This window comes from Streptomyces hokutonensis, from assembly GCF_000376565.1.
GTDB lineage: Bacteria > Actinomycetota > Actinomycetes > Streptomycetales > Streptomycetaceae > Streptomyces > Streptomyces hokutonensis.
The window spans coordinates 56,730-111,675 of the sequence record NZ_BARG01000021.1; the positions used below are offsets into that span (position 1 = coordinate 56,730).

Below are 54,946 nucleotides of genomic sequence, written 5' to 3' on the forward strand. Positions count from 1 at the left end.
CCGGAGATCGGTCTCACTCAGGAGGTAGACCGACGGCGGTCCGGGAACTCATCGCCCGGCCCCGGATCAGTTCCCACGCGGACGGCCCCTGGCGCAGACACCACAGCGCGATCACCGGGTCGCAGATCGCGCAGCCGAGTGAGGAGTCGTGGGCGAACGGGACGATCGGGTGCCCCTTGAGGTGGTGCACGGTGTCCCACCCGGTGTACAGCAGCCAGCCGACGCCGATCCAGGTCCACGATTCCAGGCCGCGGTAGGCGACGTACGTGGCGACCGCGGTGAACGCGAACTCCCAGCCGCCCAGGCCGCCTCCGCCGAGATACGCGGCGCCCGCGCCGGCGACCGTCACGGCGTTGAGGCGCCGCCGGTGCGCCTCGGGGACGAGGGACATGACCAGCACGTAGAGGAGGCCGATGACGATCGGCATGAGGTAGCGCATGCGGCGACGCCAGAACCGTCCCGCGCGACGCCCCAGGGGTATTGCCGACAGCTTGCGACGGATTCCCGCCCGCGCCGCGCGACGCGTTTCTAGGGCACCTGCCCGATGCCGCACCCTCCGCCTTAGACCCACGATGACCAGGCATGACGAAGAACTGGACGGTTACTCGCATCCTCCGGGACCGCAACGCGGGGCTGTACTTCACGGGGCTGGTGGTGTCCGCCTTCGGCACGTCCGCGCTGGGGCTGGCGGCCGGCGTGTGGGTGAAGGACCTCAGCGGCTCGAACGGTCTGGCCGCGCTGTGTATGTTCGCGGTCTGGGCGCCGACCCTGTGCGGCCCGGCCCTCGGCACGATCGCCGACCGCGTCCGCCGCAAACCTCTGCTGATCCGCACGAACCTCGCCCTGGCCGCCCTCCTCCTCACCCTCTTCGCCGTCGACTCCCGCGCCGACCTGTGGCTCCTGTTCACGGTCCTGCTCGTCTACGGCACCCTCGTCGTCGTCCAGGACCCCGCCGAGTCGGCCCTTGTCGCCGCCGTGGTGGACCGGGATCTCCTCGGCGACTTCAACGGGCTGCGGATGACGGCCGTGGAGGGCATGAAGCTGGTCGCGCCGCTGACGGGCGCGGGTCTGTACGCCGCGTTCGGCGGGCCCTCGGTGGCCTGTCTTGACGCGGCGACGTTCGCGCTGGCGGCGGGCCTGTGGCTGTTCGTGCGCGCGCACGAGGAGCGGCCGCAGCGCCCCGCCGGCGACTGGCGGGCCCAAACCGCCGAGGGCGTCCGCGAGTTGTGGGCACGTCCCGGGCTGCGCCGACTGGTCGTGGCGGGCGGGACCATGATGTTCCTCGCCTCCCTCAGCAGTTCGACGAACTACGCGATCGTCGAGTCCCTGGGGCACGCGCCCGCCTACACGGGGGTGCTGTACGTCGCCCAGGGCATCGGCTCGGTCGCGGTCGGCCTGGTCTCCGGTCCCGCGCTACGACGGCTCGGCGAGCGCCGCTTCGGAGCCGCCGGGATCGCCCTCGCAGCGGTCGGGGTGGCCGCACGGGCGGTGCCGTCCGACCCGGCGGTCCTCACGGGCGGCACGGCGGTCGGCCTGGGGCTCCCCTGCGTACTGATCGCCGTGTTCACCGCGGTGCAGCGGGAGTTGCCGGGTCCGCTGCTGGGCCGGGCGACGGCCACCGCCAACACCCTGCTCTTCACCCCGAACGTGATCGGGTTGGCGGCGGGGGCGGCACTGGTCGAACTGGCGGACTTCCGGGTGGTGTTGATGACGGTCGGGCTGGCGTTGGTCTCGACGGGGATGTGGCTGGGGCTGGTCGGGACGGGTGGATTCTCGGCGCTGCTCGGGAGGGGGGCGGCGCCGGCGCTCTTCGCGAGGAGGGCGACCAGGGCGCTGTTCGGGAGAGGCGCGTCCCCGAGGCCGCCTGGAAAGCGAACGTCCCCGGCGCCGCCTGGCAGGCGCGCGGCCCTGGCTCTGTGCAGGAGGAGGGCGGCGCCGTTCACGAAAGGCGCGTCCCCGGCATCGCCCGCGAAGAACACACCTCCGGCGCCGCCCGCGAGCAGCGCGTCCCCGACGCCACCGACGAGCAGCGCGCCCCCGATCTCACCCGCAAGCGCCGCGTCCCCCGATCAGAGCCCGGCCAGCGCCGACCGCACCTCCGCCAAGTCCCCGTCCGACGCCAACCCCGCGTGATACAGCCGCAGTTCCGTCGCACCGAGGCCTCGTGCGCGTGTCGCGTCCGCCGCGAGTGCTCCCGGGCGGCCGCCCATTCCGGAGACCACCGTGAAGTTGGCCGCCAGCACCCGGCCGTCCGGGCCCTGTTCGGCGAACGGGGTCAGCAGGCCCGCGCCGCCCGTGCAGGGGACGACCACGCCGTCGGCCACGGAGAGGATGTGCCGGGGGTCCACGCCGGCGTTGGCTCCGCAGTGGTACGACTCCGGGTCCGCGTGCAGGAGGACCTGGAAGTCGGCGGGTGCGGCGGCCCGGACCGCGGTGACCGCGGTCTCCTGGAGTGTGCGGGCCCTGTCGTCGCGCCACGCGCGCGTGGCCGTCGCGTTGGCCTCGCCGAGGAGTTTCTCGACGCCTGCCCAGCCGCCGTCGGAGGGCGCCCCCTGCCACGCCGGTTCCAGCGCGGCCCGTACGACCGCCGCCAACTCCTCGGCGTCGAGCCCCTGTTCGCCGTAGCCCTCCCGACAGGTCGGGCAGAAGCACAGGGACATCAGGTACTGGCCCGCGTCCCCGAGGGGGATTCCGCCGGTCTTGTCGTGGGCGTGCAGATGGGCGAGGCCGTACCAGCCCAGGGACTCCAGTTCGGTGCCGTGCGCGCCGGGGCGTACGGCCGCCTCGGCGGCGAGGTCGACGAGGTACGCGCGCGTGGCGGGCTGGGCGATACAGGGTGCCCAGGGGTAGCGGTCGCCGTAGGCGTTGACCACCGAGGTGTCCGGATGTTCGGCGCCCAGCCGGGAGTTGTGGGCGAGTACGACCCAGGTGTGCACCTCCAGGCCCGCGTCCGCGAGGGCGGCGGCGGCCTCCCCGTAGGCATCGCCCGGCGCCCAGTCGCCGGCCGCGTACGGCCTCAACTCCCGCCCCTGCCAACGGGAGTCCGGCGGATACAGGACGGCGGCGTGCTCGGCGGTGACGACGCGGTGGCGCGGGTGACGGGGGGTCAGCGCGCGCGTGGAGTGGTACGCGGAGGCCAAGGTCGCCTGCTGGACTCCGAGTTCGGCGATCCTGCCGCCCGCCTCGGGGTCGCCGTTGACGTCCCAGGGATAGACGAACGCCGATGCCTTCACGCGTCCTCCTCGATCGACGTCCCGGTCAGCGTATCGATCAACGTGTGGCCGCGCTCGATGAGTTGGGCCAGCTGTTTGAGATGGTCCTCGGTCGGTTCCGTGAGCGGCGGACGGACCTCGCCGACGTCCAGACCGCGCATCCGCACGCCCGCCTTGACCAGCGAGACCGCGTAACCGCGTCCCTGGGCGCGCAGTTCGACGAACGGCCGGTAGAAGCCGTCCAGGAGGCGGTTCGCCGTGGTGTCGTCGCCGGTCGCGAGGGCCCGGTGGAAGGCGAGCGCGAGCTCGGGGACGAAGCAGAACACGGCGGACGAGTAGAGGGTGATTCCGATGCCCCGGTAGGCGAGTTGGGTCTGTTCGGCGGTGGGCAGACCGTTGAAGTACAGGAAGTCGCCGGGGACTTCGCTGCGCACGGTGCTCACGATCCGCTGCATCAGGTCGAGGTCGCCGAGGCCGTCCTTGAAGCCGATGATGCCGTCGGTGCGGGCGAGTTCGACGACCGTGGCCGGGGTGAACACGGCGTTGTCGCGCTGGTAGACGATGACGGGCAGCGCGGTCGACGCGGCCACCTCCCGGTAGTGCCGCAGCAGTCCCTCCTGCCCGGCGACGACCAGATACGGCGGCATGGCGAGCAGCCCGTCCGCCCCGGCGGCCTCCGCGAGCCGCGCGTACCGTACGGCGAGCGCGGTGCCGTAGCCCGCGCCGGCGACCACCGGCACCCGGCCCCCGGTCGCCTCCACGGCGGCGCGCACGCACGCCTCGAACTCCTCGGGCAGCAGCGCGTGGAACTCGCCGGTGCCGCAGCACGCGAACACGGCGGCGGCACCGGCCTCGACGCCCTGGCGGACATGTGCGCGGTACACGTCGAGGTCGACGGCGCCGTCGGGGCCGTACGCGGTGACGGGGAAGAAGAGCGGACCGCTGGGGATACTGAGCCGGTCGGCGAGAGGGGCTGGCGTCACGGGCTCTCCCTTGAAACAGGCGCGTGCGTTCTTCTGATCAACGTCTACATTTCTGAACAGCCCCACCCTAAGGATCTGCCTCAGGGCGGGTCAAGCAGGCAATTGAGCAAGAAGGAAGCGGATTTCCCAGGTCCACGCCACACTTGACGGGCAGGGTGAACGATCCTTAGCGTGTCTATGAATGTGAATGACGTTCACAGATAAAGCCGATGATCCTAGGAGACCGAGGATGCCCGCTCCCCGCACCGTTCTGCTCACCGGCGCCGCAGGCGGACTCGGCACCCTGATGCGGGACCTGCTCCCCTCCTACGGCTACGAACTGCGGCTGCTGGATCTGCGCCCGATCGACGGCGAGCCGGACGCGATCACCGCCGACCTCTCCGACCGGGCGGCGCTCCGCGAGGCCGTGCGGGGCGTCGACGCGATCATCCACCTCGCCGGCATCTCCCTGGAGGCCTCGTTCGACAAGATCCTCGCGTCGAACATCGAGGGCACGTACAACCTCTACGAGGCCGCCCGCGAGGAGGGTGTCGCCCGTATCGTCTTCGCCTCCTCCAACCACGCGGTGGGCTACACCCCGAGGCCGCAGGGCGACACACCTCTTGATTCAAGCGTGCTCATCCCGATCGACACCCCGCACCGCCCCGACACCTTCTACGGCCTGTCCAAGTCCTTCGGCGAGGACCTCGCGCAGCTCTACTGGGACAAGCACGGTCTGGAGACCGTCTCCGTGCGCATCGGCTCCTGCTTCCCGGAGCCCAGCAGTGTGCGCATGCTGTCGATCTGGATGAGCCCCGCCGACGGCGCCCGCCTCTTCCACGCGGCCCTGACCGCCGAGGACGTACGGCACACGGTCGTCTACGGCTCCTCCGCCAACACCCGCCTGTGGTGGGACCTGTCGACCGCGCGGGCACTGGGTTACGAGCCGCGGGACGACTCCGAGCCGTACGCCGAGAAGCTGATCGCCGAGCAGGGCGAGCTCCAGCCGGATGTCGAGGCGCACGCCTACCTCGGCGGCCACTTCGTGAACGACCCGCCGATCTGGCCGTACTGACACGGGCCGTACATCCGGTCGTACTGACGGGAAAAGCACCTTCGCGGCGGCGGGCGGGCACCGAACGGGCCCGCCCGCCGGCGTGTTCGGGCGCGGACGCTGCCCGATCTCACGCCCCGGCGGACAGCGGCGCAGGTCCGCGACGGGCACGGCGCGCGGTAAACGGTCGCATACGGGCAGCATCGGGCGTGCAACAGGCCTGGTCAGTGCCGCGCACCCGCTGTAGAACTTCCCCCAAGGGTCCCACCAGGCCCGAACGGGCAGTACTCCAGGTGAGCGGGAAGGCGGTGTCGGCCATGGGGACGAGTTCGGCGGAAGAACGTCAGCGCGAGATCGTACGAGCCGCGCGCCGCACCGGCTCGGTCGACGTCACCGCGCTCGCCGCCGAGCTGGGCGTGGCCAAGGAGACCGTACGGCGGGATCTGCGCGCCCTGGAGGACCACGGGCTGGTCCGCAGGACCCATGGCGGGGCCTACCCCGTGGAGAGCGCCGGTTTCGAGACGACGCTCGCCTTCCGCGCCACCAGCCATGTCCCGGAGAAGCGCCGGATCGCGGTCGCCGCGGCCGAGCTGCTCGGGGACGCCGAGACGGTCTTCGTCGACGAGGGCTTCACCCCCCAGCTCATCGCCGAGGCGCTGCCCAGGGACCGGCCGCTGACCGTGGTCACCGCGTCCCTGCCGGTCGCGGGCGTGCTCGCCGAGTCCGAGAACACCTCGGTGCTGCTGCTCGGCGGCCGGGTCCGGCACGGCACCCTGGCCACCGTCGACCACTGGACGACGAAGATGCTCGCCGGCTTCGTCCTCGACCTCGCCTTCATCGGCGCCAACGGCATCTCCCGCGAACACGGCCTGACCACGCCCGACCCCGCCGTCAGCGAGGTCAAGGCTCAGGCCATCCGCGCCGCCCGGCGCACCGTGTTCGCCGGTGTGCACACCAAGTTCGGAGCGGTCAGCTTCTGCAGGTTCGCCGAGATCGGCGCCCTGGAGACGATCGTCACGAGCACGCTGCTCCCGTCGGCCGAAGCCCACCGGTACTCACTTCTGGGGCCACAGGTCATCCGCGTCTAGCACGCCGTTTGAAATTCCAACCGAGTCTCCACGTAGGGCACGGCCACGCCCGGCCGGCGCCTTTTTCTCCCCATATGTGCAGGAGCGATCCATGCGAACCCAGAGCCGACGACGGCCGCCGCGAGCCACGCTCGCCCTGGCCGCCGTAGGGACGCTGCTCGCCCCGCTGCTCTCCGGCTGCTGGGTCGGAGCGGGCGGCGCCGGATCAGGCGGCAACTCGATCAACGTCCTGATGGTCAACAACCCCCAGATGGTCGAACTCCAGAAACTGGCCCCGCACTTCACGAAGGAGACCGGCATCAAGGTCAACTTCACGGTGCTGCCCGAGAACGACGTCCGCGACAAGATCAGCCAGGACTTCGCCAACCAGGCCGGCCAGTACGACGTGGCGACCCTCTCCAACTACGAGATCCCGATCTACGCCCGCAACGGCTGGCTGCACGAGATGGACTCGTACGTCGCGAAGGACCCCGCCTACGACGAGCAGGACATCCTCAAGCCGATGCGGGAGTCCCTGACCGCGGACGACGGCAAGCTCTACGGGCAGCCGTTCTACGGCGAGTCGTCCTTCCTGATGTACCGCAAGGACGTGCTCGCCGCGAAGGGCCTCACGATGCCCGCGCACCCGACCTGGACCCAGGTGGCCGACATAGCCGCCGAGGTCGACGGCGCGAAGTCGGGCATGAAGGGCATCTGCCTGCGCGGGCTGCCCGGCTGGGGCGAGCTGATGGCGCCCCTGACCACCGTCGTGAACACCTTCGGCGGCAGCTGGTTCACCAAGGACTGGAAGGCACAGCTCGACTCCCCCGCGTTCGAGCAGGCGACGAAGTTCTATGTCGACCTCGTCCGCAAGCACGGCGAGTCCGGCGCGGCCCAGTCCGGGTTCGCCGAGTGCCTCAACAACATCACCCAGGGCAAGGTCGCCATGTGGTACGACGCCACCTCGGCGGCGGGCTCGCTGGAGGCCAAGGGCTCCCCGGTGAAGGGCAAGATCGGCTACGTCCCCGCGCCCGTCGAGAAGACCGACTCCTCCGGCTGGCTCTACACCTGGGCCTGGGGCATCCAGAAGGCCTCCCACAACTCCGACAAGGCCTGGAAGTTCGTGTCCTGGGCGTCCAGCAAGGAGTACGAGCAGCTGGTCGGCGAGACGGACGGCTGGGCCAACGTGCCGGCCGGGAAGCGCGCCTCGACGTACACGAACCCCGAGTACGTGAAGGAGGCCGCCGCCTTCCAGGAGCAGACGAAGGAGGCCATCGAGGGCGCCAAGCCCAATGACCCCGGCGTACAGCCGCGGCCCGCGCCCGGCATCCAGTTCGTCGACATCCCCGAGTTCACCGACCTCGGTACGAAGGTCTCCCAGGAGATCAGTTCGGCCATCGCCGGACGCCAGTCCGTCGACTCGGCCCTGAAGAAGTCCCAGAAGCTCGCCGAGAAGATCTCCAAGGAGTACGAGGGACGATGACCGCCACGACCACGGCCCCTCTGGCCACCAGCCCCACCCGTACCGCGCGGCAGCCCTCGGACCGACTGCGCGCCTGGGCCACCCGTGCCCCGCTGCTCCCCGCCCTGGTCTTCATGATCGTCGTGACCCAGCTCCCCTTCGTGGCCACGCTGGTGATCTCGTTCTTCGACTGGAACGCGCTCTATCCGAAGGCCCGGCACTTCACCGGTTTCGACAACTACCAGCAGGTCCTCAGCGACGCCGACCTGCGCCACTCGGTGTGGACGACCGTCCTGCTCACCGTCGCGGTGGTGCTGGCCAGCCTGGTCTTCGGCCTGCTGCTCGCCCTGCTCCTGGACCGCAAGTTCCGCGGCCGGGGCTTCGTCCGCACCCTGCTGATCGCCCCGTTCCTGGTGGTGCCGGTGGCCGCGGCCCTGCTCTGGAAGCATGTGCTCTACAACCCCGAATACGGCCTGCTCAACGGTCTGTTGCACTATGTGGGCGGACCGCAGCCGGACTGGATCTCCAACACCCCGCTGCTCGCCGTAGAGGCGTCTCTCGTGTGGCAGTGGACGCCGTTCATGATGCTGATCCTGCTGGCCGGGCTGCAGAGCCGCGACCACCAGCAGATCGAGGCCGCGAAGGTGGACGGCGCGAGCGACTGGCAGGTCTTCCGCTATCTGACGCTGCCGCATCTGCGCCGCTATCTCGAACTCGGCGCCCTGCTGGGCTCGATCTACATCGTCCAGAACTTCGACGCGGTCTTCACGATCACGTCCGGCGGCCTGGGCACGGCCAACCTGCCGTACACCGTCTACCAGAGCTTCTACCAGGCCCACGAGAACGGTCTCGCCTCGGCGGCCGGCGTCCTGGTCGTCATCGGCTCGATCATCATCGCGACCTTCGCCCTGCGGGTCGTGTCGTCCCTGTTCCGAGAGGAGGCGTCGCACGCATGAGCAGCATCGCCGTACGCGCGCGTGCCCGCCGCAAAGGCTCGGGCCTCGGCCTGGTGGCCTGGCTCCTGGGCATCGTGTTCTTCCTGCCCATCGCCTGGATGGCGCTGACGTCCTTCCACTCGGAGAGCGACGCTGCGACCAATCCGCCGTCCTTCGGGGCCGCCCTCACCCTGGACGGCTACCGGGAGTTCTTCGGTACCGGCGGCGGCGCGAGCCCCTGGCCCGCGCTGGTCAACTCCCTTGTGGCGTCCGTGACTTCGACGCTCCTCGTACTGCTGCTGGCGTTCCCGGCGGCCTACGCGCTGTCGATCCGCCCGGTGAAGAAGTGGACCGACGTCCTGTTCTTCTTCCTGTCCACGAAGATGCTCCCGGTGGTGGCGGGCCTGCTGCCGATCTACCTGTTCGCGAAGAACGCCGGGATGCTGGACAACATCTGGCTCCTGGTCATCCTCTACACCTCCATGAACCTGCCGATCGCGGTGTGGATGATGCAGTCCTTCCTAGCCGAGGTCCCGGTCGCCGTCATCGAGGCGGCGCAGATCGACGGCGCCCGGCTGCCGACCATCCTCGCGCGCGTGGTGGCCCCGATCGCCCTCCCCGGCATCGCGGCAACAGCCCTGATCTGCTTCATCTTCAGCTGGAACGAGCTGCTGTTCGCCCGGGTCCTCACGGGTGTCGTCGCCGAGACCGCGCCCGTGTTCCTGACCGGCTTCATCACCAGCCAGGGCCTGTTCCTGGCGAAGGTGTGCGCCGCGTCGCTCGTCATCTCCCTGCCGGTGCTCGCCGCGGGGTTCGCCGCCCAGGACAAGCTGGTCCAGGGCCTCTCCCTGGGAGCCGTCAAATGAAGGCCGCCGTCATCGAGTCCGTGGGCCGCGCCGTCGTCACCGAGGTCCCGGACCCGACGCCGGGTCCCCGCGAGGTCGTCGTCGAGGTCGCCGCGTGCGGCCTCTGCGGCACCGATCTGCACATCCTCCAGGGCGAGTTCGCGCCCAAGCTGCCGATCGTGCCGGGCCACGAGTTCGCCGGCGAGATCGTCGCGGTCGGCACCCAGGTCACCGAGGTCTCGGTCGGCGACCAGGTGGCCGTGGATCCGTCGCTGTACTGCTTCGAGTGCCGGCAGTGCCGCAACGGCCACAACAACCTCTGCGAACGCTGGGCCGCGATCGGCGTCACCACCGCCGGCGGCGCGGCCCAGTTCGCGGTGGCCCCGGTGGCGAACTGCGTGAAACTGCCGGAGCACGTCCGCACCGAGGACGCGGCCCTGATCGAACCGCTCTCCTGCGCGGTGCGCGGCTACGACGTCCTCCAGTCCCGGCTCGGCGCCCATGTCCTGATCTACGGCTCCGGGACCATGGGCCTGATGATGCTCGAGCTGGCCAAGCGCACCGGCGCGGCGAGCGTCGACGTCGTGGACCTGAACCCGGCCCGCCTGGAGACGGCCCGCACGCTCGGTGTCTCCGGGTCGGCGGCGAACGCGGACGAGTTGGAGAGGCCGCAGGGCTGGGACCTCGTGATCGACGCGACCGGCAACGCGGCGGCGATCCAGGACGGCCTGGACCGGGTGGCGAAGGCGGGCACGTTCCTGCAGTTCGGGGTGGCCGACTACGCGACCCGGGTGTCGATCGACCCGTACCGCATCTACAACCAGGAGATCACCATCACCGGCTCCATGGCCGTGCTGCACAGCTTCGAGCGCGCGGCGGAGCTGTTCGCGAACGGGGTCCTCGACCCCGGGATCTTCATCAGCGACCGGATGGAGCTGGAGCGGTATCCGGAGGCGCTGGCCCAGTTCGCGGCCGGAGTGGGGCGGAAGATCGTGGTGATCCCCTAGGGATCGACGGGATTCGGGCCGGTAATGCCAAAGCTTGGCCAATTGGTCACTTGGTAAGGGAACGGCAAAATGGTCTCGGTCGTTCACGAGGCATGACAGCTATGACCCCTGGCTCGAACATCCCTCTTCCGGTCTCCCGGGTGGCGGTCGATGTCTCCGCCCCCGTGCGGCTCGACGTGTCGAGCCTGCTGCTCACCGGCGACGGCAAGGTGCGCTCGGACGACGACTTCATCTTCTACAACCAGCCGAACGGCCCGGGTGTGACGTACCGCTCCGGCGGCGGTACGTCCCCGGACGCGATCACCGTCGACACGGCCGCGGTGCCGCCCGGGATCGAGAAGATCGTCGTCACGGCGAGCCCCGACGCCGCCGGGCAGACCTTCCAGGGCATCGAGCCCACGGCGACGATCCGCAACGCGGCCGACGGCTCGGTGCTGGCCACGTTCACGCCCCCGCAGCTCGGCGCCGAGACGGCACTCGTGGTCGTGGAGATCTATCTCCGCAACGGCGTCTGGAAGGCCCGCGCGGTCGGCCAGGGCTACGCGAACGGCCTGGCGGGCATCGCCACGGACTTCGGCGTCTCGGTGGAGGAACCGGCCCCGGCGCCGGCGGCTCCGCCCGCCCCGATGGCTCCGCCCGCCCCCGCGACAGAGGTCCCCATGGCGCCTCCGGCGCCCGCCGCTCCCCCGGCCCCGCCCGCCGCGCCCCCGCTCGGCGCCGGCAAGATCAACCTGGACAAGGGCCGCGTCAGCCTCCAGAAGAACCAGACGGTGTCCCTGGTCAAGGGCGGCCGCGCGCTGCTCTCCCAGGTCAAGATGGGCCTCGGCTGGGAGCCCGCGTACCGCGGCAAGGACATCGACCTGGACGCCTCGGTCATCGCCTACGGCCCGCAGCGCAACCACGTCGACAGCTGCTACTTCGGCAAGCTGTCCATCCTCAACGGCGCGATCAAGCACTCCGGGGACAACCTCACCGGCGAGGGCGGCGGTGACGACGAGGTGATCGTGGTCGACCTCGGCCGCATCCCCCAGGAGGTCACCGGCCTGGTCTTCACGGTCAACTCCTTCTCCGGCCAGAAGTTCACCGAGGTCGCCAAGGCCTACTGCCGCCTCCTGGACGCCGCGACCGGCGAGGAACTGGTCCGCTTCGACCTCACCAACGCCGAGGCCCAGACCGGCGTCATGATGGCGAAGCTCGTCAAGCAGTTCTCCGGCGAATGGGACATGACCGCGATGGGCGACTTCGTGAAGTCCCGCACGGTGCGCGGCATGGTGAAGCCGGCGGCCCAGGCACTGTAACCACCAGGGACACAGTCCTACGACCGCTGCGGGCGCCCCTGATCGAGGGGCGCCCGGCGTTCATTCCCCCTGGGCGGCGGGCCGCAGGCCGTCCGTCAGCAGGGACAGATAGCGGCGGATGTGCTTCCCCTGGCCGTTCGCCAGCTCCGAGGCCGTGGACACCCCGTGGGCCAGTCGCAGGACCTCGATCGGCTCGATGTCCTTGCGCAGAGTGCCCTCCTGCTGCGCCGCCTCGACCAGTCGCTGTGCCGCGCTCTTCATGTGCGTGCCGCAGACCGTGAGCGTGACATTGGTGCCGTCCGAGACGGCCGAGCCCAACAGGGCCTTCATTCCCCGCACCTGGATCGTGCCGACGCACACCTCGTACAGCCACTCGGCCAGTGCCTCGCCCGGCGGCAGTTCCTTCGCGAGCTCGTCGGCGCGGGTCCCGAGCGCCTCGATCCGGTCGACGTAGGCCGCCTCCAGCAGCGCCTGCCGGGTCGGGAAGTGCCGGTAGAGCGTGCCGGAGCCGACACCTGCGCGCTTGGCGATGTCGTCGAGCGACGCGTTCTCCCCGTGCTCGGCGAACGCCTCGGCCGCCACCTTCAGCAGGCGCTCGTAGTTGCGCCGAGCGTCCGCGCGCATGGGCCTGACCTGCGTCATCCAGATACTCCTTGCGAACCGGGGACTCTCTCCGTATCTTACCGAGTACTAAACGGAGACAGTCCCCGCTTACCTCGGCGGGCAGTCCGCGCTGCCCGCACGCCTCTCAGCCGGGGACGCCAGACCGGGAGAACTCCATGTCCACCCCGTCCGCACCGTCCACCACCGCCCATGCTCTCTCCGCGCCACCCGGGCCCGCCAGGCTCGGCATCGTCCTCTTCGTCGTCGTCACCGCCTACCTGATGGTCGGCGTCGACGCCACCGTCGTCAACGTCGCGCTGCCCGACATCCAGAAGGACCTCGGCTTCAGCCCCACCGGCCTGTCCTGGGTCCTCAACGCCTACACCCTCGCCTTCGGCGGACTGCTCCTGCTCGGCGGCCGGGTCGGCGACATCGTCGGCCGCCGCCGGACGCTCACGATCGGCGTGCTGCTCTTCGCCTCGTCCTCGCTGCTCGGCGGACTGGCCACCGACAGCGCCTGGTTGCTCGCGGCCCGCGCGCTCCAGGGCCTGGGCGCCGCGCTCATCGCGCCCAACACCCTCGCCCTGATCACCACCAACTTCCCGGAGGGGCCGCGCCGTCACCACGCGCTGGGCATCTACACGTCCATGGCCGGCATCGGCGCCTCGATCGGCCTGGTCATCGGCGGCATGCTCACCTCCTGGGCGTCCTGGCGCTGGTCCCTCCTGATCAACGTGCCGATCGGCGCGGCCGTGGCCCTCGCCCTCCCCCGCTTCGTGGGCGAAACCCCGCGCCACGCGGGCCGGTTCGACGCGGCGGGCGCACTCACGGGCACCGCCGGGATGACCTCGCTGGTGTACGCGTTCATCCGGGTCTCCTCGGACGGCTGGGGCGACCTCCAGGCCCGGTTGGGCTTCAGCGCGGCGGCGGCCCTGCTCGTGGGCTTCACCCTGGTCGAGTCCCGCGCCGACCAACCCATCATGCCGCTACGGCTGTTCGCGAGCCGCAACCGCGCGGGCGGCTACGCGGGCGTCCTGCTGCTGCCGGCGGGCATGTTCGGCGCGTTCTACTTCCTCACCCTGATCTGCCAACGCGTCCTGGACTACAGCCCGTTGCGCGCGGGCTTCGCATTCCTGCCGATGACCCTGGCGATGTTCACGGTCGTCCGCTTCGTGCCGCGCCTGCTCGCCCGTCTCGGCGCGAAACCGGTCCTCCTCACCGGCATGACCCTGCTCGTCGCCTCGGCGGGCTGGCTCTCACAACTCAGCTCCGGCGACGGCTACTTGACCGGGCTGTTCGGCCCGCTCGTCCTGATGGGCGTGGGCGTCGGCCTCAGCTTCATGCCGCTCAACGCGACGATCCTCGCGGGCGTCGAACCCTGGGAGGCAGGTTCGGCGGCGGGTCTGCTCCAGACCCTCCAGTGGCTCGGCGGCACCCTCGGACTGTCCGTCCTGGTCACCGTCTTCGGCACGGCGACCCGGCACGCGACCGGATCGCCGTCCGACATCCTCGTCCACGGCTCGGCCCGCGCGTTCGCCGTCGGCGCGCTGATCGCCCTGACCGCACTGCTGGTGTCGGCGTTCGTGATCACCGGCAGGAAGAAGACCGAGCCGGCCGTCTAGAACAGCGCGCTGTACGCGTTCAGCGCGGGCTGTCCGCCGAGGTGGGCGTAGAGCACGGTGGAGTCGGCGGCGATCTCGCCGCGCGCGACGAGGTCGATCATCCCGGCCATCGACTTGCCCTCGTACACGGGGTCGGTGACCATCCCCTCGGTGCGGGCGGCGAGGCGCATCGCCTCCAGGGTGGTCTCGTCCGGGATGCCGTAGATGCCCGCGTGGTAGCGGTCGTCGAGCTCGACGTCCTCGACGGTCAACTCCCGCTTGACCCCGATCAGTTGGCCGGTGCCGTGCGCGATGCGGGCCACCTGTTCGCGGGTCTCGGCGGGCTTGGCCGAGGCGTCGATGCCGAGCACGCGCCGCTCACGCCCGCCCGCCTCCTCCAGCGCCCGGAACCCGGCGACCATGCCCGCCTGGGTGGAGCCGGTCACCGAGCACACCACCACGGTGTCGAAGAAGACGCCCAACTCCCGCTCCTGCTCGGCGACTTCGTGGGCCCAGTTGGCGAAACCGAGGCCGCCGAGCGGGTGGTCGGAGGCGCCGGCCGGGATGGCGTACGGCTTGCCGCCGCTCTCCTCGACCTCGCGCAGCGCCTGCTCCCAGCTCTCCTTGAAGCCGATGCCGAACCCGGCCTTCACCAGGCGTACGTCCGCTCCGGCGAGCCGGCTGATCAGGATGTTGCCGACCTTGTCGTAGACGGAGTCGGGCCACTCCACCCAACTCTCCTGGATCAGCACGCACTTGAGCCCGGCGCGGGCGGCACAGGCGGCGACCTGACGGGTGTGGTTGGACTGCACACCGCCGATCGACACGAGGGTGTCGCAGCCCTTCGCGAGGGCGTCCGCGACGAGGTACTCCAGCTTGCGCGTCTTGTTGCCGCCGTACGCCACACCGGAGTTGCAGTCCTCCCGCTTGGCCCACAGGGCGGCGCCGCCGAGGTGGGCGGTGAGCCGCTCCAGCGGGTGGACGGGCGAGGGGCCGAAGAGGAGGGGGTAACGGTCGTACGAGGAAAGGGACATGGGGTTCTCCCGGGTCAGTCGGTGTCGGCGAGGCTTTCGAGACCCCGCCAGATCTCGGCCGTCACGCGGACCGCGTCGTCCACGTCACCGTCGGAGCAGGCCTCGATGAGCCGCTCGTGCAGTCCTGCCGAACGGCAGTTGCCGCCCTCGCCGAAGCGCCGTCGCTCCAGCCGACGGATGAGGGGGGTGTAGCGGGCGACGGTGGCCGCGGCCGCGCGGTTGCCGCTCACCCGGACCAGGACGTCGTGCAGTTCATCGTCGGCGCGCAGCGCCGCGTCCACGTCCCCGGCGCGCACGGCGGCGGCGAACCGGTCGTTGGCCGCGCGCATCACATCGACGTCCGTGTCCTGCAAGAGGGGTACGGCGATCCGCGTCACCAACTCGTGCAGGGCGCCGACGACGGCCGCCGCGTCCCGTACGTCGGCGGCCACCACCGGGGTCACCCGGGTGTAGCTCTGCGGCTTGCTCTCCAGGAGCCCGTCGTCCACGAGCCGCGAGAACGCCTCCCGCACCGGCGCCCGCGACAGCCCGAGCCGCTCGGCCAGCTCGGCGTCCCGCACCACCGCGCCGGGTTCGATCTCCCCGGCGACGATGGCGTCACGGATCGCTTCGTAGGCGCGGTCACGGAGGAGGGTGCGCGGGACGGGCCGTAGGGCGTTCATGAACTGAAATGTTAGATGTCAATCTCCCTTCGGACAAGGGTGTGGCCCGCACCCGTGCGTGGGTGCGGGCCAGGTGCCGGGATTCAGGCAGCCCAGGGCCAGTCCGCGTCCCGGGCCGCCTCCAGCAGCGGCACCATCCGGAAGGCCGCGTCCGAGAGGCCGCCGAAGGTGTGCCGGTTGGCGGTGCCGGACGGGCCGTGGCCCGCCCGGTACCCGGCGAGGTTCCAGGTGTAGACCGGCACGTGGGCCGGGACCTGCTCGGTCGGGTCGCCGTAGTGGCTGTACTCGGCCTGCTCGTCGGTGATGATCAGCACCCGGTCCTGGCCCCGGTAGTGCGAGCGGACCGCCGAGGTCGTGTCGGTGCCGCCCAGGTCGCCGAAGCGGCCCAGGACCTTGAGCACCGACTCGCCAGCGGCGAAGTCCAGGCGCCTGCTCGTGGTGCCGAACTCGACGAGGTCCGCGTCCGCCGCCCGCAACGCGAGCGCCGTGCCGAAGACCGCCGCCGCGTCGGCCCGGTTGAGCTCGGAGCGGTCGGACAGCCGGGAGTAGAACATCGAGCCCGAGCGGTCCACGAGCACCAGCGTGCGGCCCGGCAGCGCGGGCACATTGGCCAGCGAGTGGCCGAGCGCCCGCTCCAGCGGGTACGCCCAGCGCAGCGAGGGCGCGTGCTGGTACGCGGCGAGGTACCGGAAGGGGAACTGCCGCGAGCGCGCGACCTCCGCCGGGTCGCTGATCTTCGCCGCGACCCGGGCCGCGACCTCGTCGGAGACTCCGGCCTCGTCGAAGTTCCGGAGATTCCGGACGAGCGCCATCGAACCCATGGACGGGATGACCGCCTCCCAGGCCGCCTTGTCCATCGGGCCCTGGAGCCAGCCGGCCAGCGCCTCCCAGGTCATCCCGGCCGCCGCGAGCCGCGCCGCTCCGTCCGGCGCCGTGACGACCGCGCGCCGCTCGGCGACCGGCAGCGCCATCAACTCGCGGTGCGCGGTGAGGACTTGGTTCGACGCGGGCGGTACGGCGGTGTCCGGGTGGTGCCGGCGGTCCAGGGCGTACTGGAACAGCTCGCCCTGCCACGCCTTGTCCGGGTCCGGCGCCGCGTGCACCAGGTTGAGGATGTCGCCGAAGCGGTAGCCCTTGGACGCGGTGTCGTACTTCAGCAGCGACTTGCCGTTGTAGAGCCGCTGTACGGCGTCGGCGACACCGCGCTTGACGGGCTTCGGGACGGCACGGCCGTAGCGCGCGGTCCAGTACGCGAGGAGCTCGCCGGGCTCGTCCGGGCGCCGGAGCACGGAGTCGACGACCTGTCGGTTCGAGGGGCCGTCGGTGGCACCCGCGTCGAGGCGGGCCTTCACGTACTCGGCGGCGCCCACGATCGAGGCCGTACGGAGGTTCCCCTCTCCGCGGAGCCAGCCGAGGAGGCCGGCCGTCCAGGCCGGGTCGGTGACGGCGAGCTCGCGCACGAGGGTCGCGAAGCGGTCGTCGCGGTCGGCGCCGGACTCGTAGAAGGTCTGCTGGGAGACGAAGTTGGTGACGGCGAGCAGAAAGAGCTCGGAGCGCGCGTCCCGCTCACGGCCTCGGCCGCCCTGGTAGGTGCGGAGTACTCGGCCCGTCGAGGTCACTCGCGACGTGGGCTGCGCCTTCGCCGTCTTGTTGTTGAATCGCGACATGATGAATTCCCCCCGAATTCATTGGTGTTCCGGAGGGAGGAGCGGCAAAGGGAGAGCGCCCGAGGTCGAAGTCGGCTGCGGTGCTTATAAACTGGCGCGTCTTCCGTTCCGCCACATCGACCTGAGTCGATGACGGGATTCGAACCCGCATGAGGGATTCACCCCCACCAGTTCCCGAAGTATCCGCTGCCTGCGCACCGGGCACCCACCAAATGCCGCGCCTCCCGAGATCAAATCGGCGGCGGCATGGGATTCTTTGGAAGAAGTAGCCGCGGCCCGCGCACCGGGAGGTGCATGAAGTTGTGGTGTCCAGAGTTCAAGGCCGGCGGAACCGACGTAGGTGCTCTAACCCCTGAGCTACACCGGCGCGTTGTACCGGTGGCGGGACTCGAACCCGCGGCCGCCCCATTATCAGTGGAAGTAGGTCCTGCCTTCGCACCTGGACGTTCTTCACTCTAGGAGGCGGCTGCGAGTCGGGCGAACGAATTAACTACTTCTTCTGGCGCTTCCAGGGGCCCGTGATGGCGAGCATGATGCCGGGCGTCTGGATGTTGGCGTAAAGCGTCTTGCCGTCGGGCGAGAAGGTCACGCCGGTGAACTCGCTGTATTCCGGCTTCTCCGCGGTGCCGATGTTGAGTTCGTTGCGGGCGATCGGGTAGGTGCGGCCGCTCTCGGTCGCGCCGAACAGGTGCTGTACGCCCTCGCCGTCCTCGGCGATGACGAGGCCGCCGTAGGGGGAGACGGTGATGTTGTCGGGGCCGTCGAACGCGCCGTCCACGGAGGGGTCGGGGTTGACGCCGAGCAGCACCTTCAGCGTCAGGGTGCGACGCTTGGGGTCGTAGAACCAGACGGCGCCGTCGTGCTGGACGGGGCTCTCCGTGCGGGCGAAGGAGGAGACGATGTAGGTGCCGCCGTCGCCCCACCACATGCCTTCGAGCTTGCGGGCGCGGGTGATCTCGCCGGCCGCGAACTGCTTGCGGACGGAGGTCGTCTTCGCGTCGCGGTCGGGAACGGTCACCCAGTCGACGCCGTAGACCGTGCCGATCTTCGTGGCGCGGGAGAGGTCGTCGACGAACTTGCCGCCGGAGTCGAAGCACTTGAAGGCTTCGAGGACGCCCGCGTCGTCGGCGAGGGTGCGGAGCTTGCCGCGGCCGTGGTGGAAGTGCTCGGGCGGGGTCCAGCGGTAGAGGAGGCCGTTGGGGTTCGACGCGTCCTCGGTCAGGTACAGGTGGCCGCGCTTGGGGTCGACGACGACGGCCTCGTGGGCGTAGCGGCCGAGTGCCTTGATCGGCTTGGGGTTCTTGTTGGCGCGGCGGTCCACCGGGTCGACCTCGAAGACGTAGCCGTGGTCCTTGGTGAAGCCGTTGGTGCCGGCCTTGTCCTCGGTCTCCTCGCAGGTGAGCCAGGTGTCCCAAGGGGTGTTGCCGCCCGCGCAGTTGGTCGCGGTGCCGGCGATGCCGACCCACTCGGCGACGTGGTCGCGGCGGACCTCGACGACCGTGCAGCCGCCGGCCGCGGCGGGGTCGTAGACGAGGCCCTCGGTCAGCGGGACGGGGTGGGGCCAGTTGGCGCGGGGGCCGGCCAGCTCGTGGTTGTTGACGAGGAGGGTGGCGCCGCGCGGGCCGTCGAAGGTGGACGTGCCGTCGTGGTTGGAGGGGGTGAACTCGCCCGACTCCAGCTTGGTCTTGCCGCTGTAGGTGATGACGCGGTACTTGAAGCCGGCGGGGAGGGCGAGGAGGCCGTCCGGGTCGGCGACCAGCGGGCCGTAGCCGACGCCGGCATGGCCGTGGCCGTAGCCGGTCGCCGACTCCTCGGCCGCGGTCTCGGTGTCGGTGGCGGCGAGGGCGTTCGGGGCGGTGGCGAGGGCGCCGACGCTGCCCGCCAGGGCGACCCCGGCACCGGTGATCGCGGATTTCGCGGCGAAGTCTCTGCGGGTGAGCGACATGGTGTGTCTCATGTGACGGTGGGTGTGCCGTGGAGGGTGGCGGACCTCGGTCGGCGCCACGCTTCCGCCCATGTCTGAACACGAGTTGAACACCGGTCGACTTCGCCGGGCTCTCTTCCATGAATCCGTATGCAATCGGCCATCGATCTCTATGTGATCGGCCATGGATTCGTCTGCGATCAGCCAGGAAGTCGTATGCCGTCACCCATGGGACTCAAAAGCCACCGGTGCCGCATCGGCTCAACTCCCTTGCTGGGAGCGCGCCTTGAAGGCCGCCTTGCGGGCTTCCTTCGCGATCCGCTTGTCGGGGTGCAGCCGGCCCATCGCCTCCAGGACGTCGGCGGTCGCGGGGTGGTCGACCCGCCAGGCCGCCGCGAAGAACCCGTTGTGCTGCTGGGCCAGACCCTCGACCAGGGCCTGCAGCTCCTCGGAGTTGCCCTCGGCGGCCAGTTGCGCGGCGACCGTGTCGACGGTCAGCCAGAAGACCAGGTCCTCGGAGGGCGCGGGGACGTCGCTCGCGCCGCGTTCGCTCAGCCAGACCCGGGCGAGGCCGCCGAGTTCGGGGTCGTCGAGCACCTCGCGCAGTGCGGGCTCGGCCTCCTGGCCGACGAGGGAGAGGGCTTGTTGGCAGAGCAGGCGGCGCAGTGGCGCCCCGCTGTCGGCGCCGCGGGCCGCCGCCAGCAACTCCCGTGCGGCGGCGAGGGGTTGACGGCCCGCCAGCCACTGTTCGGTCTCGGCCCGCGCGGCCTTCTGCGGGAAGGTGGACGTACCGTCGAGGAGCGCGTCCGCGCCCTTGTCGGCGAGGTCTCCGACGGCGGGCGCCACGAAGCCGGCCTCCTGGAGGCGGGCCCGCAGGCCGTAGAGGCCGAGCGGGGTGAGCCGCACCATGCCGTAGCGGGTGACATCGGTCTCGTCGACGGCGGGCGGGGTTCCGTCGGCCGCTTCGTCGAAGTCGGCCATCAGGGCCTCGTCCACGGGCTGGTACTCGACGATCCCGACCGGTGCGAGCAGCCGGAACTGGTCGTCGAGGCGCATCATCGCGTCGGAGACCTGTTCCAGTACGTCGTTGGTGGGCTCCCCCATGTCGCTGGGCACGATCATCGAGGCGGCCAGCGCGGGCAGCGGAATGGGGCCGTCGCCGGGGCCCTCCTCGTTGACGGTGAGGAGATAGAGGTTGCCGAGGACGCCGTCGAGGAACTCTGCCTCCGCCTCGGGGTCCCAGTCGAGTGACGAGAAATCGACCTCGCCGCCCTCGCCGACGGCGTCGACAAGACCGTCCAGATCGGGCACGCTCGCGTCCGCGAGGAGGGTCTCGAGGGCGCCGAGCCAGACCGCGAGGACGTCGTGCGGCGAGCCGGAGGTGAGCAGCGCCAGCTCCTCGCCGGCCGCCACGGTGCCCTCCTCCTCGTCGACGATCTCGACCAGCCCGGTGTCGACCGCGACCCGCCAGGCCTCGCTGGCGTCGGCCGCCGCGTCGTCGCCGGTCAGCCCGAGCAGCTCGGCTGCGGCGGGCAGTTGCTCGTCGACAAGGCCGCCACCGGCCTCGACGCGGGTGTCGGGGCCGGCCCAGCGGGCGAGCCGGGCCGCACGGGCCAGCAGGGGTGTGGACAGCGCGTCACGCGCCAGCTCCGCTTCGGAGTGCAGCCGCACCGGCGGCAGGGGGGAGCTGTCTGACATCGGGGGGTTCTCCTAGGGCGCCTCGAAGGCCGTACGACGGCCGCACACGACACACGACTCAGCCGCTCAGCCTAGACGGATTTCGACCCATGCCGCCCGGTTCATGTCCCGGCCACGAGGAGTACATGGCTGAAACCTTGACAACTGGGCGGCCCCGCAATGAGATTGACGCGCGTAGAAATGTCATGGACACCTAGTCCAGGTATCTTCTACGCGCGTCGCTACCGCCCCACCGGTCGCGGCTCCCACCGCCGCTGCACAGCTTCATCCACCCTCGTCCCGGCTCATGCATGTCCCCGGAGGGATCCCGTTGCCGAGCAAGTCCTCCGCGCGTCTCGCCGCGCTCACCGTCGCCGCCGTCTGTTCCGTGGCGTCCACGATCGTTCTCACCTCGCCCGCGCACGCCGACGGCGTCCGCATCCACGACATCCAGGGCACGACCCGGCTGTCGCCGTACGCCGGCCAGAAGGTCGCGGACGTACCGGGCATCGTCACGGGCGTCCGTACGTACGGCTCGTCCAAGGGTTTCTGGTTCCAGGACGCGACCCCGGACGACAACCCGGCCACCAGTGAGGGCGTGTTCGTCTTCACCAGCTCGGCCCCGAAGGTCGCGGTCGGCGACTCGGTCACCGTCTCCGGCACGGTCTCCGAGTACGTCCCGGGTGGCGCCGCCACGGGCAACCAGTCGCTGACCGAGATCACCAAGCCGACGGTCACCGTCGTCTCCAGCGGCAACGCCGTACCGGCACCGGTCGTGATCGACTCGAAGTCCGTGCCGAGCGCGTACACCCCGGCCGGCGACACCGCCGCGAGCAACTCGATCAACGCGCTGGCCCTGGAGCCCAAGAAGTACGCCCTGGACTACTACGAGTCCCTCGAGGGCATGAACGTCCAGGTCTCCGACGCGCGCGTGGTCACCGCGACCGACCCGTACGCGGAGCTGTGGGTCACGGTGAAGCCGCACCAGAACGCCACCCCGCGCGGTGGCACGGTCTACGGGTCCTACGACTCGCAGAACGGCGGGCGCCTCCAGATCCAGTCCCTGGGCGCGACGGCGGACTTCCCGGTCGTCAACGTCGGCGACAAGCTGACAGGCACCACGGCCGGCCCGCTGGACTTCAACCAGTACGGCGGCTACACCCTCGTCGCGAACGAGATCGGCACCGTGAAGAGCGGCGGCCTCAAGCGCGAGACGACGAAGAAGCAGTCGAGGAACCAGCTCGCGGTCGCGACGTACAACGTCGAGAACCTCGACCCCTCCGACGGCACCTTCGCCGCGCACGCCGCCGCGATCGTGAACAACCTCCAGTCCCCCGACATCGTGTCCCTGGAGGAGATCCAGGACAACAACGGCGCCACGGACGACGGCACGGTCGACGCGAGCGTCACGGTGAACAAGCTGATCGACGCGATCGTCGCGGCGGGCGGCCCGAAGTACGACTGGCGCTCGATCAACCCCGTCAACGACAAGGACGGCGGCGAGCCCGGCGGCAACATCCGCCAGGTGTTCCTGTTCAACCCGGAGCGGGTCTCCTTCACCGACCGCGCGGGCGGCGACTCCACGACCGCGGTCGGCGTCACCAAGGTGCACGGCAAGGCCCAACTCACCGTATCGCCGGGCCGGATCGACCCGGCCAACGCGGCCTGGACCGCGAGCCGCAAGCCGCTCGCGGGCGAGTTCGTGTTCAAGGGCAAGACGGTCTTCGTGATCGCCAACCACCTGATCTCCAAGGGCGGCGACCAGCCGCTGACCGCGCAGTACCAGCCGGTCACCCGCAGCTCGGAGACCCAGCGCCACGCGCAGGCGACGGCGGTCAACGCCTTCGTCGACGAGATCCTGGCCGCGCAGAAGAACGCGGACGTGATCACGCTCGGCGACATGAACGACTTCGAGTTCTCCGACACCGCGAAGATCCTCGAGGGCGACGGCGAGCTGTACTCGGCGATCAAGTCCCTGCCGAAGAACGAGCGTTACACGTACGACTACCAGGGCAACGAGCAGGTCCTGGACCAGATCCTGATCAGCCCGTCGATCCGCAAGGACTGCTTCGAGTACGACAGCGTCCACATCAACTCGGAGTTCAACGACCAGATCAGCGACCACGACCCGCAGGTGCTGCGCTTCCAGCCGTAGCACCTACGGGCCCACGGGGGTGGGTGGACGGGGTCTCGCCGGCTTGCACCAGGTCAGGCGAAGGCCCCGTCCAGCCAGTTCTGCCAGGCGAGTTCGTTGGTCTTGGCGTCGGCGTCCGGGGCGAAGTCGTGGACGCTGATGCCGACCGGGGCGCCCCAGTGGTTGCGCCCGAAGAAGCGGATCAGCGCGCTGTCGGTGCGCAGTCCGATGAAGTACGGGTCGCGGAAGTCCAGTACGGCGTCCAGGAGTTGGCCCTCGGGGCCGCGGGCCTGGACCCGTGCCCCCTGCTCGGTGTCGTCCGCGAGGCCGAGCGCCCGGCCGACAACTCCGAAGGCATCGGCGGCGGTTGAGGCGTCGGGCCCGTTGAGTGTCGCGAACGCGACCGGCCGGCCCGCGAAATGGACGACGTACTCCCGCAGCGTGTGCAGGTAGAAGGCGTTGTGCTTGCGCGCGCCGTCGTACTGGTTGTCCCAGTCGTCCGTGAAGATCCCGCTGTGCACGTACCGCACCCAGGCGCGCCGGCCGTCGTCGCGGGGCTCGATGGTCTCGTCGATCTGGTTGAGGCTCTGGGTCGGGAAGCCGACGTCCTCGGTGAGCGCGGTGAGCCGGTGCGGCGGGTCGAAGTTGGTGAGGGTCGACCCGAAGGGCCCGACGCGCTTCTCGCCGTCGAACTCCATCGGCCACAGCCAGCCGCCGGTGCCGGAGGTGATGGCGTCCCACACCTGCTCCGGCGTGGCGTCGACCTCAAACTCGTAGACGATCTCGAATTCCTTGGACATGGCTGACTCCTGAGTACTACGGGTTCTACTGGCCCTCTTGGTCCAGTTCTGGGGTGGACGGCTTCTTGACCGTGGGGTGGACGGCGACCACGATCCGGTGGTCGCGGCCCTCCTCCGCCCCATCCGCGTCGTACTTGCGGATGAGGGCGCTCACCCCGGCGGTCAGTTCCTGGATGAACGCGGCCCGGTCGGCGGCGGAGGCGAAGCGCACCTCGCCGTCCAGGGCGTAGGTCGCGAGCCGCTGGTGGGCCTTGGCCGCGCCGGTGATCAGCGAACCGACGTCCCGCACAAGGCGGGCGCCGAGCGCCAGCAGCCAGCGCGCGGAGAGCTGGTCGCGGAAGCGGTCCGGGTCCGGCTGCACGGCGGCGAGCGCGAGCGGCGAGATGACGTACGACGCGGCGGTCGCGCGCATCAGCCGCTCGGTGACATTGCCCTTGCGCCGCTCCCCCGCCAGCTCGACGAGGCCGTGCCGCTCCAGCGCCTTGAGGTGGTAGTTCACCTTCTGCCGGGGCAGTCCGACCTTGCCGGCCAGCATGGCGGCGGAAGCGGGTCCCGCCCCCAGCTCGGCGAGCAGCCGGGCCCTTATGGGGTCCAGCGAGACGGCTGCGGCCTCGGGGTCCTCGATCACGGTGACATCCAGCATGCGTCCACCGTCTCACCGAAAACTTTTTTTGTCCAGGGGAGTCAGATTGTCGGTGAGAGTTGTCGGTGGAGTGCGTCATTCTTGACCGATGAACACCGATCCGGAGCACAAGCCGCTCCGCGCCACGGACATCACCATGGACGACGCCTGGGCGATCTACGACTTTCTGGTGCCGCGCCTCGAATCGCTGCAACGCGCGCACGGCGACGGCACGGAGGAGCACCGCGCAGCAGCGGCTCTCGCCGAGTCGGTGTCGGCCCTCATCCTGTTGATCGAACGTGACATCCGTGGCCCCATGAGACCGCGTCTCGCCAAATCCTCGGCCCGGCCGCCCGCTCCCGCCCCCGCCCCCGCCCCGACGGAGAGCGAGCGGATCGCCAAGGAGAAGCAGCGACTCACCATGACCAGGGAGTACTGGAACCAGCTCCACGGCATCGTTCAGATCTGGCGCGAGAGCGACGGCTACGACCGGGCCCGCTGGCGGCAGGTGTCCTTCCTGGATGCCGCTGCCGAGGCCGAGTATCAGCGGCACGTCACCGAAGCCGGCCTCCGGAAGGCCGCGCGGCCGTGAACACCGCGATCACTCGCGGACGAGACCGAGCGCGTGGTCGTAGCGGCTGACCGTGGTGCTCTTGAGGCCCGGCCAGGTCTGGACGCGTTCCCAGTACGCGGTGGCGGAGCCGATGCCGTCGCCGGGGGCCGCGAGGGCTTCCAGGTGGGCCTGGGCGCTGGTCCACTCGGCGTAGTTGAGGACGCGGGTGCCGTCGGTGGAGAGGTGGAAGTGGGCGGCGATACCGCCGGGATGCGGCGCGGGCTCGTTCTCCAGCGCCTCGAACACCGCGTCCACCCAGGCCCGTTGGCGGTCGGGGTCGGGTCCCTCGAACTCGACGTCGACGATCACGACACACCCGGGGACGCGCGCGCCCCGGTCCGCCGGGCCGCCACTGCGGTAGTGGCGGTAGCGGCCGAGGCCGAGCCGCTCGATGCCCGGCACGGCGGTGTCGATCTCGTCGACGCGCTCCTGGCGGCGGGTCCTGACGAAGGCCTCGTAGGCCTGTTCGCTCGTCCACTGCGAGTAGTGCAGCAGGGTGGAGGCGTCGTGCCCGGTGTAGAGGTGATAGCCGAGAAGGTCGTCGGCGGGCCACGGCCGGCGCTCCCAGGCGACGGCGACGGCCTCGACGGCCTGCCGCTGGCGCAGCGGTGTGCCGACGCGCCAGGTGCTGAAGAAGGGGGCGCCGACGCGGGGGTCGGCGAGGTCGGGATGCGAGTCGGTACGACGGGTCATGCGAGCCTCCGCTGATCGGTACGGGTGGGTACACCGATCAGCCTTCAACCTCGACCAAAGTTGAGGTCAAGACCCGGACTACTGCTGTGCTGTACCCCCCTCCAACCGCGCCAGCCGACTCTGGAACCAGTCCAGCCGCGCCTGCAACAGGGCCGCCTCCGCGACGAGTTCGGGCACGCCGAGTCCCTCGGGCAGTCCGGGGTCGACGGTCGCCACTGTCCCGACGCTCCCCGCCGCCACCCGCAGCCCGTCCCCGGCCAGCCGCGCGAACGCCGCGAGCGAGACGGACGTACGCCCCCGCACGCACCCCGCGCACGCGGCGGCGAGGGCGCGCCAACCCGGCCTGCCCCAGCCCGCGTCGGCGAGTGCGACGGCCCGGGCGCCGCAGGCGCAGGGGCCGACGGTGGCGGTGCGGACGCGCTGGCGGGCGTAGCGGAAGCCGCGTTCGAAACGGATGTAGGGGCCGAGGACGGTGATGTCGAGGAGGACCGCCTCGCGGTGCTCGGCGGTGCACAACAGGGCCTCGGCAGCCGTCCGTTCGTGCACACAGTGGAAGCCGCAGTCGCAGCGGCGCGCGGGCGAACGGTGCCGCCGGCCGTAGACGCAGGACGCGTCGGCCACGACTCCGTACGGCAGCGCGCCGCCCAGCGACACACCGGTGAACCCGGCCCGGTTGCCGTCCTGGGACAGCACCGGGTGGGCGATCTTGAATCCGGTCGGCGGCTCCGTCGGGCGTTCCTCGGGGAGCCGCAGTCTCATCGGGCGGCCGGAACCTCTTCGGGCGCCTTCTCCTCCGTGAACTCCGCGATGTTCTCCGGGAGTTCGACTTCCTCGTGGCGGATCTGCGGCCGCTCCTCGGCGACTCCGGTGGCCAGTGCCTTGCCGAGCTTCATGACGCCTCCCGTGACCAGGGGGTGGATGAACGTCCCACGCCGGTGACCTTCCTGGCCATGGTGACCCATGAAGGGGCCAATTGGACATAGGGCCTCGGGCTGGGGGGAGCGGCCGCCCCGGGCTCGTCGGTCCTGCCCGCTTCAGCCATTCCGCAGCATCCCTTATCAATACCCTGTAGGAAATTTAAGTGGAGCTTCACTGTCGCTCTGCCGAGACTACTTCCATGACGAACCCCGCGACCTCTGCCCCGTCCCCTTTCGGCCGTGCTCTCTGCGCGATGATCACTCCCTTCACCGAGTCGGGTGCGCTCGACCTCGACGGGGCCCAACTCCTCGCCGTACGGCTGGTGTCGGAGGGGTGCGACGGGCTCGTGCTGTCCGGGACGACCGGTGAGTCGCCGACCACGACCGACACGGAGAAGGCGGCGCTCGTCACGGCCGTCCGCGAGGCCGTCGGCGACGGCGTCCCGCTCGTCTCGGGCGTGGGCACCTTCGACACCCGGCACACCGTCGAACTCGCCCTGCAGGCCGAAAAGGCGGGCGCGGACGGGGTGTTGGTGGTCTCGCCGTACTACAGCAGGCCCCCGCAGGACGCCCTGGAGGCCCACTTCCGCGAGGTCGCCGACGCCTCCGGACTGCCTCTCGTGCTCTACGACATCCCGGGCCGCACCGGGACCCGTATCGAACCGGAGACCATGATCCGGCTCGCCGAGCACCCCCGGATCGTGGCGGTCAAGGACTGCTCCTACGACTTCCTCGGCACCCAAAAGGTGCTGGACCGGACCGACTTGGCGTACTACGCGGGCTGCGACGAACACATTCTGGCGCTGTACGCGGTGGGCGCGACGGGGTACGTGAGCACGGTCGCGAATGTCGTGCCCGCTCAACTCCGCGCGATCCTCGACGCGTTCGAGGCGGGCGACACCCCCGTGTCCGCCCGCCTCCAGCAACGCGCCACGCCCCTCATCGAGTTGATGATGGCGGCGGGACTGCCCGGCACCGTGACCGCGAAGGCACTCCTCAACTCCCTCGGCCTGCCCGGTGGTTCGGTCCGGGCACCGCTGCGGCCCGCCGGCCGCGAGGCGACCGACGGGCTGGTGGCGGCGTACGAGGAGTTCGTGGCCGGCTGACCCCGTGCCCGTTCCCGCGCGCGGTCGTCACCGCTCGGCGAAGACGGGTTTCCAGACGACCTTCCCGATGTTCTTGTACGGGCCGCTGAGGGGTACGACCTCGTCGCTGCCGATCGTGACCAGCACGAGCCGGGGCACGTACGGCGCATCCAGGCTCGTGGTCCGCTCCCAGGCGATGAGGTGCTTGTCGTCGGCCCAGGCGAGCAGTTGGGCGCCACGGACCTTGGTGATCTCCTTGCCGGTGAGCGGATCACGGATCGAGGAGTACGACTTTCCGGGGGATCCGCCCACCTCCTTCGTCAGGCCGAGGGCGGCCAGCCTGCCGTTCGGGGACAGCCGCGCGTCGACGTCGGACCGCAGGTACTTCTCGTTCGCGGGCGCGGCGATCCTGTTGCCGTCGAGGTCGTAGAACTGCTGGAGACCGTCCCGGCCCCCGACGATCCGCGAGAACACCTGCTCGCCGGTCCGGCTGAAGGCGAAGTCCTCACGGCCGTTGATCTCGCGGCCGGACGGGACGGAGCTCCACCGGCCGGTTCCGGAGACGGCGTCGAGGACGTAGAAACCGTCGCGGGGCGAACCCAACGGCCCCTGCCAGGACCACTCCCCGGTCTTCTCGTTGACCGTCGAGGGCGCGCGCACATCGGGGTTCTCGCTGTATGTCGTCGCGAGGAGTTTGCTGCCGTCGCGTGAGAACGCGAGGCCGCCGACCCCGTGCTGGACCTTGATCCACCGCTGGATCTTCCCCGTCGTGAGGTCGAGGATCCCGATCCGGTGGGTGGGCAGGCTCTGCTCCAGCACCGCGGCGGTGCGCATTCCGGGCGCGATGGCGACGTGGGAGAACCCGCTGATCATGTGGTACTTCTCCGTCTGCGGGTCGAGCAGCCAGTAGGTGCGCCTGGCGACTCCCCGATAGGGGGTCGTCGGCACGGTCTGCTCCGTGTAGTACGCGGCGAGCACCGTCCGGCCGGCCGCGATCATGTCGCGCGGCAGCCACTGGTCGGGGTGCGCCACGGTCCCGTCGATCACCTCGGCGGGACGTACGTCGGTCCGGCCCGACTCCAGCAGCGGCACGGACACCGCGACCGCGACCACGGCGGCCGTGGCGGCGGCGACGGACGCGAGCCTGCGGATACGGCGACGGCGGACGGCCAGCACCCGGTCGGCGAAGCCCGTCGCCGGCGACGCCTGCCCGGAGGCCTGCTCGCGCAGGGAGTCGCGCACCAGTTCCTCGATGTTCATGGACGCACCTCCGCGGGCGAGAAGTCACGGGACGGCAGTTCCTCGCCATCGGCCGGGCCGAGGGCGGCCAACTCCGGTGCGAGCACGCGCAGTCGGGCCAGGGAACGGTGGGTGGTGGACCGTACGGTGCCGACGGAGCAGCCGAGAAGACGGGCCACGTCTGCCTCCGGCAGGTCCTCGAAGTAGCGCAGCACGAGCACGGTGCGCTGGCGCGCGGTGAGCCTGGACAGCGCCTCGCGCATCACCAGGCGCAGTTCGGCCGCCGACGCGGCGTCGGGCGCCGCGCCCGCCTCGGGCGGTTCGGCGACGCTGACCTCGCGTCTTCGCCACTTCAGCCGCCAGCGGCTGACCTGCTGGCGGTAGAGGATCCGCCGTACGTAGGCCTCGGGTTCGTCGATCCGCTGCCACCGTCCGGCGGCCTTGGCCAGAGCGTTCTGCAGCAGGTCCTCCCCCGCGTGCCGGTCTCCCCCGCAGAGCAGCACGGCCGTCTTCAGCAGGGCCGACGATCTGCTGTCCACGAAGTCCCGGAAACTCTCCAGCCCTTCGGCATTCATCGTCACCTTCTCTTCCCCGGCGGTGCCCGTGCCCCGCCCCTGTATTCCTGGTGACGCTCACGGGACCGCGTGGCTATGCCTGCCGGCCCAAGAAATTTCCACCCACTCCGCGCCACCGCTCCCCTACGGTGGCCGCATGAGCCGCCGCCCCCTGCTGTTCCTCGACGTCGACGGCCCCCTCAACCCGTACGCCGCCCAGCCGGAGCGCCGCCCGGACGGCTATACGACGATCAGGGCCACCGTGCGTCCGGGCCCTCCGCTCCGCGTCTGGCTGAACCCCTCCCACGGCCCGGCACTTCTCGGCCTCGGCTACGACCTGTGCTGGGCGACCACCTGGATGGCCGCCGCGAACCACTGGATCGCCCCGGTCGTCGGCCTGCCCGAGCTGCCCTACGTCGACTTCGGCGACGCGCTGTTCGCCGAACGGCCCGACGGTGTGCACTGGAAGACCGAGGCGATCGTGGTGTACGCCGAGGGCCGCCCCTTCGCCTGGGTGGACGACGAACAGAGCCCGCTGGACGGCGACTTCGTGACCGCCCGCCACCCCGGCCCGGCGCTGCTGCACCATGTGAACCCCCGACTCGGGCTGCGCGAGGGGGACTTCACGGCACTGGCGGGGTTCGCGGCGACCGTGCGGACATGAGCCCCGATACATGTCGAGCGCCCTCCCGGTGACCGGAAGGGCGCTCGACTCACGTCACCGCACCGCTAGTTGTGGCTGTGCAGGATTTCGTTCAGGCCGCCCCAGACCGCGTTGTTCGGGCGGGCCTCGACCGTGCCGGTGACCGAGTTGCGGCGGAAGAGGATGTTGGAGGCGCCGGAGAGTTCGCGGGCCTTGACGATCTGGCCGTCGGGCATGGTGACACGGGTGCCGGCGGTGACGTAGAGGCCGGCCTCGACGACGCATTCGTCGCCGAGCGCGATGCCGACGCCGGCCTCGGCGCCGACGAGGCAGCGCTCGCCGATGGTGATGCGGACGTTGCCGCCGCCGGACAGCGTGCCCATCGTGGACGCGCCGCCACCGATGTCCGAGCCGTCGCCGACCACGACACCGGCGGAGATCCGGCCCTCGACCATCGACGTGCCGAGCGTGCCGGCGTTGAAGTTCACGAAGCCCTCGTGCATGACCGTCGTGCCCTCGGCGAGGTGCGCGCCGAGGCGGACCCGGTCGGCGTCGGCGATGCGGACGCCCTTCGGGGCCACGTAGTCCGTCATGCGCGGGAACTTGTCGATCGACGTCACCTGGAGGTGCAGACCCTCGGCGCGGGCGTTCAGCCGGACCTTCTCCACGTCGTCGACCGCGACCGGGCCGAGCGAGGTCCAGGCGACGTTGGCGAGGAAGCCGAACATGCCGTCCAGGCTCTGGCCGTGCGGCTTGACCAGGCGGTGCGAGAGGAGGTGCAGGCGCAGGTAGACGTCGTGCGCGTCGAGCGGCTTGTCGTCGAGGGAGGCGATGACCGTGCGGACCGCGATCACTTCGACGCCGCGGCGGGCGTCGGGACCGATCGCCTTCGCCGCACCCTCGCCGAGCAGCTCCACGGCACGCTCGGCGGACAGCCGCTCGGTACCGGCGGGGCCGGGTTCGGCGGACAGCTCGGGCGCGGGGAACCAGGTGTCGAGGACGGTTCCGTCGGCGGTGACGGTGGCGAGGCCGGCGGCAACGGCGCCGGTGGTGCGAGGTGCGGTCGTGTCGGTCATGAGGGAAACCTAACCTGGAGGGGGCGGCGGGGACCAACTCGTCCACGGGGCGTCTCAGGGAACGACACGCACGGGGCCGCGGCACGGCCCGCGCCACGGTCGGCGGGAGCGGCTGACGGGGCGTAGGCAGGGCGGCGCGGGTCGGCCCGGGGCGCGATTAATGCGGGTACCGGAGCGCGGGTCGCGCTACGTCGCAGCAACAGGTCACGGGCCACACGCAGGTCTCAGGCCGACGGCCCCGGGTCGCCGGGCGGCGGTCACCGATCGCCACGCCCAGGTCTGCGGCCGACAGCCGCAGATCGCCACGCGACGGCCACCCATCACCACGCCCAAACCTCCAGCCGACAACCGCGGGTCACCACGCGACGGCCACCCATCACCACGCCCAAACCTCCAGCCGACAACCGCAGATCGCCACGCGACGGCCACCCATCACCACGCCCAAACCTCCAGCCGACAACCGCGGGTCACCACGCGACGGTCACCAGTCACTACGCCCCGGTCTCCCGCCGACGGCCACGGGTCGCCGCGCGGCGATCACCAGTCACCCGTCGCCATGCGCCCGCCACCCATCTCCCCGCCTCCCGCCTCACACCTCCCCTCAGGGAATCACCCGCCCCAACACCTCCCGCGCATACCCCTCGTCGTACGCCGCGTCCGTCAGCAGTACCTGGAGACAGATGCCGTCCATCAGTGCGACCAGGGCCCGCGCGGTCACCGGGTCCGTGCGGCGGGACAGTTGGTCGGCGAGGTCGCGGGCCCACTCGTCGGCGACGGGGCGCAGGGCGGGGCGGCGCAGGGCGGCGAGGTACAGCTCGTACTCGAGCTCGACGCCCGTGCGGTCGCCCGCGAGCCACTCGCCCATCCAGCCGGCCAACTCCCCGGCCAGGTCGGTGTGCGGGTCCTCCAGGCCGCCGCGCGCGGCGATCACCTTGGCGAAGCCCTCGTTGGCCTGGCGCAGTGCGGCGACCATGAGTTCGTCGAGGGTCGTGAAGTGGTACGTCGTCGAGCCGAGCGGGACGTCGGCCTCGGCGGCGACGGAGCGGTGGCTGAGTCCCGCGATGCCCTTCTGCCCTACGACCCGGATCGCCGCGTCGATGATCCGCTGGCGCCGCTCGGGGTCGTAGCGCCGGGCCATCAGTGCGCACCGCCCAGGTTGAGGACGACCACCCCGATGATGATCAGCGAGATACCGGCGGCCTTCGCGAAGGTCATCCCCTCGCCCAGGAACACCGTCCCGATGGCCACGATGGCGGCGGTGCCGAGGCCCGCCCAGATCGCGTAGGCCGTACCGACCGACATGGACTTCAGGGTCTGCGCGAGCAGGGCGAAGGAGAGCACGTATCCGACGACCGTGAGGACCGACGGCCACAGCCGGCTGAAGCCGTGGCTGAACTTCATGGCGGTGGTGCCGCCCACCTCCGCGGCGATCGCCGTGAGGAGCATCAGGAATCCCATGTGTACGAGTGTACATAACGGCGGACGGAGCGGTCGGCCCCTGACGGCGGCAGCTCTTCGGCCGGGGCGCGAGGCTGGTCCAAGTAGCCGTGTTCCACACGGAGTCGACAAAAGAGCACTGGGAATGAGGGGTGAAGTCCCATACGTCGCACGCCGGGCCCGGAACTGATAGAAACCGCTCACTGAAACGGCTGCTCACAGCCCTCTCGCTCCACTACTGTTTCACCGTTCACTCACCTGGTTTTCACGGCCACGGCCGTCGCCATGGGCTCCGCTGGAGGAACAGCGCATGCCAGACAACACATCCCAGCACCCTCCCCCGCATCCCACCTCATGGGAGAACGGCTGGGCCCCCGACACCTCCCGGGCCCCCGGAACCCGCCGGCTCTGGCTGGCCGGGGCGCTCGCTCTCACCACGATCGCCGTGTGCGCCACGGCGATCGTCATCACGGACAAGCAATCTGACGACACGCCTCGCACCAAGGCGGCGACGGACCCGTCGTCGATCGGAGCGGAGGGTCCGGGGCTGCTCTCCTTCGCCTCGCCGTCGAAGACGGGCACGCCCGCGCCCGGCGCGCACACACCGGCCGCCAAGAAGTCACCCTCCTCGTCGGCCACCGCCTCGGAGCAGGGCTCCACGCCCTCCTCGAAGGCGCCCGCGCCGTCCAAGTCGGCGTCGTCGCAGGGCGGTTCGTCCTCGTCGGGCTCGGGGGGATCGTCCGGGTCGGGCGGCTCGTCGAGTTCCTCGTCCGCCTGGAAGTCGGTCCGTTCGGTCAACTACCCGGACCGGTACTGGCAGGTGAGCGGCGACTACGTGAAGCTCAACCCGGCCGGTTCCACCGCGGCCCGCCGCGCCTCGACCTTCAAAGTGGTCAAGGGCCTGGCCAAGAGCTCCTGTTACTCGTTCACGACGGCCGACGGCAGCTATCTCCGCCACCGCAACTTCATCCTCCGCGCGGAACGCAACGACGGCTCGTCCCTCTTCAAGCAGGACGCCACCTTCTGCCCCCGCACGTCGCCCTACTCGGGCGCGGTGATGCTGGAGTCGGTCAACTACCCGGGCCGTTTCCTGCGCCACCAGAACTTCCAGCTCAAGCTGGACCAGTACCAGAACAGCAGCCAGTACTGGGCGGACTCGGCGTTCCAGCTGGTGGCGGGGCTCAACTAGGGCCCCTGGACGGTCACTTCACGAAAGGCGATCAGCGAGGCCTTGGGCCGCAGCACACAGAACTCGTTGCCCTCCGGGTCGGCGAGGACCACCCAGCCCACGGTCTCGCTCTGCCCGATGTCGACCCGCCGCGCACCCAGCGCGAGGATCCTCTCCACCTCGGCGTCCTGGTCGTCGGGGGCGAGGTCGAAGTGGAGTCGGTTCTTGGCGGTCTTCGGGTCGCTCACCGGCATGAAGCAGATGCCGGTCTCCGCGAACTCCCCCGGGCCGATGACGACTTCGCGTTCCTTCTCGGACAGGATCCGCCAGTCGAGCACCGCGCACCAGAAGCGGGCCAGGCCCGGCAGATCGTGTGTGTCGATGACTACGTGATGCAGCGAAACGGCCATACCCGAAAGGTATGGCCGTTTCCGATGAACCTGAAAGAACCCGAGGGCTCAGACGTTGAAGCCCAGCGCGCGGAGCTGCTCGCGGCCGTCGTCCGTGATCTTGTCCGGGCCCCACGGCGGCATCCAGACCCAGTTGATACGGAGCTCGTTGACGAGGCCGTCCGTGGCGGACTTGGCCTGGTCCTCGATGACGTCCGTCAGCGGGCAGGCCGCCGAGGTCAGCGTCATGTCGATGGTCGCGATGTTCGCGTCGTCGATGTGCACGCCGTAGATGAGGCCGAGGTTGACGACGTCGATGCCCAGTTCGGGGTCGACCACGTCGAGCAGGGCCTCGCGGACCTCCTCCTCGGAGGCGGGCTTGATCTCGATGGTCTCGCTCATGCCGTCTTCCTTTCGGCTTCGGCTCCGCCCAGGGCCTGGGCCGTCGCGTCCTTCCACGCCATCCAGCTGAGGAGGGCGCACTTCACCCGTGCCGGGTACTTGGAGACACCGGCGAACGCGACCGCGTCCTCCAGCACCTCCTCCATGTCGTCGTCGGGCTCGATGCGGCCCTTGGACTGCATCAGCTCCAGGAAGGTCTCCTGGATCTTCCGCGCCTCGGACAGCTCCTTGCCGACGAGGAGGTCGTTCAGTACGGAGGCCGAGGCCTGGCTGATGGAGCAGCCCTGACCCTCGTAGGAGATGTCGGTGATCTGCTCGCCGTCGTACTTCACGCGCAGCGTGATCTCGTCGCCGCACGTCGGGTTGACGTGGTGCACCTCGGCGTCGCCATCCCGCAAGCCCCGCCCGTGCGGGTGCTTGTAGTGGTCCAGGATGACTTCCTGGTACATCGAATCAAGCTTCACGGTCTCAGCTCACGTCCCTTAACCGAAGAAGTTCCGTACGTGCTCCAAGCCGTCGACCAGTGCGTCGATCTCGGCCGGCGTGGAGTACAGATAGAACGACGCTCGCGTGGTCGCAGGAATTCCGTAGCGCAGGCAGACGGGCCGTGCGCAGTGGTGTCCGACACGTACCGCGATGCCCTCCTCGTCGAGGACCTGACCCACGTCGTGCGGGTGGATGTCGCCGAGCGTGAAGGAGATCGCCGCGCCCCGGTCCTCGGCCGTGGTGGGGCCGATGATCTTCAGGTCGGGGACGTCCAGCAGGCGCTTGACCGCGTACTCGGTCAGCGCGTGCTCATGGGCGAGGATCTTGTCCATGCCGATCGCCGACAGGTAGTCGATCGCCGCACCGAGACCGACCGCCTGCGCGATCGGCGGGGTGCCCGCCTCGAACTTGTGCGGGGCGGGGGCGTACGTCGACGAGTGCATCGACACGGTCTCGATCATCTCGCCGCCGCCGAGGAACGGCGGGAGGTCCTCAAGGAGCTCCTGACGGCCCCAGAGGACGCCGATGCCCGTCGGGCCGCACATCTTGTGGCCGGTGAAGGCCACGAAGTCGGCCTGGAGGGCCTGCACGTCCAGCGGCATGTGCGGGGCGGCCTGCGAGGCGTCGATCAGGACCAGGGCCCCGACCTCCTGCGCACGGCGCACGATCTTCTCGACCGGGTTGACGGTGCCGAGGATGTTGGAGACCAGCACGAAGGAGACGATCTTCGTCTTCTCGGTGATGATCTCGTCTATGTTCGAGAGGTCCAGCCGGCCGTCGTCCGTGAGGCCGAACCACTTCAGCTTCGCGCCCGTGCGCTGCGAGAGCAGCTGCCACGGCACGATGTTGGAGTGGTGCTCCATCTCCGTGATGACGATCTCGGTCTCGTGGTCCACGCGGTAGGGCTCGTCGGCCCAGCCCAGCATGTTCGCGACGAGGTTGAGCGACTCGGAGGCGTTCTTGGTGAAGATCACCTCGTCGCGGGAGGGCGCGTTGATGAACGCGGCGACCTTGTCCCGCGCGCCCTCGTACAGCGCCGTGGCCTCCTCGGCGAGCACATGCACACCGCGGTGGACGTTGGCGTTGTAGCGCTCGTAGTACTCGTTCAGGGCGTCCAGCACCTGGCGCGGCTTCTGCGAGGTCGCCGCGTTGTCCAGGTACACAAGCTTCCGGCCGTCGTGGACCGTGCGGTCCAGGATGGGGAAGTCCTTGCGGATCGCCTCGGTGTCGAGGAGGCCCGGCAACTGCGTCACGCTGATACGCCACCCTTCGTGTAAGCCTCGTAGCCCTCGTTCTCCAGCTTGTCGGCCAGTTCGGCGCCGCCGGACTCGACGATCTTGCCGCCGGAGAAGACGTGCACGAAGTCGGGCTTGATGTAGCGCAGGATGCGCGTGTAGTGCGTGATCAGCAGGGTGCCGACCTCGCCGGTCTCGCGGACGCGGTTGACGCCCTCGGAGACGACGCGCAGGGCGTCGACGTCCAGGCCGGAGTCCGTCTCGTCGAGGATCGCGATCTTCGGCTTGAGCAGCTCCAGCTGAAGGATCTCGTGGCGCTTCTTCTCACCGCCGGAGAAGCCCTCGTTGACGTTGCGCTCGGCGAAGGCCGGGTCCATGGAGAGGCGCTCCATGGTCTCCTTGACCTCCTTCACCCACGTACGCAGCTTGGGGGCCTCACCGCGGATGGCGGTGGCGGACGTACGGAGGAAGTTGGAGACGGACACACCGGGGACCTCGACCGGGTACTGCATCGCGAGGAACAGGCCGGCGCGGGCGCGCTCGTCGACGGACATCTCCAGGACGTCCTCGCCGTCGAGGGTGACGGTGCCGCTGGTGATCGTGTACTTGGGGTGGCCCGCGAGCGAGTAGGCGAGGGTCGACTTGCCGGAGCCGTTCGGGCCCATGATGGCGTGGGTCTCGCCCTGCTTCACGGTGAGGTCGACGCCCTTGAGGATCTCCTTCGTGGCGTTGTCGGCCTCGACGGTGACGTGCAGGTCGTGGATTTCAAGCGTTGCCATGGGTTCCTCAGGACTCCTGGGTGAGGGAGACGAACACGTCGTCCCCTTCGATCTTTACGGGGTATACGGGTACGGGGCGGGTGGCGGGGAGGCCGGACGGCTTGCCGGTGCGCAGGTCGAACGCGGAGCCGTGCAGCCAGCACTCGATCTGGCAGTCCTCCACCTCGCCCTCGGAGAGCGAGACGTTCGCGTGCGAGCAGATGTCGTTGATGGCGAACACCTCCCCCTCGGTCTTCACGACCGAGACCGGCGTGCCGTCGAGTTCCACCCGTTTCGGGGTGTCCTCCTCCAGCTCGCTCAGCGCGCAGGCGCGCAGGAAGGCCGACATCAGACCGACGCCTCCAGCTCCGCGTCGATCTTCTCCAGCAGCCGCTCCTGGATGTCGGCGACACCGATCTGCTGGACCAGTTCGGCGAAGAAGCCGCGGACCACCAGGCGTCGGGCGTCGTCGGCGGGGATGCCGCGGGCCATCAGGTAGAAGAGCTGCTCGTCGTCGAAGCGGCCGGTCGCGGAGGCGTGTCCGGCGCCGACGATCTCGCCGGTCTCGATCTCCAGGTTCGGCACGGAGTCGACGCGGGCGCCGTCGGTCAGCACGAGGTTGCGGTTCATCTCGTACGTGTCGGTGCCCTCGGCCTTGGCCTCGATGAGCACGTCACCGATCCACACCGCGTGGGCACCCTCGCCCTGGAGCGCGCCCTTGTAGATGGCGTTGGACTTGCAGTGCGGGACGTTGTGGTCGACCAGGAGGCGGTGCTCCTGGTGCTGGCCGGCGTCCGTGAAGTACAGGCCGAACAGCTCGGCCTCGCCGCCGGGTCCGGCGTAGGCCACGCGCGGGTGCAGGCGTACGAGGTCGCCGCCGAAGGTGACGACGAACGACTTGAAGGTGGCGTCCCGGCCGATCAGGGCGTTGTGCTGGCCGACGTGCACGGCCTTGTCGTCCCAGTCCTGGACGGAGACGACGGTCAGCTTGGCGCCGTCGCCGAGGATGTAGTCGACGTTGGCGGCGAGGACCGCGTCACCGGTGTGGTCGATGACGACGACGGCCTCGGCGAAGGCTCCGAGCTCGACGACCTGGTGGCCGTAGGCGACCCCGCCCTCGCCGTGCACGACGATGCGGATCGGCTCGGTGAGGACCGTCTCCTTGGGGACGGTGACGACCGAGGCCTTCTCGAAGGACGAGTAGGCCTGGGCGGCCACGCGGTCCACCGGGGTGCCGGCCTTGCCGAGCCGCGCGTCGTCACGGCCGACGGTCTCCACGGTGACCCCTTCCGGGGTACCGATGGCGACCTTCACGCCGTCGCCGGTGGCGACCGCGGTGCCGTCGTGCAGCCCGCGCAGGCGCTCCAGCGGGGTGAACCGCCACTCCTCCTCGCGGCCGTGGGGGACCGGGAAGTCCGCCACGTCGAAGGAGGGGGGCGCGCTCATGCGCGTGGCGACGGTCGACTCGGCGGCCACCGCGATCGATCCGGCGGTGGTGGAGGACCCCACCGTGGAGTTCTGAGCCTCAGCCATGGCTGTCGTAGTGCTCGCTTTCTGAAGTCAAGAAGTGTGCTGACCGAGGGGGCGGGGTCAGCCGACCGCGCCTTCCATCTGCAGCTCGATCAGCCGGTTGAGCTCGAGGGCGTACTCCATGGGCAGCTCCTTCGCGATCGGCTCGACGAAGCCGCGCACGATCATCGCCATCGCCTCGAACTCGGTCAGACCGCGGCTCATCAGGTAGAAGAGCTGGTCCTCGGAGACCTTGGAGACGGTCGCCTCGTGGCCCATGGAGACGTCGTCCTCGCGGACGTCGACGTACGGGTACGTGTCCGAGCGGGAGATCGTGTCGACGAGCAGCGCGTCGCACAGCACGTTCGACTTGGAGCCGTGGGCGCCCTCGCCGATCTCGACGAGACCGCGGTAGGACGTACGGCCGCCACCACGGGCCACGGACTTCGACACGATGTTGGAGGAGGTGTTCGGCGCCATGTGGACCATCTTGGAGCCGGCGTCCTGGTGCTGGCCCTCGCCCGCGAAGGCGATGGAGAGGGTCTCGCCCTTGGCGTGCTCGCCCATCAGGTAGACGGCCGGGTACTTCATCGTCACCTTGGAGCCGATGTTGCCGTCGATCCACTCCATGGTCGCGCCCTCGTAGGCGACGGCGCGCTTGGTGACCAGGTTGTAGACGTTGTTCGACCAGTTCTGGATGGTCGTGTAACGGCAGCGGGCGTTCTTCTTGACGATGATCTCGACGACCGCGGAGTGCAGCGAGTCCGACTTGTAGATCGGCGCCGTACAGCCCTCGACGTAGTGCACATAGGCACCCTCGTCGACGATGATCAGGGTCCGCTCGAACTGGCCCATGTTCTCCGTGTTGATGCGGAAGTAGGCCTGGAGCGGGATCTCGACGTGCACGCCCTTGGGGACGTAGATGAAGGAACCGCCGGACCACACGGCCGTGTTGAGCGACGCGAACTTGTTGTCGCCGACCGGGATGACGGTGCCGAAGTACTCCTTGAAGAGCTCCGGGTGCTCCTTCAGCGCGGTGTCGGTGTCGAGGAAGATGACGCCCTGCTCCTCCAGGTCCTCACGGATCTGGTGGTAGACGACCTCGGACTCGTACTGCGCGGCGACACCGGCGACGAGGCGCTGCTTCTCCGCCTCGGGGATGCCGAGCTTGTCGTACGTGTTCTTGATGTCCTCGGGCAGGTCCTCCCAGGACTCCGCCTGCTTCTCCGTGGAGCGCACGAAGTACTTGATGTTGTCGAAGTCGATGCCGGAGAGGTCGGAGCCCCAGTTCGGCATGGGCTTCTTCTCGAACAGGCGCAGGCCCTTGAGGCGGAGCTTGGTCATCCACTCCGGCTCGCTCTTCTTGCCGGAGATGTCCCGGACGACGTCCTCGTTGATGCCGCGCTTGGCGGAGGCACCGGCCACGTCGGAGTCGGCCCAGCCGTATTCGTACGTACCCAGACCCTCGAGCTCGGGGTGGGCAGTCTCCTCGATGGGGAGCGTCATGCGGGGTTCCTCCCGGCGGTACTTGCAGATGCGTTGGGTAGATCAGAGACGGTCTTGGAAATCTTTGGGATGAACGTGGTGCACACACCGTCGCCGTGGGCGATGGTCGCCAGTCGCTGGACATGAGTGCCGAGCAGCTGGGAGAAGAGCTCTGTCTCCGCCTCGCACAGTTGCGGGAACTGCTCGGCGACATGGGCGACCGGGCAGTGGTGCTGGCAGAGCTGCTCACCGACCGGTGCGCTACGCGCCGTAGCAGCGTACCCGTCCGCGCTCAGGGCCTTGGCCAGCGCTTCCGCGCGGTCCTCGGGGGCGGCGGCCTCGACGACCTTGCGGTAGGCGATGGCCTGGGCGGCCATGCGGTCGCGGGCGAAGGCGACGACCGCCTCGTCCCCGCCGCTGTGCGTGGCGATCCAGCGCAGCGCGTCGGCGGCGAGCTTGTCGTAGGACTGGTCGAAGGCGTCCCGGCCGCAGTCGGTCAGGGCGAACACCTTGGCGGGCCGGCCGCGCGTACGCGCTCCGTAGACCCGCTGCTCACGTGCTTCCACGACGTCGTCGGCGACGAGTGCGTCGAGATGACGACGTACGGCGGCCTGGGTCAGCCCCAGCCGGCCGGCGAGGTCGGCCACGGTCGACGGGCCGTGGTCCAGGATGGAGCGCGCGACACGGTTGCGGGTGGACCGCTCACCGGTCGCGAGTTCCTCCTGCGGAGCCTCGCCAACGTTTTTCACAACGCCATTGTTGCGTAATTCCTCAGAGGCAGGCAACCCGCGCCCCGGCCACCCGGCGGTGCGCTGCGTCACTTAGGTATACCTAATCTGACCTGCGGAAACGATCTTTGATCGATCAATCGGGTGGCGCCGACGACCCCCTACCGGGAGACTCCAGGACCATGCCCGCACCCCCTCCCACCGGCCCACTTGTCACCCGGGACAGCCTCGCCGCAGACCTGCGCGAGGCAGGCGTGCGCCCCGGCGAGATCCTCCTCGCACACACCTCCCTGAGCTCCCTCGGATGGGTCTGCGGAGGCGCCGTGTCGGTCGTCCAGGGACTCCTCGACACCCTCGGCCCGACCGGCACCCTCGTGGTCCCCACCCAGACCGGCGACCTCTCGGACCCGGCCCACTGGGGAAACCCGCCGGTCCCCCGCGAATGGTGGCCCGCCATCCGCGCCTCCATGCCGTCCTACGACCCCCTCGTCACGCCCTCGCTCGGCGTGGGCGTCGTTCCGGAGACCGTCCGCACCTGGCCCGGTGCCCTGCGCTCCGCGCACCCGCAGACCTCCTTCGCGGCGATCGGCCCGCACGCCGCCGAGATCCTCGACGGCCACGCCCTCGACTGCCGGCTCGGCGAGCGCAGCCCGCTGGCGCGCCTGGAGGGCCTGCACGCACGCGTGCTGCTGCTCGGCGCGGGCTACGACGCCTGTACGAGCTTCCATCTCGCCGAGTACCGCGTCCCGTCCCCGCTGGTCGAGCTGGGCCGCCCCGGTCCGGACGGCTGGGAGACGGTGACCGAGGTGTCGATCTCCTCCGACCGCTTCGACGAACTGGGCCACGACTTCGAACGGGACCGTCCCGTCGTCCGCGGAAAGGCGGGCGCGGCCGACGTACGGCTGTTCCCCGTGGGCGACGCCGTGGCCTACGCCGAGCGGTGGCTGCCCCTGCACCGCCCTCGTGAGGAGGAGATCCTGCACCCGCCCGTCTGACCCGCAGATCGCGTACCTAGACTCGGGCCCATGCGAAGCGAGCCCGTGCTCCAGGTCCAGGCCCTGGTGAAGCGGTACGGCACGAAGACCGCGGTGAACGGCCTCGACCTGGTGGCCGATGCGGGTGTCACCGCAGTGCTGGGTCCCAACGGGGCGGGCAAGACGACCACGGTCGAGACCTGCGAGGGGTACCGGAAGCCGGACTCCGGCACGGTGCGCGTCCTGGGCCTCGACCCGGTCCGCGAGTCCGCCGCGCTGCGCCCCAGAATCGGCGTGATGCTCCAGTCCGGCGGGGTCTACTCGGGCGCCCGCGCCGACGAGATGCTCCGCCATGTCGCCAAGCTGCACGCGCACCCGCTGGACGTGGACGCCCTCATCGAGCGCCTGGGCCTCGGCAGTTGCGGCCGCACGACCTACCGCCGTCTCTCCGGCGGCCAGCAGCAGCGCCTCGCGCTGGCGATGGCCGTCGTGGGCCGCCCCGAACTGGTCTTCCTGGACGAGCCGACCGCGGGCCTCGACCCGCAGGCCCGCCGCGCCACCTGGGACCTGATCCGCGACCTCCGCGCGGACGGCGTCTCCGTCGTCCTCACGACCCACCACATGGACGAGGCCGAACAGCTCGCCGACGACGTCGCCGTCATCGACGCCGGCAAGGTCATCGCGCACGGCTCCCCCGAGGAGCTCTGCCGGGGCGGCGCCGAGAACACCCTCCGCTTCACCGGCCGCCCCGGCCTCGACGTCGGCTCCCTGCTGAAGGCCCTCCCGGCCGACTCCACGGCCGCCGAACTGACCCCGGGCTCCTACCGCGTCGGCGGCAAGGTCGACCCGCAGCTCCTCGCCACGGTCACCTCGTGGTGCGCGCAGCACGGGGTGATGCCGGAGAAGATCTCGGTCGAACGGCACACCCTGGAGGACGTTTTCCTGGAACTGACCGGCAAGGAGCTGCGCTCATGACGACGACTGTTCCGGGGACGTACACCCCGCAGCCGGGGGCGGCCCCGCTCCCCCGCATGATCGCGGCGCAGGCGGCCCTCGAAACGAAGATGCTTCTACGGAACGGCGAACAGCTCCTCCTCACGGTGGTCATCCCGACCCTCCTGCTGGTCCTCTTCAGCTCGGTGGACATCGTCGACACGGGCAAGGGCAAGTCCGTCGACTTCCTCGCCCCCGGCATCCTCGCCCTCGCCGTGATGTCGACGGCGTTCACGGGCCAGGCCATCGCGACGGGCTTCGAGCGCCGCTACGGCGTCCTGAAGCGCCTCGCGTCCTCCCCGCTCCCGCGCTGGGGCCTGATGACCGCGAAGACGGCGTCGGTGCTCGTCACGGAGGTCCTCCAGATCGTCCTGCTGACGGCGATCGCCTTCGCGCTGGGCTGGTCCCCGCACGGCAACCCCCTCGCGGTCCTCCTGCTCCTGATCCTCGGCACGGCGGCCTTCTCGGGCCTCGGCCTCCTGATGGCGGGCACCCTGAAGGCGGAGGCGACGCTCGCCGCCGCGAACCTGGTGTTCCTGCTGCTCCTGGTCGGCGGCGGGGTGATCGTGCCGATGGACAAGTACCCGTCGGGGGTCCAGGACGTGCTGGGGCTCCTGCCCATCTCGGCACTCTCGGACGGACTGCGGGACGTGCTCCAGCACGGGGCGGGAATGCCGTGGGGCGACCTGGGGATCCTGGGCGTCTGGGCGGTCCTCGGGCTGGGTGCGGCGGGGGCGTTCTTCCGCTGGGAGTAGGCCGGCACCGGACCCTCGTGAAAGCGTGCACAAGCACCCCCCTACGATGGTCCCCGTGCCAAACGTGACCCGCGCCGATGTCGTAGCCGCCGCGCGCAACCCCCTCGCCTTCATCGCCGCACGCTGGACCCCGGATCCCCGGACGGTTCGGCGGGCGGCTCTCGCCGCGCTCGTGATGTCGGTGGTCATCGTGGTCACCGGCGGTGCCGTGCGGCTGACGGGGTCGGGGCTCGGCTGCCCGACCTGGCCCAAGTGCACGGACGACTCGCTGACCACGACGAGCGCGATGGGCTTCCACGGTGCCATCGAGTTCGGCAACCGGATGCTGACGTACGTGCTGTGTGCCGCCGTCGGCTGGGCGATCATCGCCGCGCGCTCGGAGAAGCCGTACCGCCGCACCCTCACCCGGCTGGGCTGGGCGCAGTTCTGGATCGTGATGAGCAACGCGATCCTCGGCGGGATCGTGGTTCTCGTCGGCCTCAACCCGTACACGGTCGCGGCCCACTTCCTGCTCTCCTCGGCGCTGATCGCGGTCGCCACGCTGATGTGGCAGCGCAGCCGGGAGGGTGACGCGGAGGCCAAGCCGCTGGTCGGCAAGGCCGTGCAGCAGTTGGTGTGGTTCCTGGTCACCGCCTCCGTGCTGCTGATCGCGGTCGGCACGGTGGTGACCGGTGCGGGCCCGCACGCGGGCGACTCCAAGGAGGTCGACCGGATCCCGATCGACTGGGAGACGGTCGCCAAGCTGCACGCGGTGCTCGCCTGGATCGTGGTCACGCTGACGTTCGCCCTGTGGTTCGTCCTCAAGGCGGTCGACGCCCCCAAGGGCCCCCTGGACCGCACCCGCGAGCTGTTCCTGATCCTGCTCTCCCAGGGCGTCATCGGTTACGTCCAGTACTTCACCAACCTCCCCGAGGCCCTCGTCGCCCTCCACATGCTCGGCTCCTGCCTGGTGTGGATCGGGGTGCTGCGGGTGCTGCTGTCGCTGCGCGAGCGGCCGGCCGTCGTGGCGGACCTGCCGGGTCCGTCGGTGGAGCAGTCGCTGCCCACGCGCGCGTGAGGCATCACCCGTAGCGGGTGACCAACTCGTCGATCGCCGGGCCGAGATAGGCCCGGGTCAGCTTCGCCCGGCGGTCGGGCCAGTCGCCCTCTCCGGAGGGTGCGGGATCGTCGTAACGCCGTCGTACGACGTCCTCCACGACCTCCGCCGGGGCCCCGAGGCCGGGCAGTATGTCGAGGGCCTCGCGCTTGGTGATCAGGCGGCCCTCCCGTCGGGTGACGGTCGCGCGGGCGAAGGTGGTCAGGCCCACGTCGACCCAGATGTCCTGGAGCCAGAGCTGCGGCTTGTCCACGGCCGGCCGCCAGTACTCCCGCTGGTCGCGTACGACGAACTCGCCCAGCTCCTGGTCCGTCACGGTCGGCAGCAGTTCTTTCGGTGATCCGCCCTGCAACACCCGCCCGAAGTCGTGCAGTTCACGCCGGGTCACGGGCGTGACGGGCCGACGGGTGACATGGTCGTGGGCCCAGGTGAGGTGCCGTTGGTTCGGGGCGTCCTGGGTGCCGGGGGCGAGGTAGCTGCAGTGCAGGTGGGTGGCGAGGGGGTCGGTGCGCAACCCCCGGTGCAGGGCGACGAGTTGGCGGGCCGTGCTCGGCTTGAGGGGGTGGTCCAGGATGGCTATCAGGTCCAGGTCGCTGCGCCCCTCCTGGTAGTCGCCCCCGGCGAGCGAACCGTGGGCCCACACGGCGACGGGCTTCAGGGGGGCCAGTTCGTTCAGGAAGCGGTCGAGCAACGCGTCGGTCGGCATTGGCCCAGTCTGTACAGCTCACTCCAGCCCGTACACCCGTTTCGCGTTGCCGACCGCGATCAGTCCCGCGACCCGCTGCGCGTCGGCAAGGGACCAGGCCCCCTCGGCGACCCAGTTGCCGAGCACCCGCCCGAGCGCCTCGCGGAACAACCGCGCGCCCACGACATGCAGTTCGGGCAGCCCGTGGGCCCCGCTGGAGAACAGGATCTTCCCGAAGGGGGCAAGCTCCAGGATCTCGGCGAGCACGGTCGCGGCCCGGGCGCCGGTGCGGACGAGGGCGGCGCCGGAGTCGGCGTAGACGTGCGGGAAGACGCCGGCGAGATGGGCCGCGTGCCGGTGGTACGGGTAGCTGTGCAGCAGCACGAGGTCGGTGCCGAGCCCGGCCGTCGCGCGCACGAAGTCGGTGAGCAGGACGGGGTCGGTGCGGTCGATCCGCAGGCCCGGTTCGCCGAGTCCCGCGTGCAGCTGGAGGGGCAGCCCGGACGCCACGGCGATCCACAGCAGGTGTCGTAGGAGCACGGGATCGGTGAGCGGGCCGCCCACCCGCCGGCCCGCCAGCCAGCGGGCCGCCGCGCCCCGGACCTCGCCCGGGCCGGGCGGTTCCGGCGCGAGCGCGAGACCGTGCCGTACACCCGCCACGGAGGTGAAGGCCACCGCGCCGGCCGCGGCGCCGTGCACCGACTCGGCGAGGTTGGCGAGGAAGGACTCGACGGTGCCGGAGGTGTCGGCGACCTGTTCGGCGAGGAGTTCGAGGCGGACGATCTCCCGCGCGTCCGCCTGGCCGGCGTTCGCCATCTCGGCGGGCCCTGTGAGGTCACCGGGCAGGCCGGTGTCGATCAGATACGTCGTGATGCCACTGCCGCGCAGCAGCCTGCGGCCCGCCTCCAGTACGCCGAGTTCACGGCGCCGGGCGAGATAGCGGGCGGGCGGACAGTGCGGCTCCAGACCGAGCAGCGGCGGGCACCAGCGCCGTACGGCGAATCCGGTCTGGGTGTCGAAGAGGGTGGTGCCGGGGGCGGGTGGGCCCTCGGTGCGGGCGAGTTGGGCCTCGAAGGTGCCGAGGCCCAGCTCCGTTCTCAGTACGCCGTGGCAGTACTGGTCCACGAGGGACGGCGTTTCGATCATCCGGGCTCCCCGTGGCAGTTGACCGCGTCGCTTGTACGGGGCCTAACGGGTGAACCGGGGGTGAGGTGTTGCTGGTACGCACCCCGTGTGAGGGGGGCGCCCAGTCGTCAGCCGTTGCTCGGGCCGCCGATCTGGATTCCTGCCATCCGCTTCCACTCGTACCGCCCCGTCGTCACCTTCGACGCGAACTCGCCGTCGAAGGCCTCGTGGACGGTGATGCCGGACTTCTCGACGGCCTGCTGGGCGATCTCGTAGGTCGTGGCCACCAGGTCTCCCCAGCCGCCGTCCTCGCCGACGAGGACGATGCGGGCGCCGCGTTCCCCGATGTACGCGACCTGGCCCTCGGCCCCGCCGTGCGCCTTGGAGAAGGTGCCGATCTGCTTGGCGAGGCGGGCCACCTGGCGCTCGGCCTTCGCGTCAACCTGCTGCGTGTCTGCCATGGCCAGGATGCTACCGACGGGTAGGTCGAACGGCGACGGGCGGGGGGAGTGACTCCTACCTCAGGAGGAGGTAGCGCACTACCTGAGGAAGGGGTCCACCGCGATCGCCACGAAGAGGATCGACACGTAGGTGATCGACCAGTGGAAGAGCCGCATCTCCTTGAGCTTGCCGCCCGTCACCTCGGCCTTGGCGCGGTTCTGGAGGCCGTGCGCCTCCCAGAGCCAGAAGCCGCCGGCCAGCAGGGCGACCAGGGTGTAGAACCAGCCGGTGTAGCCGAGGGGTGTGAGGAGGAGGGAGACGGCGACCATGACCCAGCTGTAGATCACGATCTGCCGGGCGACCACCTTGTTGGAGGCGACGACCGGGAGCATCGGCACGCCCACGCGCGCGTAGTCGTCCTTGACCTTCATGGAGAGCGGCCAGTAGTGCGGCGGCGTCCAGAAGAACATGACGAGGAAGAGAATGATCGGGGCCCAGGACATGGAGTCCTTGACCGCGGACCAGCCGATGAGGACCGGAAGGCAGCCGGCGATTCCGCCCCACACGATGTTCTGCGAGGTACGTCGTTTGAGGATCATCGTGTAGACGACGACGTAGAAGAGGAGCGCTCCGAGCGCGAGCCACGCGGACAGCCAGTTGACGGTCAGGCCGAAGAGGAGTGTCGAGACGACGGCGAGGGTGATGCCGAAGGCGAGGCACTCGCGGGGGCTGACCATCCCGGTGACGAGGGGGCGCTGCGAGGTGCGGTCCATGAGCGCGTCGATGTCGCGGTCGATGTACATGTTGAGCGCGTTCGCGCCACCGGCGGAGAGATAGCCGCCGAGGCAGGTGAGGAGGACCAGCTTGAGGTCGGGCACACCCTGCTGGGCCAGGAACATCACCGGAACGGTGGTGATCAGCAACAGCTCGATGATCCGCGGCTTGGTCAGCGCCACGAACGCCATGACCCGGGCCCCGATCGGCCGCCGGCTCGGGCTCTGACTCGCCCCGACAATCCCCGCTGGACGGGATTCAACGGCCGTCACGCACACCCCTGACAGAGACATCCCAGCGAGCCTCCGGGTGTGAACTCCCGGTAAAGGCTCGCGCGTACCACGCCACTGTAGACGTTGCCCAGACCCGGACATTCGCGGGGGTGGGGTCGTGTTGGACGGCACCCCCGGAAGAGCTGATCAGCACTCTGTTGAGCACTCGAACGAGCACCTCCGTATTCAGTTGCCGAATACGAAACGGGCCAGTCGGGAGGCGGATCCGCGAGAGTCCCGGCAGTCTGGAATGACTCGAAAAAATGCACGTTCTTACGGGGGTAGGCTCGACAACGGCCGGTGGGCGCCAAGTGCACCGGCATCCGACATGCGTGACATGTGGAGAGGAGCCCTGACTCAGGGTGAGCACCAAGCCGACCACCACAGACCTCGAGTGGACCGAGTTGGACCAGCGGGCCGTGGACACCGCCCGCGTCCTGGCCGCCGATGCCGTACAGAAGGTCGGTAACGGCCATCCCGGTACGGCCATGAGCCTCGCGCCCGCCGCCTACACCCTCTTCCAGAAGGTGATGCGGCACGACCCCGCCGACGCCGACTGGGTGGGGCGCGACCGGTTCGTGCTGTCCGCCGGCCACTCGTCCCTGACCCTCTACACACAGCTCTATCTGGCCGGTTTCGGCCTGGAGCTGGCCGACCTGGAAGCGTTCCGCACCTGGGGCTCGAAGACTCCGGGTCACCCCGAGTACGGCCACACCACCGGAGTGGAGACGACGACCGGCCCGCTGGGCCAGGGTGTCGCCAACGCCGTGGGCATGGCCATGGCCGCCCGCTACGAGCGCGGTCTGTTCGACCCGGACGCCCCGCAGGGCGAGTCCCCGTTCGACCACTACATCTTCGCGATCGCCGGTGACGGCTGTCTCCAGGAGGGCATCTCCGGAGAGGCCTCTTCGCTCGCCGGCCACCAGGAGCTCGGCAATCTCATCCTCCTGTGGGACGACAACCACATCTCCATTGAGGGCGACACCGAGACCGCGGTCTCCGAGGACACCGTCAAGCGCTACGAGGCCTACGGCTGGCACGTCCAGCGCGTCGCCCCGAAGCCGGACGGCGACCTGGACCCGCACGCCATCTACAACGCCATCGAGGCCGCGAAGAAGGTGACGAACAAGCCGTCGTTCATCGCGATGCGCTCGATCATCGCCTGGCCCGCGCCGAACGCGCAGAACACCGAGGCCGCGCACGGCTCGGCGCTCGGCGCCGACGAGGTCGCGGCCACCAAGCGCGTTCTCGGCTTCGACCCGGAGAAGTCCTTCGACGTCTCCGACGACGTCCTCAAGCACACCCGTCAGGCGCTGGAGCGGGGCCGCGAGGCGAAGGCCGCGTGGGAGCCGTCGTACCAGGAGTGGCGCACCAACAACCCGGAGCGCGCCGCCGAGTACGACCGCATCGCCGCGGGCGAGCTGCCGGCCGGCTGGGAGGACAAGCTCCCGGTGTTCGAGGCGGGCAAGGGTGTCGCCACCCGTGCCGCGTCCGGCAAGGTCCTCCAGGCGCTCGGCGCGGTCATCCCGGAGCTGTGGGGCGGCTCGGCCGACCTCGCGGGCTCGAACAACACGACGATCGACAAGACCTCGTCGTTCCTCCCCGCGGACAACCCGCTCCCGGAGGCGAACCCGTACGGCCGCACGATCCACTTCGGCATCCGCGAGCACTCCATGGCCGCGGAGATGAACGGCATCACGCTGCACGGCAACACCCGTGTCTACGGCGGTACGTTCCTCGTCTTCTCCGACTACATGCGCAACGCGGTCCGTCTCTCCGCGCTGATGCACGTACCGGTGACGTACGTGTGGACGCACGACTCCATCGGCCTCGGCGAGGACGGCCCCACGCACCAGCCGGTCGAGCACCTCGCCTCGCTGCGCGCCATCCCGGGCCTGAACGTGATCCGCCCGGCCGACGCCAACGAGACCGCGATCGCCTGGCGCGAGGTCCTGCGCCGCTACACCAAGGTCTACGGCGAGGGCGCCCCGCACGGCTTCGCGCTGACGCGTCAGGGTGTGCCGACGTACGAGGCCAACGAGGGCACCGCCAAGGGCGGTTACGTCCTGTTCGAGGCGTCCACGGGTACGCCCGAGGTGATCCTCATCGGTACCGGTTCCGAGGTGCACCTGGCCGTCGAGGCGCGCGAGCAGCTGGAGGCCTCCGGGGTGCCGACGCGGGTCGTGTCCATGCCGTGTGTGGAGTGGTTCGACGCGCAGGACAAGGAGTACCGCGACAGCGTGCTGCCGCCGTCGGTCAAGGCGCGGGTCGCGGTCGAGGCCGGGATCGGTCTGACCTGGTACCGCTTCGTCGGGGACGCCGGCCGCATCGTTTCCCTGGAGCACTTCGGGGCTTCCGCCGACGGCAAGGTGCTCTTCCAGGAGTTCGGCTTCACTGCCGAGAATGTGGCCGCCAAGGCCCGGGAATCCCTCGCCGCCGCCCAGAGCTGACGCTGACAAACGACACGTAGGAGATGCATTTTCCATGACAGACGCACTCAAGCGCCTCTCCGAGGAAGGCGTCGCGATCTGGCTGGACGACCTGTCGCGCAAGCGGATCACGTCCGGCAACCTCGCCGAACTGATCGACCAGCAGCACGTCGTGGGCGTCACCACCAACCCGTCGATCTTCCAGAAGGCCATCTCGTCGGGCGACGGTTACGAGCAGCAGCTCACCGACCTCGCCGCCCGCAAGGTCACCGTCGAAGAAGCGCTCCGCATGATCACGACGGCGGACGTCCGTGACGCCGCCGACATCCTGCGCCCGGTCTACGACGCGAGCGGCGGCCAGGACGGCCGCGTGTCGATCGAGGTCGACCCGCGCCTGGCCCACAACACGGCGGCGACGGTCGCCGAGGCCAAGCAGCTGGCCTGGCTGGTGGACCGTCCCAACACCCTGATCAAGATCCCGGCGACCAGGGCGGGCCTCCCGGCGATCGCCGAGACCATCGGCCTGGGCATCAGCGTCAACGTCACGCTGATCTTCTCGCTGGAGCGCTACCGCGAGGTCATGGACGCGTTCATCACCGGCCTGGAGAAGGCCAAGGAGCGCGGCCTGGACCTCTCCAAGATCCACTCGGTGGCGTCCTTCTTCGTGTCCCGCGTGGACACCGAGATCGACAAGCGGATCGACGCGCTCGGCACCGACGCGGCCAAGGCGGCCCGCGGCAAGGCCGGTCTCGCCAACGCCCGCCTCGCCTACCAGGCGTACGAGGAGGTCTTCTCCTCCGACCGCTGGCTGGCCCTGGACAAGGCGCAGGCCAACAAGCAGCGTCCGCTGTGGGCCTCGACCGGTGTCAAGGACAAGGCGTACAAGGACACCCTGTACGTGGACGACCTGGTGGCGCCGAACACGGTGAACACCATGCCGGAGGCCACTCTCGAGGCCACCGAGGACCACGGTCAGATCACCGGCAACACCATCGCCGGCACGTACGAGCAGTCCCGCGCCGAGCTCGACGCCGTAGAGGCGCTCGGTATCTCGTACGACGAGGTGGTGCAGCTGCTGGAGGACGAGGGCGTCGAGAAGTTCGAGGCGGCCTGGACCGACCTGCTCAAGTCGACCGAGGCGGAGCTTTCGCGCCTCGCCCCCTCGGAGGGCTGAAACCTTGTCGAGCAGCAACCCGCTGCGTGACCCCGCCGACCGACGGCTCCCGCGTATCGCGGGGCCGTCGGGCCTGGTCATCTTCGGCGTCACAGGCGATTTGTCACGCAAAAAGCTGATGCCCGCCGTGTACGACCTCGCCAACCGTGGTCTGCTGCCGCCGGGTTTCTCGCTCGTCGGCTTCGCCCGGCGCGAGTGGGCCCACGAGGACTTCGCGCAGGAGGTCCACGACGCGGTCAAGGAGCACGCCCGTACGCCGTTCCGTGAGGAGGTCTGGCAGCAGCTCGTCCAGGGGATGCGCTTCGTCCAGGGCACCTTCGACGACGACGACGCGTTCGAGCGGCTCCGTGACACGATCGACGAACTGGACAAGGCGCAGGGCACGGGCGGCAACTTCGCCTTCTATCTGTCGGTGCCGCCGCGCTCCTTCCCGGTCGTCATCCAGCAGCTGAAGAAGCACGGTCTCGCCGACCAGGAGAAGGGTTCCTGGCGCCGCGCGGTCATCGAGAAGCCCTTCGGCCACGACCTCAAGTCGGCCGAGGACCTCAACAAGGTCGTGCACGAGGTCTTCGCCGCCGACCAGGTCTTCCGCATCGACCACTACCTCGGCAAGGAGACCGTCCAGAACATCCTGGCGCTCCGCTTCGCCAACACGATGTTCGAGCCGATCTGGAACCGGTCCTTCGTGGACCACGTGCAGATCACGATGGCCGAGGACATCGGCATCGGCGGCCGGGCCGGCTACTACGACGGCATCGGCGCCGCCCGTGACGTCATCCAGAACCACCTGCTCCAGCTGATGGCGCTGACCGCGATGGAGGAGCCGTCCTCCTTCTCCGCCGACGCGCTGGCCGCCGAGAAGGAGAAGGTGCTCGGCGCGGTACGGCTGCCGAAGGACCTGGGCAAGAACACGGTCCGCGGGCAGTACGCCGAGGGCTGGCAGGGCGGCGAGAAGGCCGTCGGCTACCTCCAGGAAGACGGCATCGACCCGCAGTCGAAGACCGACACCTACGCCGCCATCAAGGTCGAGGTCGACAACCGCCGCTGGGCGGGCGTCCCCTTCTACCTGCGCACCGGCAAGCGCCTGGGCCGCCGCGTCACCGAGATCGCGGTCGTCTTCCAGCGCGCCCCGCACTCCCCCTTCGACCAGACGGCGACGGAGGAGCTGGGCCAGAACGCGATCGTCTTCCGCGTCCAGCCCGACGAGGGCGTCACGGTCCGTTTCGGCTCCAAGGTCCCCGGCACCTCGATGGAGATCCGGGACGTCTCCATGGACTTCGCCTACGGCGAGTCGTTCACGGAGTCGAGCCCCGAGGCGTACGAGCGGCTGATCCTCGACGTCCTCCTGGGCGACTCGAACCTCTTCCCGCGCACCGAGGAGGTCGAGCTGTCCTGGAAGATCCTCGACCCGATCGAGCGCTACTGGGACAAGCACGGCAAGCCGGCGCAGTACCAGTCCGGCACCTGGGGTCCGGTCGAGGCCGACGAAATGCTCGCACGAGAGGGACGGAGCTGGCGCCGGCCATGAAGATAGACCTCACCGACACCACTGCCAGCAAGATCAACAAGGGGCTGGTGAAGGCCCGCCGCGCCATCGGCACCCCGGCCGTCGGCATGGTGCTCACCCTCGTCGTCGTCACGGACGAGGAGAACGCCTACGACGCCCTGAAGGCCGCCAACGACGCGTCGCGCGAGCACCCCTCGCGCACGCTCGTCGTCATCAAGCGCGTCTCGCGCTCGCCCCGGGACCGCACCCAGTCCCGCCTCGACGCCGAGGTACGGGTGGGTACGGACGCGGGCAGCGGCGAGACGGTCGTCCTGCGGCTGTACGGCGAGGTCTCCGACCACGCCCAGTCGGTGGTGCTGCCGCTGCTGCTGCCGGACGCGCCGGTGGTCGTCTGGTGGTCGGTGGACGCGCCGCGCGACCCGGCGAACGATCCGCTGGGCGCCCTGAGCCAGCGCCGGGTCACCGACAGCTACGCGGCGGAGAAGCCCGTCGACGAGCTGCGGTCCCGCGCCGAGAGCTACGAACCGGGCGACACCGACCTGGCCTGGGCCCGGATCACCCCGTGGCGTTCGATGCTGGCCGCCGCGCTCGACCAGGTCTCCTCGGAGATCGTCTCCGTCGAGGTGGCGGGCGAGGAGTCCAACCCGAGCGTCGAACTGCTCGCGATGTGGCTCGCCGACCGCCTCCACGTGCATGTCCGGCGGGCGGTCTCGGCCGGTCCCGGTCTGACCCAGGTCCGCCTGGAGACGACCGGCGGTCCCATCACGCTGCACCGGTCGGACGGGGCGATGGCCACCCTGGCGCTGCCCGGCCAGCCGGACCGCGCGGTGGCCCTCAAGCGCCGCGAGACGTCCGAACTCCTCGCGGAGGAGCTGCGCCGGCTCGACCCGGACGACACCTACGCCTCCGCGCTGCGGTTCGGCGTGGACCGGCTGGGCGGGATCCAGTCGGCGGCGGAGCGGGCCGAGGCGGCTGCCGACCAGCCTGTACCGGCGCTGCCGGTGCGCGCGGTACCGGAGGCGGCGCCCGCGTCGGCTCCGGCTGCCGCGTCGGGGTCGGCTTCGGCCTCCGGTCCGGCTTCCGCGGGCCAGGGTGACGCCGACCGGCCGACCCCCGCGAAGATGCCCCCGGTCAAGAAGCAAGAAGGCTGATCCGCAGTGAGCACTCCCCAGCTCGTCGTCCACCGCGACAAGGAACTGATGGCCCAGGCCGCCGCGGCCCGGCTGATCACGAAGATCGTGGACGCGCAGGCCTCGCGCGGCTACGCCTCGATCGTGCTCACCGGCGGTCGCAACGGCAACGGTCTGCTGGCGGCCCTGGCGGGACAGCCCGCGCGGGACGCCATCGACTGGGGCCGGCTGGACCTCTGGTGGGGCGACGAGCGGTTCCTGCCCGAGGGCGACGCCGACCGCAATGTCACCCAGGCCCGCGAGGCGCTGCTCGACGCGGTGCCGCTGGACCCGAAGCGCGTGCACGCCATGCCCGCCTCGGACGGTCTCTACGGCGCCGACGTGGACGCCGCAGCGGCCGGTTACGCCGAGGAACTCGCCCGGTCCGCCGGTCCCGAGAACCACGGTTCCGTGCCGACCTTCGACGTCCTGATGCTGGGCGTCGGCCCGGACACCCATGTGGCGTCGCTCTTCCCGGAGCTGCCCGCCGTACGGGAGACCGAGCGCACGGTCGTCGGCGTGCACGGAGCGCCCAAGCCGCCGCCGACCCGGGTCACCCTGACCCTGCC

54 protein-coding genes and 1 pseudogene (1 of these 55 running past the window's edge) are annotated in these 54,946 nt (G+C 70.1%); 23 read left to right on the forward strand and 32 right to left on the reverse strand.

Annotated elements, in window-relative coordinates; genetic code table 11:
- Positions 1-13: 13 nt before the first annotated feature.
- Complete coding sequence (locus SSP08S_RS10310) at positions 14-439, reverse strand: DUF6010 family protein (RefSeq protein WP_019067506.1); 426 nt, start codon at positions 437-439, stop codon at positions 14-16.
- 143 nt (positions 440-582) lie between these two features.
- Between SSP08S_RS10310 and SSP08S_RS55145 the strand changes: the two are divergent.
- Positions 583-1,737, forward strand: a pseudogene (locus tag SSP08S_RS55145) (MFS transporter); the annotation flags it as partial.
- 332 nt (positions 1,738-2,069) lie between these two features.
- Here SSP08S_RS55145 and SSP08S_RS10320 read toward each other — a convergent pair.
- A complete protein-coding gene (locus SSP08S_RS10320; RefSeq protein WP_019067508.1) occupies positions 2,070-3,233 on the reverse strand; it encodes a hypothetical protein in 1,164 nt (387 codons plus the stop codon).
- Positions 3,230-4,195: a 5-dehydro-4-deoxyglucarate dehydratase gene (locus SSP08S_RS10325; protein ID WP_019067509.1), complete on the reverse strand. Its 966-nt coding sequence runs from the start codon at positions 4,193-4,195 to the stop codon at positions 3,230-3,232. The genes SSP08S_RS10320 and SSP08S_RS10325 overlap by 4 nt, the downstream gene beginning before the upstream one ends.
- A gap of 229 nt (positions 4,196-4,424) precedes the next feature.
- Here SSP08S_RS10325 and SSP08S_RS10330 point away from each other — a divergent pair, with 229 nt between their 5' ends.
- From SSP08S_RS10330 to SSP08S_RS10360, 7 genes are all read left to right on the forward strand, one after another.
- On the forward strand, positions 4,425-5,249 hold the full coding sequence (locus tag SSP08S_RS10330) for an NAD-dependent epimerase/dehydratase family protein (protein ID WP_019067510.1): 825 nt from the start codon (positions 4,425-4,427) through the stop codon (positions 5,247-5,249).
- A 296-nt stretch (positions 5,250-5,545) separates the two neighbouring features.
- Positions 5,546-6,316 carry a DeoR/GlpR family DNA-binding transcription regulator gene (locus SSP08S_RS10335; protein WP_019067511.1) on the forward strand — a complete coding sequence of 257 codons (771 nt, stop codon included), beginning with the start codon at positions 5,546-5,548 and terminating at the stop codon, positions 6,314-6,316.
- Between the two features lie 91 nt (positions 6,317-6,407).
- The gene (locus tag SSP08S_RS10340) at positions 6,408-7,778 is read left to right on the forward strand and encodes an ABC transporter substrate-binding protein (protein WP_019067512.1); all 1,371 of its coding nucleotides are present in this window, start codon (positions 6,408-6,410) and stop codon (positions 7,776-7,778) included.
- Positions 7,775-8,713 carry a carbohydrate ABC transporter permease gene (locus tag SSP08S_RS10345; RefSeq protein ID WP_019067513.1) on the forward strand — a complete coding sequence of 313 codons (939 nt, stop codon included), beginning with the start codon at positions 7,775-7,777 and terminating at the stop codon, positions 8,711-8,713. Before SSP08S_RS10340 ends, SSP08S_RS10345 begins: the two co-directional genes overlap by 4 nt.
- A complete protein-coding gene (locus SSP08S_RS10350; RefSeq protein WP_019067514.1) occupies positions 8,710-9,558 on the forward strand; it encodes a carbohydrate ABC transporter permease in 849 nt (282 codons plus the stop codon). Before SSP08S_RS10345 ends, SSP08S_RS10350 begins: the two co-directional genes overlap by 4 nt.
- Positions 9,555-10,544: a zinc-dependent alcohol dehydrogenase family protein gene (locus SSP08S_RS10355; RefSeq protein WP_019067515.1), complete on the forward strand. Its 990-nt coding sequence runs from the start codon at positions 9,555-9,557 to the stop codon at positions 10,542-10,544. Before SSP08S_RS10350 ends, SSP08S_RS10355 begins: the two co-directional genes overlap by 4 nt.
- Before the next feature lie 101 nt (positions 10,545-10,645).
- Positions 10,646-11,842, forward strand: a complete 1,197-nt coding sequence (locus tag SSP08S_RS10360) for a TerD family protein (RefSeq protein WP_019067516.1) — start codon at positions 10,646-10,648, stop codon at positions 11,840-11,842.
- A gap of 60 nt (positions 11,843-11,902) precedes the next feature.
- Here SSP08S_RS10360 and SSP08S_RS10365 read toward each other — a convergent pair whose 3' ends face one another.
- On the reverse strand, positions 11,903-12,484 hold the full coding sequence (locus SSP08S_RS10365; protein ID WP_019067517.1) for a TetR/AcrR family transcriptional regulator: 582 nt from the start codon (positions 12,482-12,484) through the stop codon (positions 11,903-11,905).
- 137 nt (positions 12,485-12,621) lie between these two features.
- Between SSP08S_RS10365 and SSP08S_RS10370 the strand changes: the two genes are divergently transcribed.
- On the forward strand, positions 12,622-14,067 hold the full coding sequence (locus tag SSP08S_RS10370) for an MFS transporter (protein ID WP_019067518.1): 1,446 nt from the start codon (positions 12,622-12,624) through the stop codon (positions 14,065-14,067).
- Here the strand turns inward: SSP08S_RS10370 and SSP08S_RS10375 are convergent.
- The 5 genes from SSP08S_RS10375 to SSP08S_RS10395 form a co-directional block, all read right to left on the reverse strand.
- Positions 14,064-15,080, reverse strand: coding sequence for a 1-aminocyclopropane-1-carboxylate deaminase (locus SSP08S_RS10375; RefSeq protein WP_019067519.1), 1,017 nt, complete (start codon positions 15,078-15,080; stop codon positions 14,064-14,066). The genes SSP08S_RS10370 and SSP08S_RS10375 overlap by 4 nt on opposite strands.
- 14 nt (positions 15,081-15,094) lie before the next feature.
- Positions 15,095-15,742 carry a GntR family transcriptional regulator gene (locus tag SSP08S_RS64165; protein ID WP_019067520.1) on the reverse strand — a complete coding sequence of 216 codons (648 nt, stop codon included), beginning with the start codon at positions 15,740-15,742 and terminating at the stop codon, positions 15,095-15,097.
- A gap of 83 nt (positions 15,743-15,825) precedes the next feature.
- Positions 15,826-17,409 carry a TROVE domain-containing protein gene (locus tag SSP08S_RS10385; RefSeq protein WP_019067521.1) on the reverse strand — a complete coding sequence of 528 codons (1,584 nt, stop codon included), beginning with the start codon at positions 17,407-17,409 and terminating at the stop codon, positions 15,826-15,828.
- A gap of 490 nt (positions 17,410-17,899) precedes the next feature.
- On the reverse strand, positions 17,900-19,354 hold the full coding sequence (locus tag SSP08S_RS10390; RefSeq protein WP_019067522.1) for an alkaline phosphatase PhoX: 1,455 nt from the start codon (positions 19,352-19,354) through the stop codon (positions 17,900-17,902).
- Positions 19,355-19,594: 240 nt separating this feature from the next.
- Positions 19,595-21,031, reverse strand: coding sequence for a hypothetical protein (locus SSP08S_RS10395; RefSeq protein ID WP_019067523.1), 1,437 nt, complete (start codon positions 21,029-21,031; stop codon positions 19,595-19,597).
- A 310-nt stretch (positions 21,032-21,341) separates the two neighbouring features.
- Here SSP08S_RS10395 and SSP08S_RS10400 point away from each other — a divergent pair, with 310 nt between their 5' ends.
- Positions 21,342-23,165 carry a DUF8508 domain-containing protein gene (locus tag SSP08S_RS10400; protein ID WP_019067524.1) on the forward strand — a complete coding sequence of 608 codons (1,824 nt, stop codon included), beginning with the start codon at positions 21,342-21,344 and terminating at the stop codon, positions 23,163-23,165.
- A 53-nt stretch (positions 23,166-23,218) separates the two neighbouring features.
- Here the strand turns inward: SSP08S_RS10400 and SSP08S_RS10405 are convergent, their stop codons facing one another.
- Together SSP08S_RS10405 and SSP08S_RS10410 are read right to left on the reverse strand one after the other, a co-directional pair.
- Positions 23,219-23,944 (reverse strand): SRPBCC family protein, encoded by a 726-nt coding sequence (locus SSP08S_RS10405; RefSeq protein ID WP_019067525.1) that lies wholly within the window; start codon positions 23,942-23,944, stop codon positions 23,219-23,221.
- Between the two features lie 25 nt (positions 23,945-23,969).
- A complete protein-coding gene (locus tag SSP08S_RS10410) occupies positions 23,970-24,587 on the reverse strand; it encodes an ArsR/SmtB family transcription factor (protein ID WP_019067526.1) in 618 nt (205 codons plus the stop codon).
- Positions 24,588-24,675: 88 nt separating this feature from the next.
- On the opposite strand from SSP08S_RS10410, the gene SSP08S_RS10415 reads away from it, so the two are divergent.
- Positions 24,676-25,158: a hypothetical protein gene (locus SSP08S_RS10415; RefSeq protein WP_019067527.1), complete on the forward strand. Its 483-nt coding sequence runs from the start codon at positions 24,676-24,678 to the stop codon at positions 25,156-25,158.
- Positions 25,159-25,167: 9 nt separating this feature from the next.
- Here SSP08S_RS10415 and SSP08S_RS10420 read toward each other — a convergent pair whose 3' ends face one another.
- The 3 genes from SSP08S_RS10420 to SSP08S_RS62495 all read right to left on the reverse strand — a co-directional run bounded on the left by SSP08S_RS10420 (position 25,168) and on the right by SSP08S_RS62495 (position 26,765).
- Positions 25,168-25,872, reverse strand: coding sequence for an antibiotic biosynthesis monooxygenase (locus SSP08S_RS10420; protein ID WP_019067528.1), 705 nt, complete (start codon positions 25,870-25,872; stop codon positions 25,168-25,170).
- 78 nt (positions 25,873-25,950) lie between these two features.
- Complete coding sequence (locus tag SSP08S_RS10425) at positions 25,951-26,631, reverse strand: hypothetical protein (RefSeq protein WP_019067529.1); 681 nt, start codon at positions 26,629-26,631, stop codon at positions 25,951-25,953.
- Positions 26,628-26,765, reverse strand: coding sequence for a hypothetical protein (locus tag SSP08S_RS62495; RefSeq protein ID WP_019067530.1), 138 nt, complete (start codon positions 26,763-26,765; stop codon positions 26,628-26,630). The genes SSP08S_RS10425 and SSP08S_RS62495 overlap by 4 nt, the downstream gene beginning before the upstream one ends.
- A gap of 224 nt (positions 26,766-26,989) precedes the next feature.
- Between SSP08S_RS62495 and dapA the strand changes: the two genes are divergently transcribed.
- A complete protein-coding gene (gene dapA / locus SSP08S_RS10435; protein WP_026178363.1) occupies positions 26,990-27,895 on the forward strand; it encodes a 4-hydroxy-tetrahydrodipicolinate synthase in 906 nt (301 codons plus the stop codon).
- Between the two features lie 27 nt (positions 27,896-27,922).
- Here the strand turns inward: dapA and SSP08S_RS10440 are convergent, their stop codons facing one another.
- Together SSP08S_RS10440 and SSP08S_RS10445 are read right to left on the reverse strand one after the other, a co-directional pair.
- Positions 27,923-29,134, reverse strand: a complete 1,212-nt coding sequence (locus SSP08S_RS10440) for a hypothetical protein (RefSeq protein ID WP_019067532.1) — start codon at positions 29,132-29,134, stop codon at positions 27,923-27,925.
- The gene (locus SSP08S_RS10445; RefSeq protein WP_026178364.1) at positions 29,131-29,688 is read right to left on the reverse strand and encodes a SigE family RNA polymerase sigma factor; all 558 of its coding nucleotides are present in this window, start codon (positions 29,686-29,688) and stop codon (positions 29,131-29,133) included. Before SSP08S_RS10445 ends, SSP08S_RS10440 begins: the two co-directional genes overlap by 4 nt.
- Positions 29,689-29,824: 136 nt before the next feature.
- On the opposite strand from SSP08S_RS10445, the gene SSP08S_RS10450 reads away from it, so the two are divergent.
- Complete coding sequence (locus SSP08S_RS10450; protein WP_019067534.1) at positions 29,825-30,331, forward strand: hypothetical protein; 507 nt, start codon at positions 29,825-29,827, stop codon at positions 30,329-30,331.
- 65 nt (positions 30,332-30,396) lie between these two features.
- On the opposite strand, the gene dapD is transcribed toward SSP08S_RS10450, so the two are convergent.
- From dapD to SSP08S_RS10465, 3 genes are all read right to left on the reverse strand, one after another.
- Positions 30,397-31,386, reverse strand: coding sequence for a 2,3,4,5-tetrahydropyridine-2,6-dicarboxylate N-succinyltransferase (gene dapD, locus SSP08S_RS10455; protein WP_019067535.1), 990 nt, complete (start codon positions 31,384-31,386; stop codon positions 30,397-30,399).
- Between the two features lie 601 nt (positions 31,387-31,987).
- Positions 31,988-32,524, reverse strand: a complete 537-nt coding sequence (locus SSP08S_RS10460; protein ID WP_019067536.1) for a TetR/AcrR family transcriptional regulator — start codon at positions 32,522-32,524, stop codon at positions 31,988-31,990.
- Positions 32,524-32,844: a DMT family transporter gene (locus SSP08S_RS10465; RefSeq protein ID WP_019067537.1), complete on the reverse strand. Its 321-nt coding sequence runs from the start codon at positions 32,842-32,844 to the stop codon at positions 32,524-32,526. The genes SSP08S_RS10460 and SSP08S_RS10465 overlap by 1 nt, the downstream gene beginning before the upstream one ends.
- Before the next feature lie 289 nt (positions 32,845-33,133).
- On the opposite strand from SSP08S_RS10465, the gene SSP08S_RS10470 reads away from it, so the two are divergent.
- Positions 33,134-34,012 (forward strand): AbfB domain-containing protein, encoded by an 879-nt coding sequence (locus SSP08S_RS10470; RefSeq protein WP_019067538.1) that lies wholly within the window; start codon positions 33,134-33,136, stop codon positions 34,010-34,012.
- On the opposite strand, the gene SSP08S_RS10475 is transcribed toward SSP08S_RS10470, so the two are convergent.
- From SSP08S_RS10475 to SSP08S_RS10515, 9 genes are read right to left on the reverse strand one after another with little or no spacing between them, the layout of a single operon-like run.
- A complete protein-coding gene (locus SSP08S_RS10475; protein WP_019067539.1) occupies positions 34,009-34,401 on the reverse strand; it encodes a VOC family protein in 393 nt (130 codons plus the stop codon). The two genes, SSP08S_RS10470 and SSP08S_RS10475, sit on opposite strands and share 4 nt — an antisense overlap.
- Before the next feature lie 48 nt (positions 34,402-34,449).
- A complete protein-coding gene (locus SSP08S_RS10480; protein ID WP_019067540.1) occupies positions 34,450-34,782 on the reverse strand; it encodes a metal-sulfur cluster assembly factor in 333 nt (110 codons plus the stop codon).
- A complete protein-coding gene (sufU, locus tag SSP08S_RS10485; RefSeq protein WP_026178365.1) occupies positions 34,779-35,246 on the reverse strand; it encodes a Fe-S cluster assembly sulfur transfer protein SufU in 468 nt (155 codons plus the stop codon). Before sufU ends, SSP08S_RS10480 begins: the two co-directional genes overlap by 4 nt.
- A gap of 18 nt (positions 35,247-35,264) precedes the next feature.
- Positions 35,265-36,521, reverse strand: a complete 1,257-nt coding sequence (locus SSP08S_RS10490; protein ID WP_019067542.1) for a cysteine desulfurase — start codon at positions 36,519-36,521, stop codon at positions 35,265-35,267.
- Positions 36,518-37,282, reverse strand: coding sequence for a Fe-S cluster assembly ATPase SufC (gene sufC / locus SSP08S_RS10495; RefSeq protein WP_019067543.1), 765 nt, complete (start codon positions 37,280-37,282; stop codon positions 36,518-36,520). The genes SSP08S_RS10490 and sufC overlap by 4 nt, the downstream gene beginning before the upstream one ends.
- A 7-nt stretch (positions 37,283-37,289) precedes the next feature.
- Positions 37,290-37,610, reverse strand: a complete 321-nt coding sequence (locus SSP08S_RS10500) for a bifunctional 3-phenylpropionate/cinnamic acid dioxygenase ferredoxin subunit (protein WP_019067544.1) — start codon at positions 37,608-37,610, stop codon at positions 37,290-37,292.
- Complete coding sequence (gene sufD, locus SSP08S_RS10505) at positions 37,610-38,794, reverse strand: Fe-S cluster assembly protein SufD (protein WP_019067545.1); 1,185 nt, start codon at positions 38,792-38,794, stop codon at positions 37,610-37,612. Before sufD ends, SSP08S_RS10500 begins: the two co-directional genes overlap by 1 nt.
- Before the next feature lie 57 nt (positions 38,795-38,851).
- Entirely contained in the window at positions 38,852-40,276 is a 1,425-nt protein-coding gene (gene sufB / locus SSP08S_RS10510) for a Fe-S cluster assembly protein SufB (protein ID WP_019067546.1), read from the reverse strand.
- Entirely contained in the window at positions 40,273-41,004 is a 732-nt protein-coding gene (locus tag SSP08S_RS10515; RefSeq protein WP_019067547.1) for a helix-turn-helix transcriptional regulator, read from the reverse strand. The genes sufB and SSP08S_RS10515 overlap by 4 nt, the downstream gene beginning before the upstream one ends.
- A gap of 161 nt (positions 41,005-41,165) precedes the next feature.
- On the opposite strand from SSP08S_RS10515, the gene SSP08S_RS10520 reads away from it, so the two are divergent.
- Genes SSP08S_RS10520 through SSP08S_RS10535 form a run of 4 tightly spaced genes read left to right on the forward strand, consistent with a single transcriptional unit; the run spans position 41,166 to position 44,762 of the window.
- Positions 41,166-41,978, forward strand: coding sequence for an AAC(3) family N-acetyltransferase (locus SSP08S_RS10520; protein ID WP_019067548.1), 813 nt, complete (start codon positions 41,166-41,168; stop codon positions 41,976-41,978).
- 30 nt (positions 41,979-42,008) lie between these two features.
- On the forward strand, positions 42,009-42,932 hold the full coding sequence (locus SSP08S_RS10525; protein ID WP_026178366.1) for an ABC transporter ATP-binding protein: 924 nt from the start codon (positions 42,009-42,011) through the stop codon (positions 42,930-42,932).
- Positions 42,929-43,705, forward strand: coding sequence for an ABC transporter permease (locus SSP08S_RS10530; protein WP_019067550.1), 777 nt, complete (start codon positions 42,929-42,931; stop codon positions 43,703-43,705). Before SSP08S_RS10525 ends, SSP08S_RS10530 begins: the two co-directional genes overlap by 4 nt.
- 46 nt (positions 43,706-43,751) lie before the next feature.
- A complete protein-coding gene (locus SSP08S_RS10535; RefSeq protein WP_019067551.1) occupies positions 43,752-44,762 on the forward strand; it encodes a COX15/CtaA family protein in 1,011 nt (336 codons plus the stop codon).
- A 4-nt stretch (positions 44,763-44,766) separates the two neighbouring features.
- On the opposite strand, the gene SSP08S_RS10540 is transcribed toward SSP08S_RS10535, so the two are convergent.
- The 4 genes from SSP08S_RS10540 to SSP08S_RS10555 form a co-directional block, all read right to left on the reverse strand.
- A complete protein-coding gene (locus tag SSP08S_RS10540; RefSeq protein ID WP_019067552.1) occupies positions 44,767-45,507 on the reverse strand; it encodes a nucleotidyltransferase domain-containing protein in 741 nt (246 codons plus the stop codon).
- Positions 45,508-45,525: 18 nt separating this feature from the next.
- Positions 45,526-46,632, reverse strand: a complete 1,107-nt coding sequence (locus SSP08S_RS10545; protein WP_019067553.1) for an amidohydrolase family protein — start codon at positions 46,630-46,632, stop codon at positions 45,526-45,528.
- 107 nt (positions 46,633-46,739) lie between these two features.
- Entirely contained in the window at positions 46,740-47,072 is a 333-nt protein-coding gene (locus SSP08S_RS10550) for a hypothetical protein (protein ID WP_019067554.1), read from the reverse strand.
- A 78-nt stretch (positions 47,073-47,150) separates the two neighbouring features.
- Positions 47,151-48,104: a heme o synthase gene (locus SSP08S_RS10555; protein WP_051105887.1), complete on the reverse strand. Its 954-nt coding sequence runs from the start codon at positions 48,102-48,104 to the stop codon at positions 47,151-47,153.
- A gap of 356 nt (positions 48,105-48,460) precedes the next feature.
- On the opposite strand from SSP08S_RS10555, the gene tkt reads away from it, so the two are divergent.
- The 5 genes in view from tkt to pgl are tightly spaced (at most 34 nt apart) and all read left to right on the forward strand, a layout consistent with a single transcriptional unit that may run on beyond the window.
- Entirely contained in the window at positions 48,461-50,548 is a 2,088-nt protein-coding gene (gene tkt / locus SSP08S_RS10560; RefSeq protein WP_019067556.1) for a transketolase, read from the forward strand.
- Between the two features lie 34 nt (positions 50,549-50,582).
- A complete protein-coding gene (gene tal, locus SSP08S_RS10565) occupies positions 50,583-51,701 on the forward strand; it encodes a transaldolase (RefSeq protein WP_019067557.1) in 1,119 nt (372 codons plus the stop codon).
- 4 nt (positions 51,702-51,705) lie between these two features.
- On the forward strand, positions 51,706-53,229 hold the full coding sequence (zwf, locus tag SSP08S_RS10570; RefSeq protein WP_019067558.1) for a glucose-6-phosphate dehydrogenase: 1,524 nt from the start codon (positions 51,706-51,708) through the stop codon (positions 53,227-53,229).
- The gene (gene opcA, locus SSP08S_RS10575) at positions 53,226-54,359 is read left to right on the forward strand and encodes a glucose-6-phosphate dehydrogenase assembly protein OpcA (RefSeq protein ID WP_019067559.1); all 1,134 of its coding nucleotides are present in this window, start codon (positions 53,226-53,228) and stop codon (positions 54,357-54,359) included. Before zwf ends, opcA begins: the two co-directional genes overlap by 4 nt.
- 6 nt (positions 54,360-54,365) lie before the next feature.
- A protein-coding gene (gene pgl / locus SSP08S_RS10580; RefSeq protein ID WP_019067560.1) for a 6-phosphogluconolactonase crosses the window boundary here: on the forward strand, positions 54,366-54,946 show its 5' portion. 202 nt of this gene lie beyond the right edge of the window; the window shows 581 of its 783 coding nt (coding positions 1-581); it begins with the start codon at positions 54,366-54,368; the stop codon falls past the right edge of the window.

Bases quoted from the DNA above. Each gene is read 5' to 3' on its own strand.
- SSP08S_RS10310 (WP_019067506.1), bottom strand. From the start codon at position 439: ATGCGCTACCTCATGCCGATCGTCATCGGCCTCCTCTACGTGCTGGTC.
- SSP08S_RS10330 (WP_019067510.1), top strand. From the start codon at position 4,425: ATGCCCGCTCCCCGCACCGTTCTGCTCACCGGCGCCGCAGGCGGACTC.
- SSP08S_RS10335 (WP_019067511.1), top strand. From the start codon at position 5,546: ATGGGGACGAGTTCGGCGGAAGAACGTCAGCGCGAGATCGTACGAGCC.
- SSP08S_RS10340 (WP_019067512.1), top strand. From the start codon at position 6,408: ATGCGAACCCAGAGCCGACGACGGCCGCCGCGAGCCACGCTCGCCCTG.
- SSP08S_RS10345 (WP_019067513.1), top strand. From the start codon at position 7,775: ATGACCGCCACGACCACGGCCCCTCTGGCCACCAGCCCCACCCGTACC.
- SSP08S_RS10350 (WP_019067514.1), top strand. From the start codon at position 8,710: ATGAGCAGCATCGCCGTACGCGCGCGTGCCCGCCGCAAAGGCTCGGGC.
- SSP08S_RS10355 (WP_019067515.1), top strand. From the start codon at position 9,555: ATGAAGGCCGCCGTCATCGAGTCCGTGGGCCGCGCCGTCGTCACCGAG.
- SSP08S_RS10360 (WP_019067516.1), top strand. From the start codon at position 10,646: ATGACCCCTGGCTCGAACATCCCTCTTCCGGTCTCCCGGGTGGCGGTC.
- SSP08S_RS10365 (WP_019067517.1), bottom strand. From the start codon at position 12,484: ATGACGCAGGTCAGGCCCATGCGCGCGGACGCTCGGCGCAACTACGAG.
- SSP08S_RS10370 (WP_019067518.1), top strand. From the start codon at position 12,622: ATGTCCACCCCGTCCGCACCGTCCACCACCGCCCATGCTCTCTCCGCG.
- SSP08S_RS10375 (WP_019067519.1), bottom strand. From the start codon at position 15,080: ATGTCCCTTTCCTCGTACGACCGTTACCCCCTCCTCTTCGGCCCCTCG.
- SSP08S_RS64165 (WP_019067520.1), bottom strand. From the start codon at position 15,742: ATGAACGCCCTACGGCCCGTCCCGCGCACCCTCCTCCGTGACCGCGCC.
- SSP08S_RS10385 (WP_019067521.1), bottom strand. From the start codon at position 17,409: ATGTCGCGATTCAACAACAAGACGGCGAAGGCGCAGCCCACGTCGCGA.
- SSP08S_RS10390 (WP_019067522.1), bottom strand. From the start codon at position 19,354: ATGTCGCTCACCCGCAGAGACTTCGCCGCGAAATCCGCGATCACCGGT.
- SSP08S_RS10395 (WP_019067523.1), bottom strand. From the start codon at position 21,031: ATGTCAGACAGCTCCCCCCTGCCGCCGGTGCGGCTGCACTCCGAAGCG.
- SSP08S_RS10405 (WP_019067525.1), bottom strand. From the start codon at position 23,944: ATGTCCAAGGAATTCGAGATCGTCTACGAGTTTGAGGTCGACGCCACG.
- SSP08S_RS10410 (WP_019067526.1), bottom strand. From the start codon at position 24,587: ATGCTGGATGTCACCGTGATCGAGGACCCCGAGGCCGCAGCCGTCTCG.
- SSP08S_RS10415 (WP_019067527.1), top strand. From the start codon at position 24,676: ATGAACACCGATCCGGAGCACAAGCCGCTCCGCGCCACGGACATCACC.
- SSP08S_RS10420 (WP_019067528.1), bottom strand. From the start codon at position 25,872: ATGACCCGTCGTACCGACTCGCATCCCGACCTCGCCGACCCCCGCGTC.
- SSP08S_RS10425 (WP_019067529.1), bottom strand. From the start codon at position 26,631: ATGAGACTGCGGCTCCCCGAGGAACGCCCGACGGAGCCGCCGACCGGA.
- SSP08S_RS62495 (WP_019067530.1), bottom strand. From the start codon at position 26,765: ATGAAGCTCGGCAAGGCACTGGCCACCGGAGTCGCCGAGGAGCGGCCG.
- dapA (WP_026178363.1), top strand. From the start codon at position 26,990: ATGACGAACCCCGCGACCTCTGCCCCGTCCCCTTTCGGCCGTGCTCTC.
- SSP08S_RS10440 (WP_019067532.1), bottom strand. From the start codon at position 29,134: ATGAACATCGAGGAACTGGTGCGCGACTCCCTGCGCGAGCAGGCCTCC.
- SSP08S_RS10445 (WP_026178364.1), bottom strand. From the start codon at position 29,688: ATGAATGCCGAAGGGCTGGAGAGTTTCCGGGACTTCGTGGACAGCAGA.
- SSP08S_RS10450 (WP_019067534.1), top strand. From the start codon at position 29,825: ATGAGCCGCCGCCCCCTGCTGTTCCTCGACGTCGACGGCCCCCTCAAC.
- dapD (WP_019067535.1), bottom strand. From the start codon at position 31,386: ATGACCGACACGACCGCACCTCGCACCACCGGCGCCGTTGCCGCCGGC.
- SSP08S_RS10460 (WP_019067536.1), bottom strand. From the start codon at position 32,524: ATGGCCCGGCGCTACGACCCCGAGCGGCGCCAGCGGATCATCGACGCG.
- SSP08S_RS10465 (WP_019067537.1), bottom strand. From the start codon at position 32,844: ATGGGATTCCTGATGCTCCTCACGGCGATCGCCGCGGAGGTGGGCGGC.
- SSP08S_RS10470 (WP_019067538.1), top strand. From the start codon at position 33,134: ATGCCAGACAACACATCCCAGCACCCTCCCCCGCATCCCACCTCATGG.
- SSP08S_RS10475 (WP_019067539.1), bottom strand. From the start codon at position 34,401: ATGGCCGTTTCGCTGCATCACGTAGTCATCGACACACACGATCTGCCG.
- SSP08S_RS10480 (WP_019067540.1), bottom strand. From the start codon at position 34,782: ATGAGCGAGACCATCGAGATCAAGCCCGCCTCCGAGGAGGAGGTCCGC.
- sufC (WP_019067543.1), bottom strand. From the start codon at position 37,282: ATGGCAACGCTTGAAATCCACGACCTGCACGTCACCGTCGAGGCCGAC.
- SSP08S_RS10500 (WP_019067544.1), bottom strand. From the start codon at position 37,610: ATGTCGGCCTTCCTGCGCGCCTGCGCGCTGAGCGAGCTGGAGGAGGAC.
- sufD (WP_019067545.1), bottom strand. From the start codon at position 38,794: ATGGCTGAGGCTCAGAACTCCACGGTGGGGTCCTCCACCACCGCCGGA.
- sufB (WP_019067546.1), bottom strand. From the start codon at position 40,276: ATGACGCTCCCCATCGAGGAGACTGCCCACCCCGAGCTCGAGGGTCTG.
- SSP08S_RS10520 (WP_019067548.1), top strand. From the start codon at position 41,166: ATGCCCGCACCCCCTCCCACCGGCCCACTTGTCACCCGGGACAGCCTC.
- SSP08S_RS10525 (WP_026178366.1), top strand. From the start codon at position 42,009: ATGCGAAGCGAGCCCGTGCTCCAGGTCCAGGCCCTGGTGAAGCGGTAC.
- SSP08S_RS10530 (WP_019067550.1), top strand. From the start codon at position 42,929: ATGACGACGACTGTTCCGGGGACGTACACCCCGCAGCCGGGGGCGGCC.
- SSP08S_RS10535 (WP_019067551.1), top strand. From the start codon at position 43,752: ATGGTCCCCGTGCCAAACGTGACCCGCGCCGATGTCGTAGCCGCCGCG.
- SSP08S_RS10540 (WP_019067552.1), bottom strand. From the start codon at position 45,507: ATGCCGACCGACGCGTTGCTCGACCGCTTCCTGAACGAACTGGCCCCC.
- SSP08S_RS10545 (WP_019067553.1), bottom strand. From the start codon at position 46,632: ATGATCGAAACGCCGTCCCTCGTGGACCAGTACTGCCACGGCGTACTG.
- SSP08S_RS10550 (WP_019067554.1), bottom strand. From the start codon at position 47,072: ATGGCAGACACGCAGCAGGTTGACGCGAAGGCCGAGCGCCAGGTGGCC.
- tal (WP_019067557.1), top strand. From the start codon at position 50,583: ATGACAGACGCACTCAAGCGCCTCTCCGAGGAAGGCGTCGCGATCTGG.
- opcA (WP_019067559.1), top strand. From the start codon at position 53,226: ATGAAGATAGACCTCACCGACACCACTGCCAGCAAGATCAACAAGGGG.